The sequence below is a fragment of the Microbacterium sp. MEC084 genome (genome assembly GCF_004514465.2).
GTDB lineage: Bacteria > Actinomycetota > Actinomycetes > Actinomycetales > Microbacteriaceae > Microbacterium.
Window position 1 is genome coordinate 1 of record NZ_MYFP02000014.1, and the last position, 56291, is coordinate 56291.

The window sequence follows — 56291 nt, forward strand, 5'->3', positions numbered from 1 at the left end:
CCGACTTCGTCACGCCGGGCTTGACCCCGGCTTCGACGTCGTCTTGGCGCATCCAGTTCTGCAGGCAGGTCTCGCTGATCCCGAAGTCCGCCGCGATCTTCCGCAACGGCACCCCGGCATCCCGACCACGAGCAACGCGAACCACGTCCTCACGGAACTCGCGCGGATAGGGCTTGGGCATGATGACATCCTCCCAGCGGCACCCTCAGGCACCACAGATCAGGTGTCACCTATTCGTTCAGCAGACCCCGATCTCGATGCGCTGCGGTTCCACGAAGTTGCGGAACTTCTGAACGGTGACCGCGACAAGCTTCACGTTTCCTCCTCGAATACCTTGCGTTCGCTCACACTAGCGAAGGGCTCCGACATTCGAGCATCCCTTGAGATGGGGCCTCGGGCGCCCGGCTCGAGCTCTCACTGGCTGCCGCCAGCCGCTCCGGCTTCTCCCCAGAATGTCTGGCCGCCCAGCGTGGTTGAGACATGGCCGAATCTCATCGCCGCCGCGAGCACCGCGGCGCGTGCGGGACTGCTTGACCGGATGCGCGCCCAAGAGGCGGCGGCTCGCCGCCATGCCGACGGATCGCACTCACTGGCGTTCCGTCACCGATCCGCTCCCGCCTTCGAGCCCTGGGCTATCGGGCGCGGTGAATGAGACGGAGCCCGTCACGGACTTGCGATGACCCGCAGCTTCATTCCGTGCGTCTCAACGAGGAAACGCTCGGTCCCGCCAAGCAGAGCGCGCATGTCCTCACTCGCGCGTGACTTGGACATCCCCGGCTGGACGATCGCGACGGCGACGTTGAGTGTCCGATAGCGCGCCTCGCGGGCGATGGCGGCGAGTGTCGCGATATCGCCAGCGATCAGGCCGCTCTTTCCAGAGCTCTGGCGCTGCTGCTCTCGGCGGAAGAGCCGCTTGGTGAGCAGCTCTGGGATCGACTTAGCGCGGTTCATCTTCATCGACTGCCCGCAGACGTCATACAGGTCGTCGATCCGAGCGCCCGGCTTGTCGCCGGACGAGTACTTGCAGTGCACCATCAAGACGTCGAGGGCATCCTCGGTCCTCTTTAGGAGAACAATGTCGGCCAGTTCGCCGGCGCCGTCGTCGTCGATGACGACCTCCCACTCGTGCTCTGCTGAGAGGGCTTGGATCGCGCGGTGCTGGATCGTGGCCGGGTCGCGATCGGTGCCTTGCGACTCGCGCTTGATGTCGACGCCAGACCAGTCGATCGTCTCGATGGCGTCGACTGGGAAGAGCCGTCGCTCGCGATCTGGCCGCAGCATGAATCCTTGTTCAACGAGGACCGCCTCGCCCTCGAACGTAATGAGCAGTCCGTTAGCGGTGAGGAAGGCTGCGAGGCTTCCTGCGCCCGCTGGCGTGATGATCTGCCCGTCTTCGGTAACGGGGCGGATAGTGGGCGGGTCGTCTTCATGAAAGTCGAACTCGAACTCGAGCTCCCACGCTGGTGTCTTGAGCTGGAACCGGAGCGGTTGGTCCGCCGTGTGATTGCTGAGGGAGAGCTCGGTGTCGAGCAGCGAGAACGACTGGTTTCCGTAGCTGACCTTGCGTCGCTCGCTGAATGTTGCGACGAGTTGATACGGCCACTCGATGGACAGGGGGACGTACGGCGGTCGCTCCCAGGCAGGCTCAGGAAGCAGGAAACCTGACATGACGGACTCCAGGGAGATGGATGTGTCCGTGATGGTGGGTCCGACCTGCGTTGCCCAGCGCACCCAGTCGTGGATGTCGCGAGCTTGTTCGTGGCTCCATACGCGCCCCTTGCGGGATGCCCCGAAGCTCACGGCTCGGCTGTCAGCAAAGCCGTGGGCGAAGATGTTGGTCTTCATTTTCGTGCCGCCTTCTCCGCGCCATGCGTGGAGTACGTCTTGGCCGACGTGCATGGAAAAGCGCCGGTTGCGGCTCACTGAGTCGAGGAGGCCGACGTTGGTGGGCACTCGGCGTTTGACCTTGGAGAGGATTCGGTACACCGTTTCGCCCTTGACCAAGGTGACGTCATCGCCGCCGATGGCTTTGGCGATGTCTTCGTGCATCGAGTCGTTGTTCGTGCTGTTGACGTACAGGAACCCGGCGGCATCGTCGACATGTACGACGTGGAGATGGTGGACGAGTTCGTTGAAGCTGGAGAAGTCGCCCCATCTGACGGGTGTCGCCTCTCGCGAGACCCACCACGCGACCTTGTCTTTGTTGTTGATGCCGATGCGGGTCGTCAGCAATCGGTCCTCGAATAGGTCGTAGATGCTCTCGGGGTTCCATGTCAGCGGCTTGGTGGACTGGTAGGTGACGGTGCTCATCTTCGGATGGATGCTGCGCATCGCGACTTCGCGGGGGACCGATCCAAACGCAAGCTCGAAGTCGGTTCGGTCCTTCTCCTGTCCGACGCCGTGCTCGGTCAGGTCGCGGATGACTTCATTCCAATCGGCGTCCTCGCCGTAGAGCTTGCGGAGCCGCTCGTCGACGCCAGCAACTTGAAGCGGTACGAATGCTGAGGCTTCTCCAAGTGACTCGTTGCCCACGCGGGTGAAGCGTCCGACGAACTGCAGGGTGACGGCAAGGCTCTTCTGGGGGTCATGGATCGCGGCGATCTTCAGCGCCGGGAGGTCGAAGCCTTCTCCGAGCATGTTGACGCACACGACGATTCGGCTCTCGCGGTTGAAGAGCTTGTCGCGGTGCTTGCTGCGGGTTGACTCGACCATTCCTGTGTCGATGCGGATTGGAGCGAATTCTGAGCCGAGCTCCTCGTAGAGCTTGATGATCTCCTTGGCTCGTTCCACGGAGCGGACACGCGCCATCAGGAGGTGATCCATCCCCGCTTCGACGTCGGCTCGAAGTTGCTCGACGGCAGCGATCGCTACGGCGCGGTCTGGCTCGGCGAGGTCGATCACTGAGCGGTAGTTGATTCTGGCGAAGTAGCCGTGTGCCTGGGCGAGGTGGAGCGGGTAGGCGTAGGCGATGCGGCCGCCGAGGTGACGCCCGTCCTCGCGATAGGGAGTCGCCGTGAATTGGACAACCTCCCGCCCATCGAACAGCTCGACGACCTGCCTCCATGTGCGGGCGCCCAGGTGGTGCGCTTCGTCGACGAACAGACGCTGACACGACCGAGCCAGGTACGAACGCGCCTCCTCCGAACACGCATTCAAGACTTGTGCAGTCGCCACGACCACGTTGGATCGCGCGAGAACCTGTTGAACCTGGTCGATAGTTTGGAGTCCGCTCTTGAGCACGAGAACGGCCGGGCACAAGAAGTCCCCGACGACGGCATGGACACGAGGCAGTACCCCGAGGGTCACGAACTTCTCCGCGATCTGAGTGCGCAGCGCGTCCGAGGGTACGACCACCAAAGTCTGGGCCGGTGAGTGGCAGTACGCCGCAAGCATCGTCTCGGTCTTGCCGGTCCCTGTCGGCATCACCACCGTGATCGGTTCATGCTCTTCGGTGGAGCGATAGGCCAAGATCGCGTGCAGGGCACCGAGTTGCGGCCGGCGGAGCCCGTCTTCTGTTTCGGTCTCTGCCGCGAACCGAAACCGCCCTTTGAGGGCGGTTTCCACGACTTCGGCGTCCTGCGGCTCTTCGGCGTGCGCTCCCGGACCTTCGCTGAGCCACCACAACTCGTTGCCGTCGATGTCACAACGCTCGATCGTCGTCACGCGGCACCCTTCGTCCCTGGTCTACGAAGTACCTCGGCCCGTTCTGACCTCGACTTCCCTTGATGTCAGTATGGCCGCGAGAACGGCCGCCTGGTCCGATTTCGCTCAGCGTGGCTGCTTCCGCGGGCGACGACCTCGCGGTCGAATCCGCCCGCCTTCCGCGAGCACAGCCGCACGCACCGTGTCGACATCGATCGACACGCGCTCGGCCACCTGAGCCAGTGTCATTCCTGCCTCGTAGAGCGACGCGGCTTGAGCACGCTTCCCGGCAGGCAGACCCGCCTCGCGGACCGGAACTCCAGCTCGCCGCGCGAGTTCGGGAACGGTCGCGCGGTGCACTCGGAACTTGGACGCGATCGCCGCGACTGGCATCCCCGCCACGTAGTCAGCGATCAGCTCGGCACGCTTGGCAGGGCTCAATCGGGTTTGAGACTTCACCGATTTCTTGACCACCGAACCGCGCGCATCGTGCCTCTCGGACGGTCGCGGCCGTGGTCGTCGCCCCTCAGGCCCGCGAAGAACACGGGAAATCAAGGTTTTCAGCGCAGGACGTGTGTTTGAGAACCGTCCGGGAAGGCCCACGTGTCTCCGACCGTCGCCGCCGTCCTGGCCGAGCTCGCCGCGCTGGAGGATCCGCGCATGCGGGAGGTCAACGAGCGGCACGGAGATGACCACGGCGTCAACCTCACGAAGCTGCGCGCGGTCGCAAAGGGCCTGAAGACCGATCAGGACCTCGCGGCCGAGCTGTGGGCGACCGACGTGACGCCGGCCATGCTGGTGGCGCTGCTGATCTGCCGGCCGAAGGCGTTCACGGCCGAGGAGATCGACCGGATGCTCCGCGAGGCACGCGCGCGCAAGGTGCAGGACTGGCTGATCAACTACGTCGCCAAGAAGAGCCCGCACGTTGAGCGGCTGCGCACGATGTGGCTGGGCGACGCCGACCCGGTCGTCGCGAGCGCGGGCTGGGCCCTCACGGCCGACACGGTGGTCAAGCGCCCCGACCAGGTGGACCTCGACGCGCTGCTCGACGAGATCGAGGCCGGCATGCGCGACGCGCACGAGCGCATCCAGTGGGAGATGAACACGACGCTCGCGATGATCGGCATCCACCACCCGGATCGCCGGGCGCGCGCGATCGACATCGGCGAGCGTCTCGAGGTGCTCAAGGACTACCCGACGCCGCCGAACTGCACCTCGCCCTACGCGCCCATCTGGATCGGCGAGATGGTGCGGCGGCAGGCGGGCTGACCTTACCCGCTCACCTCCTCGGCCGTGAGGACGATCCCGCCGAGCTCGCTGGCCGACTCGGCGAGCCGCGCGAGCCACTCCTGGTTGAGCTCGGGCGGATCGGACTCCTCGAACACGAAGCGCAGCGGGATGCCGGGGTGGATCCAGATGGTCGAGCGGCCGCCCTGCTCGGCGGGGTGCTTCCAGGAGACCGCGAAGCTCTCGCTGCGCCGCAGCTTGGCGAGGATCACGACCTTCAGGTGGGAGAGCGCACGGTCCTCGATGAGGATCGGCGGGTCGACGCTGTCGTAGATGAGGGTGCCCATGACCGGACGCTACGCCCCCTGGGGACCCCGCGGAACGGAGATTCCGTGGGCCTCCCGGCCATCGGGAGGCCCACGTGGACGGCGCCGGGAGACGGTCCGCCATGACGCGCGGAAGAACTTCTCGCGAGGATGTCGATCGGCGGTTCCGCCGCACGACGTATGGGTGAAAGGGTCGGAATCACGGCCCACTGAGGCGGCGCCGGAGGCGCCCAGGATCAAGGAGGACGACATGGCCAAGTACATGCTCATCATGCGCGCGACGGACGAGGCGGTCGCCGCGTACAGCGAGGTGCCGTTCGAGGAGGTGATCGCCGCGATGGGCGCGTTCAACGAGTCCATGATGAAGGCCGGCGTGATGGTCGGCGGCGACGGCCTCGCGCCCGAGCCGGGCCTCGTGGTGGACTTCTCGGCGACGCCGCCGGTGGTGACCGACGGCCCGTACGGCGAGACCAAGGAGCTGTTCAACGGGTTCTGGGTGCTCGAGGTGCCCACCATCGAGGAGGCGGCGGAGTGGGCCAAGCGCGCCCCGCTCACGCCCGGAAACAAGATCGAGATCCGCCGTGTGACGGGCCCCGAGGACTTCCCCGCCGACAACGAGTGGATCCAGAAGGAAGAGGGATGGCGCGAGGAGCAGGCCGCGCGCCAGCAGCAGTGAACGACGCCCCGATCGCCTCGACGGCCTCCCCGGATTCGGTGAGACGCGCCGTTGAGGCGGTCTGGCGCATCGAGTCCGCGCGCATCGTCGCGACGCTCACCCGCGTGACCGGGGACTTCTCCCTCGCCGAGGACGTGGCGCAGGAGGCCCTGGCCGAGGCGCTGGGCTCGTGGCCCGCGTCGGGCGTGCCTGCGAACCCCGGGGCGTGGCTGGTCGCGGTGGGCAAGCACCGGGCGATCGACCACTGGCGGCGGCAGGCGCGGCAGGACGAGCGCTACGCGCAGCTCGCGCGGGATCTCGACGAGGTCGACTCGCCCGCCTGGGATCCGGATCAGATCGAGGACGACGTCCTGCGCCTGATCTTCGTGGCGTGCCACCCCGTGCTCTCCCGCGAGGCGAGCATCGCGCTCACGCTGCGGGTCGTGGGCGGCCTCACGACCGAGGAGATCGCGCGGGCCTTCCTGGTGCCGGTCGCGACCGTGCAGCAGCGCATCGTCCGGGCCAAGAAGACCCTCGCCGCGGCGGCCATCCCATTCGAGGTGCCCACGCCCGACGAGTACCCCGCGCGACTGTCGGCCGTGCTCAGCGTGCTGTACCTCATCTTCAACGAGGGCTACGCGGCGAGCGCGGGCGCGACGTGGATGCGCACCGACCTGAGCCGCGAGGCGCTGCGGCTCGCGCGCGTGCTGGCGGGCCTCGCGCCGCGGGAGCCGGAGGCGCACGGACTCGTGGCCCTCATGGCGCTGAGCGCCGCGCGCTTCCCCGCGCGGCTGGACGCGGCCGGCGAGCCGGTGCTGCTCGCCGACCAGGACCGGACCCGCTGGGACCGCGGCCTGATCGCCCTGGGCCGGGACGCGCTCGCCCGCGGCGACGCCCTCGGTCGCGGCCGGGGCCCGTACGCGCTGCAGGCGGCCATCGCCGAGTGCCACGACGTGGCGACGTCGGTGGAGGACACGGACTGGGAGCGCATCGCGGTGCTGTACGAGGCCCTGGGCCGGATCGCTCCGTCCCCCGTGGTGGAGCTGAACCGCGCGGTGGCCGTGTCGATGTCCGAGGGCCCGGCGACCGCGCTGCGCATCGTGGACGGGCTCGGGCCGGCGCTGGCGGGCTACGCCCAGCTGCCCGGCGTGCGCGCCGAGCTGCTCATCCGGCTGGGCCGCATCGACGAGGCCCGCGCCGAGCTCGAGACCGCCGCGCGGCTGACCGCCAACGAGGGCGAGCGCGCGGTGTTCGAGCGCAAGCTGCGCGCCCTCGGCTGATCCGCTCGCTACGGCAGGCGCACGAGGCCCGCGCCGTCGTCGACGGCCAGGTCGCCGCGCACGGTCGCGAGGATCCGGTACGAGCGCAGCAGGATTGATCCGCCGTGGTTGTCGAGGAACGCGGTGTCGGCGGCGTCCCGGCCGGTCGCGATGCGCACGAGGCTCTGGCGCGGCGCGAGGCGGGTGGCGTCGAGAACCACCCACTCGCCGTCGATCAGCGCCTCGGCCACCGCGTGGAAGTCCATGGGACTGAGTCCGGGCGCGTACACCGCGGCGAGCCGGGCCGGGATGTTCAGCGCGCGCAGGATGGCGATCGTCAGGTGCGCGTAGTCGCGGCACACCCCCGCCCCGTCGAGCAGCGTGTCGATCGCGCTGTCGTTGACGTCGCTGACGCCGGGCACGTACCGCAGCCGCGAGGCCACGAAGCCGACGACCTCGCGGGCGAGCTCGGCGGCCGGCAGCGACCGGTCGAACTGAGACCCGACCAGGGCGAAGAAGCGGTCGGACTCGGCGTAGCGGCTCGGACGCAGGTAGACGGAGCGGTCGTGCGGCGTGACGGGCGTCGCTCCCCCGCCGGTCTCGACCGCGGCGCGGTACGAGACCTCGAGGTCCCCGGGCGTCAGCTGCATGCGGTGGATGCGCGCCCCGAGCGGATCCACCAGCTCCTCGAGTTCGACGGGCTCCCCGTCGAGCGTGACGGCGAGCTCCTCGTCGAGGCGGATGCCGGGCACGCGCGCGACCGCGATCTGCATCTCGAGCTCGGTGGGGGTCTGCACCTCGATGTCGAGGCCGACGGAGATGTCGCGCGCGGCGGCCGTCATGCGCGCTCGACCAGCTCGGCGCCGGCGTGGGCGAGCTCGGCCAGCGCGGCCTCGCTCGACTCGGCGCCGACCCCGGCGACGAGGTCGAGCAGGACGCGCACGTGCTGGCCGTGCTCGATCGCGTCGAGCGCCGTGGCCCGCACGCAGTGGTCGGTCGCGATGCCGACGACGTCGACCGTCTCGATTCCCCGATCGGCGAGGAGCTGCGCGACGGTCTCGCCGTCGTCGGTCGCGCCTTCGAACATCGAGTACGCCGGGCGCCCCTGGCCCTTCTTGACGTGGTGCGTGACCGCCGACGTTTCGAAGCCGGGGTCGTACTCCGCACCCTCGGTGCCCGCCACGCAGTGCGGCGGCCACGTGTCGACGAAGTCGGGCTGACCGGTGGCGCCGCCGAACGCGAAGTGGCCGCCGTTGTCGCCCTCCGCGTCATGCCAGTCGCGCGACGCGACGACCATCGCGTAGTCCGCGCCGCGCTCGGCCAGCAGACGCGTGACCCCCTCGGCGACGGCGTGGCCGCCCGTCACGCCGAGCACGCCGCCCTCGGTGAAGTCGTTCTGCACATCCACGATGAGAAGCGCCCTGGTCATATCTCGAGCGTACGCCGCACCCCGGCGGGCGGGGAGGCGGCGTGGGCGGTCGGCGGGCAGAATGAGGGCGTCGGATGACGGATGTCCCGGTCCCTGGGAGCGAGTGGATGAGCGAGAAGATCGACTTCAAGCGGACCCTTGACGCCTACCGCGCCCGGCGGGGCGACTTCCGGGTTGTCGACGTGCCGCCGCTGCAGTACCTGATGGTCGACGGGCACGGCGATCCGAACTCGTCGCCGGACTTCGCCGCGGCGGTCGAGGCCCTGTACCCCGTGGCCTATCGGCTCAAGTTCGCGAGCCGCGACCTCGGCCGGGACCACGTCGTGATGCCGCTCGAGGGCACGTGGTGGGCCGAGGACATGACGGCGTTCACCAGCGAGCGGGACAAGTCGCGCTGGAGCTGGACCCTCATGATCATGACGCCCGACTGGATCGACCCGGCGATGCTCGACGCCGCAGTCGCGACGGCCGTGGCCAAGGCCGGATCCCCGACCTGAGCGACTTCCGGCGCGTGCCGGCCGAGCGGCGACGCACCATCCTGCGGCAGCCCGTGGGGCCCGCGGAGGGCTGATCAGCCCGCGGCGAACATCGCCGCGATCTGCGCGACCAGGGTGAGCAGGCCCACGCCGCCGCTCGCGAGCGCGACCCCGCCCAGCAGGCGCGGCCACGGCGAGTGCGCGTCGAGCCTCACGTCGTCGCGGCTCCCCACCCGGTGATGCAGCGTCACCTCGTCGCCCTCGGCGGCCGCGCGCAGCTCGGCGGTCAGGGGCGCCTCGTGGACGCCGTCCTCCCCGAACCAGCGGACGACCTCGCGCGCTGAGGGATCCGCGGCATCCGGGTCGCCGATGATGACCGCCCGCACGGGGAGCCACGTCCCGTCCGCGAGCTTGACGATCAGCGCCGCGGCGCCGAACACCGCCGCCGCGCCGAGGCCGGCCCACGTCAGTATCTCCGTGATCGCGGCGAACGCCGCGCCCGCGCCGTTCATGCCGTGCGCGGCATGCGGCGGTCGCCTCGGACCCCTGCCGTCGCCGTCGCACTCACCGGACCAGTCTCTCAGGTGCCGGGCTCCCGCTGCGTCAGGATGTCGCGCGGCGCGACCGGCGTCCCGAGGAGGCGCCGCCGTGACTAGGCTTCCGGCATGGCCGACGCGACGCGCCCCCGACGCCGGATGCCCGCGTGGCTGGCCGGCGCCATCGGCTTCGTGCTCGCGCTGGTCCTCGTCGTGGGGATGGTCGCCGGCGTCGTCGGCGGGATGCGCGAGGGCGTGCGCGACGCGTTCCTCGGCGCCCTGCTGGACGACCTGAACCCCTTCTCCCGCAGCGAGCTGGACCGGTCGACCGAGCCCGTCCTCACGTCGCTGCGCGACCTCGCGCGGTTCGTGGCCGCCGAGGCCGAGTACGAGGTGCTGGTGGATCTGGAGTCGGATGTCGAGCACCTGCCGGCCTGGCTCGCCGGCGAGCGCCTCAGCCTGGTCGCGCACGGGACCGTCGAGGCGTACGTGGACTTCGAGACGCTCGACGCCCGCGCCATCCGGATCTCGCCCGACGGCGACGCCGTGACCGTCACGGTGCCCGAGCCGGAGCTCACCGAGCCGAGCATCGATCTGGATGCGAGCCACGTGCTCTCGCACGAGCGGGGGCTCATCGACCGGGTGGGCGATCTGCTCGCACCCGACACCGACGCGCGGCAGGAGGCGCTCGCGAAGGGCCGGGACGAGATCGCCGCCGCCGCGGCGGAGTCGGACCTGGCCGGGCGCGCGAAGGAGAACACGGCGCGGACGCTGGAGACGCTGCTCGCGTCGCTCGGCTACGCGCGCGTCACGGTCGAGTTCGGTCCGGTCAGCCCACCGGCGCGGTGAGCGGGTCGATCGGCCGGCGCGTGCGGCCGTCGGCGGTCTGCACCGCGAGACCCTCGCGCGCCCAGTACTCGAAGCCGCCGATCATCTCCTTGACGACGTAGCCGAGCCGGCTCAGCTCGAGAGCGGCCTTGGTGGCGCCGTTGCACGCGGGGCCCCAGCAGTAGACGACGAGGTTCGGAAGGCCCGCGAGCTCGGTGTGGCGCTGCGGGATCTCTCGGGCCGGCATGTGGATCGCCCCGGGCACGTGGCCCTGGTCGAACGAGGCCTGGGATCGCACGTCGACGATCGTGAGGGGCTCCCCCGCCGCGCGGGCGGCGGCGACGTCGGAGGGGTCGGTCTCGTGGCGGAGCCTGCGCGCGAAGTGCTCGACCGCCGAGGCGGTGTTGACGCCGTGCTGTGCGACGGTGGCGGATTCGGTCATGCGACCATCCCATCCGCTCGCGACGCGACCCGCGAGGCGCGCGACGGACATCCGCCGCCGAGATCCGGCCATCCAGGCCCGGGCCTCCGGGGCCGGGAAAACGAGAAGGCCCCCGGAGTGGAGTCCGGGGGCCTTGTCGAGCCGCCTGTCGGAATCGAACCGACGACCTATTCATTACGAGTGAATCGCTCTGCCGACTGAGCTAAGGCGGCGTGTGCGCGCTCACGCGGCACGATGAACCATCATACCCGATCCGGGACCGTGCTCCGAACCGCGGAGGGCGCCCGGGAACGTCGGCCGGTTCAGCGGCAGGTGAGCCCGTCCTGCGGGACGGTGCCGTCGACGAAGAACGCGTCGACGGCCCGGTCGATGCACTCGCTCTGGCCGTTGTAGGCGGTGTGGCCCTCGCCCTCGAACGTCATCATCACGCCGCTCGAGAGCTGGTCCGCGAGCGACACGGCCCACTCGTACGGTGTGGCCGGGTCGCCCGTGGTCCCGATCACGACGATGGGCGGGGCCCCCTCCGCCGCGATCGGCTCGCGCACGCCCGTCGGCTCGAACGGCCACACCTCGCACAGGCCGGGTCCCGACCAGTACGGCGCGATGGTGGGGGCCTCGCGGGCGATCAGGGCGTCGGCCGCGTCCAGCTCCTCCTGCGTCTCGTCCAGCGGGTAGTCCATGCAGTTGTACGCGTGGAACGCCTCGGTCGAGTTGTCGGCGTACTGCCCGTTCTCGCGGCCGTTGTAGAAGTCGGCCAGCATGAACGCGGTGGCCGGGTCGCCCTGCAGCACGCCCGTCAGCGCCTCGGTCAGATACGGCCAGTTCACCTCCGCGTACAGCGCGGCGATGATCGTCGTCATCAGCGTGTCGGCGCCGAGCTCACGCCCGTCGGCGGCCGGGATGGGCGCGCGGTCCACGGCGGCCAGCAGGGCCGCGAGATCGGCCATCGCCTGGTCGACGGTGCCGTCGAACGGGCATCCCTCGGCCGCGAGGCACGAGCCCATGTACGTGCGCAGCGCCCGCTCGAAGCCGAGAGCCTGCGTCGTGCCGACATCCGTTCCCGATACCGAGGGGTCGATCGCGCCGTCGAGCACGAGCCGGCCGACGCGGTCCGGGAAGAGCTTGGCGTAGGTGGCCCCGAGGAACGTCCCGTACGAGTAGCCGAGGTACGTGAGCTTCTCGTCGCCCAGCACGCCGCGCAGCAGGTCCATGTCGCGCGCCGACTGCTCCGTCGTGATGAACTCCAGCACGCCGCCGCTGTTCGCCTCGCAGGCCTCGGCGAAGCGCGTGTTGCGCTCCTCGAGCTCGCGCTCCCATTCCGGGGTGTCCCGCCTGTTCTCGGGCACGGAGTAGAGGAACTCGTCCATCGCGGGGGCGTCGAGGCAGCGCACGGCGGTCGATCCGCCCACCCCGCGCGGGTCGAAGCCGATGATGTCGTAGTTCTCCTGGAGCTCCTCGCTCACGGCGAAGTCGATGGTCTCGGCGATGAAGTCGACCCCGCCGCGGCCCGGGCCTCCCGGGTTCACCAGCAGCGATCCGAGCGGCTCGCCGCCGGTCGCCGGCTGGCGCACGATCGCCAGCTCGATCTCGCCCGCCTCGGGATCCGACCAGTCCAGGGGCGCGGTGACCGTGGCCTTCTCGAAGCCCGCGCCGCAGTCGGTCCAGTCGATCTGCTGCTCGTAGAACGGGCGCAGGTCGGCCGCGACGTCCGCCCCGACCTCGGGCTCGGCGACGCACGGACCGCCGGCCTCGCGCGGGATCTGGGAGTACAGGCACCCCGAGAGCGTGAGGGCGCCTGCGACGAGCAGCGCGAGCGCGGACAGGGGACGACGGATGGCGCGAGGGCCCCGGGGTGAGCGCGTCACGGCTTCCTTCCGCTGACGACCGTCACGAGGAGCGACTCGAGCGCGAGCGTGGGCTGCACGTTCTGCTCGAGCGCCTCGCGCGTCTCGGCGATGTGATCGAGGACGGTCAGGGTGCGCTCGGCCGGCCACGCGGCGGCCAGCGCGCGCAGGTCGTCGACGAGCTCGAGGTTGATGATGCCCTCGTCGCGCCGGAACTGGAGCATGACCACGTCGCGGTAGAGCGACTGCAGGTCGGTCAGCACCCGGTCGAGGCCGTCGCGCAGGCTGCGGGTGGCGCGGCGCTTCTGCTCGTCCTCAAGGGCCGACAGCTGGGCTCGGACCGCGGGCGGGATCTTCGACCCGTCCGGGATCCCGACCGTGCGCAGCAGCGACGCCCGCTCGGACTCGTCCCGCTCGGCGGTGAGGGCCTTGGCGTCGTCCGTGGCCGCCTGCACGATCTGCCCCGCGACCTCGACCACGTCGGCGATGCCGCGCACGCGCAGGACGGCCCGCAGGGTCTCGTCGCGGCGGCGGCGCGACGCCTCGTCGGTCGCGAGCCGCTGGGCCATGCCGATGTGGCGCTGCGCGTGCCGGGCCGCCTGCTCGGCAACGGCCGGGTCGGCTCCCGTGCGGGCCGTGATGAGCGCCGCGACCTGCTCGACCTCCGGCTCGCGCAGCCGCAGCACGCGCACCCGCGAGCGGATGGTCGGCAGCAGGTCGGCGTCGCTCGGCGCGCACAGGATCCAGACCGTGTCGGCGGGTGGCTCCTCGAGCGCCTTGAGCAGCACGTTCGACGTGCGCTCGGTCATCCGGTCGGCGTCCTCCATCAGCATCACGCGATAGCGCCCCGCGGACGGGGCGAGGTAGGAGCGGGCGGCCATGGCGCGCGCATCCTCGATCCGGATGATCACGCCCTCCGTGCGCAGCGCGGTGAGATCCGGATGGGTGCCCGCGAGCACCTGGCGCATGCCGTGCTCGTCGTCGGGCCCCGCGATCAGGGCCGCGGCGAACGCGCGCGCGAGGGGCGCGCGTCCCGAACCGGGAGGGCCGGTGATGAGCCACGCGTGCGCGAGCGCACCGGGATCGGCGGCCGCGGCGCGGAGGGTCTCGACGGCCTCGTCCTGCCCCCACACCTCGCCCCACGGCAGGGAGGGCGCGGCCACGGTGGTCATGCGCTCCAGCCTAACGGCGGCATGGGACGTTCTTTTCTAGAAGCGTCTCGCACGCTGCGGGGCCGCAAGCAGCACCCTTGCGAGCGAGGAACGTCGCTTCGCTCCGTTCGGCAGCGCTTCGCGCTGCGATTGGCCGCTCCGCGGCACGCTCGCTTCGCTCGCACGACAGACATGCCGACGGCGCCGTCGAGCGGCGGTGCACAGGGGTCAGAGCAGCGGGGTGACGCGGGCGCGGATGTCGGCGGCGAGGTCGGTGATCGGGCGGGAGGCGTCGAGCACCAGGAAGCGGTCGGGCTCGGCGGCGGCGAGCGCGAGGAAGGCCTCGCGCACGCGCGTGTGGAACTCCGCCTTCTCGGCCTCGAGCCGGTCGAAGGGCTTGTCGTCGGCGTCGAGCCGGGCGCGCGCGGCCGCCGGATCCAGGTCGAGCAGCACGGTCACGTCCGGGAGCGCGCCGTCGGTCGCCCACAGCGACAGGTCGCGCACCTCGGCGGGGTCGAGCACGCGGCCCGCGCCCTGGTACGCGACGGACGAGTCGAGGTAGCGATCCTGGATCACGACCTCGCCGCGCTCGAGCGCCGGCTTCACCAGCGACGCCACGTGGTGCGCGCGGTCCGCGGCGAACAGCAGCGCCTCGGCGCGCGGGCCGATGTCGCTCGTGCCGTCGGCGGCCCGGTGGTGCAGCACGAGCTCGCGCAGCGTGCGCCCGACGTCGGTGCCGCCCGGCTCGCGCGTGCGCACGACCGTACGGCCCGTGCTCTCGATCCACTCCTGCAGCAGGCGAGCCTGCGTGGTCTTCCCGGAGCCGTCGCCGCCCTCGAACGTGATCCAGAGCCCGGCGGACTCGGTCACTGGCCCTCCGCCGCCTTCTTCGCGCGGTTGGCGGCGCGCGTGGCCGCGGCCTTCTTGGCCGCCTCCGACCGCGAGGACGCCGTCGTGCCCGTCGTCTTCTTCGCCGCGGTCGTCTTCTTCGCCGCGGTCGTCTTCTTCGCCGTGGTCGTCTTCTTGGCCGCGGGGGCCTTCGCCGTGGTCTTCGCCGCCGCGCGACCGCGCTTGGGGGCGGGGCCCTTGGCGCGCTTCTCGGCGAGCATCTCGACCGCGCGCTCGAACGTCACGTCGTCTACGCTGGTGCCGCGCGGGATCGTCACGTTCGTCTCGCCGTCCGTGACGTACGGGCCGAACCGGCCGTCGCGCACGCGGATCGGCTTGCCGCTGACCGGATCCGCGTCGAACTCCTTGAGCGCGCTGGACGCCGTGCGACGGGCGCCGTACTTGGGCTGCTTGTAGATCTCGATCGCCTGCTCGAGCGTGACGTCGAAGATCTGGCTCTCGCTCTCGAGCGAGCGCGAGTCGGCGCCCTTCTTCAGGTACGGGCCGTAGCGGCCGTTCTGGGCCGTGATCTCCTCGCCCGTCTCGGGGTCGGCGCCCACGACGCGGGGCAGCGACAGGAGCTTGAGCGCCGTGTCGAGGTCGATCGTCTCGGGCGACATGGACTTGAACAGCGACGCCGTGCGGGGCTTGGGAGCGGCGGCCTTCTTGGCCGTGCGCTTCTTCGGCACCTCGTCGGCGACCTCGCCGGTCTCCTCGTCCACGGCGTCGGGGTCCACCGGATCCTGCTCCTGCACGTACGGACCGAAGCGGCCGTCCTTCACGACCACGAGCTTGCCGTTCTCGGGGTTCTCCCCCAGCACGCGGTCTCCGGCCACGGGCGCATCGATGAGCTCCTGCACCTTCTGGGCGGTGAGCTCGTCGGGCGCGAGGTCCTCGGGCACGTTGACGATGCGCGGCTTCTCGTCGGGCTTGGCCGGGTCGACGACCTCGATGTACGGACCGTACTTGCCGAACCGCAGCGTGGCGGTGTCGGTGAGGGGCGTGGCGTTCAGGGCGCGCGCGTCGATCTCGCCGAGGTTGTCGACGATGTTGCGCAGGCCTGGGTGCTCGCCGGATCCGAAGTAGAACGAGCGCAGCCACTCGACGCGCTTCTGCTCGCCGCGCGCGATCGCGTCGAGGTCGTCCTCGAGGGCGGCCGTGAAGTCGTAGTCGACCAGCTCGGCGAAGTGCTGCTCGAGCAGCCGCACGACGCTGAACGCCAGCCACGACGGCACGAGCGCCTGACCCCGCTTGGTCGCGTAGCCGCGGTCCAGGATCACGCCGATGATGCTCGCGAAGGTCGACGGGCGGCCGATGCCCTTCTCCTCGAGCGCCTTGACCAGGCTCGCCTCGGTGTAGCGAGGCGGCGGGGTGGTCGAGTGGCCCTTGGGGTCCGCGTCCGTGAGCGTGAGCGCGTCGCCCGCGGCCACCTTCGGCAGGGACTGGTTCTCGGCCTCGTCCGCGTCGCCGCGGCGCTCGTCGCGGCCCTCCTCGTACGCCTCGAGGAAGCCCTTGAACGTGTACACGGTGCCCGAGGCCGTGAACTCGGCCGTCTTGCCGTCCACCTGCGCCGCGAGCGTGACGGTCGTGGTCTCGAACTCGGCGTCGGACATCTGGCTCGCGACCGTGCGCTTCCAGATCAGGTCGTACATCCGCAGCTCGTCGCGGCCCAGCTCGCCCGCGACCTGCTTGGGCGTGCGGAACTGCTCGCCCGACGGGCGGATCGCCTCGTGCGCCTCCTGCGCGTTCTTGCTCTTGGACGCGTACACACGGGGCTTCAGCGGCACCGCGCGCTCGCCGTACAGCGCGACGGCCTGCTCGCGCGCGGCCTTGATCGCCTGCGCGCTGAGGTTCGTCGAGTCGGTGCGCATGTAGGTGATGTAGCCGCGCTCGTACAGGCTCTGCGCGACCGACATCGTGTTCTTCGCCGACAGGCCGAGCTTGCGGCCCGCCTCCTGCTGCAGCGTCGAGGTCGTGAACGGCGCGTACGGGCGACGCTTGCCCGGCTTGGCCTCGACCTTGGTGACGGTCGCCGTGCCGGCGGCCTCGATCGCCGCGGCGAGCGCGCGCGCATCCTGCTCGTTCAGCACGACGACGGCGCGCTTGAGCTGACCGCGGTCGTCGAAGTCGCGGCCGACGGCGAGCGAGGCGCCGTCCAGGCGGACCAGGCGCACCGTGAAGCCCTCGGCGTCGCGCGCGGCCCGCGCCTCGATGCCCCAGTAGTCCGCCGAGACGAACGCCATGCGCTCGCGCTCGCGGTCGACGATCAGGCGCGTGGCGGCGGACTGCACGCGGCCGGCGCTGAGCGCCTGGCCGCTGGCGCCGGTGCCGACCTTGCGCCACAGCACGGGCGACACGTCCCAGCCGTACAGGCGGTCCAGGATGCGCCGGGTCTCCTGCGCGTCGACGAGCGCGAGGTCGAGATCGCGCGTGCGCTCGACGGCGGCGCGGATGGCGTCCTTGGTGATCTCGTGGAACACCATGCGCTTGACCGGCACCTTGGGCTTGAGCGTCTCGAGCAGGTGCCACGCGATGGCCTCGCCCTCGCGATCCTCATCGGTGGCGAGCAGGACCTCCGACGCGTTCTTCACCGCCCGCTTGAGCTCGGAGACCGTCTTGGTCTTGCGGTCGCTGACGACGTAATAGGGGTCGAAGCCGTTGTCGATGTCGATCGAGTACTTGCCGTACGCGGCGCGATCCTTCTCGGGGATGTCGCGCTTGTCCGCGAGGTCACGGATGTGCCCGACGGAGCTGAGCACCTCGTATTCGTCGCCGAGGTAGCCCTGGATCGACCTCATCTTCGTCGGGGACTCGACGATGACGAGCTTCTTGCCTGATGACAACGGGTGTCCTTTCGTCGTTGCACACAATACATACAGCGCGCCTGAGCGCCGACTCAGGGGGATCGGCCCGTGAGGCGGCGGATGCGGCGCCGCGGCGATCCGTGTGCGGACGGCGGGATCGGGGCCGGTGCCCCGGATCAGAGGAGCTCGCGGAGCCGCTCAGCCTCGCCCGCGGCCATCGCATAGCCGTGCTCGGGCGCCGGATAGCGGCGCGACCGGACGTCGTCGGCGTAGGCCGCGACGCCGGCGACCATGGCGGCGCGCAGGTCGACGTAGCGCTTCACGAACCGCGCCGGGCGGCCCTCCGAGATGCCGAGCAGGTCGTGGAAGACGAGCACCTGCCCGTCCGTCCCGGGGCCGGCGCCGATCCCGATCACGGGGATGCGGAGCCCGGGCATGACCGCCTCGGTGACGTCGCCCGGGATCGCCTCGAACACGAGCGCGAAGCACCCCGCGTCCTGCAGCGCGAGCGCCGCGTCGCGGATGTCGCGCGCGGCCTCCGCCGTGCGGCCCTGCGCGCGGAAGTCCACCGCGGTCTGGGGCGTGAGGCCGACGTGCCCCATCACGGGGATGCCGGCTGCGACGATCGCGCGAGCCCGGTCGACGATCGCCCCGCCGCCCTCGATCTTGACCGCGTCGCATCCGGTGCTCTCGGCGAACCGTCGGGCGGTGGCGACGGCCTGCTCGTCCGAGTCCTCGTACGAGCCGAACGGCAGGTCGGCGACCATCAGGGGCGACGTGAGCCCGCGGCGGACGGCGGAGGCGAGCATGATCATCTCGTCCGCCGTGATCGGCACGGTGCTGTCGTAGCCGAGCACCGTCATGGCGGCCGAGTCGCCGACCAGCACGACGTCGACGCCGGCGGCGTCCGCGGCGCGCGCGCTCGGGTGGTCGTACGCGGTCACCATCACGATGGGCTCGCGTCGCGCCTTGCGCTCGGCGAGCGTCTCGATGGTCACGCGCGGGCGGGGCGACCCCGCGTCGGGGGCGTCGCTCATGCCGGCACGCCCCGCAGCTCGGCCACCGCGGCGTCGACGCCGATGACCCCGTTGGCGCGGTCGACGTGCACCACGGTCGGGATGTAGGCGTCGAGTTCGGTCTCGTCGTACTCCGCGTAGGAGATGACGATCACGGTGTCGCCCTGGTGGACGAGCCGCGCGGCCGCGCCGTTCACCTGCACGGCCCCGGAGCCCCGCTCGCCGGCGATCGTGTAGGTGACGAACCGGGAGCCGTTGTCGACGTCCACCACGTGCACCTGCTCGTGCTCGAGGATGTCGGCGGCGTCGAGCAGGTCGGCGTCGATCGTGATCGACCCGACGTAGTTCAGGTCGCTCCCCGTCACCGTCGCGCGGTGGATCTTCGACTTCAGCAGCGTGCGTCGCATCAGCGGTTCGCCTCCAGGATCCGGTTGTCGATGAGCCGCGCCGCGCCCACGCGCGCGGCCACGGCGAGGAGCGCGGCGCCGTCGACGCGGTCCAGCGGCCGCAGGTCGTCGGCGGAGCGCAGCTCCAGGTACTCGGGCTCGATGCCCTCGGCCGCGAGCTCGTCGCGGGCGGCCGACAGCAGGGCCGCGGCCGACGTCTCGCCCCCGGCGAACGCCCGCTCGGCTGCGGTGAGCGCGCGGTTCAGGGCGGTCGCCCGGCGGCGCGACTCGGCGTCGAGGTACACGTTGCGCGAGCTCATGGCCAGGCCGTCCGGCTCGCGGACGATCGGGCAGGCCACGATGCGGACCGGCAGGTCGAGGTCGCGCACCAGGCGGCGCACGACCAGCACCTGCTGCGCGTCCTTCTGCCCGAAGAACGCGACATCCGGGGTGACGATGGCGAAGAGCTTGGTCACGACCGTCGCGACGCCGTCGAAGTGGTGCGGGCCGCGGCTCGCGCCGCAGAGCACGTCGGTCAGGCCCGACACGTGGATGGTCGTCGCGAACCCGCTCGGGTACATCTCCTCGACCGAGGGCGCGAACACGATGTCGGCGCCGGCCTCGCGGGCCAGCTCGACGTCGCGCGCCTCGTCGCGCGGGTACGCGGCGAGGTCCTCGCTCGGCCCGAACTGCGTCGGGTTCACGAAGATCGACACGACCACGAGGTCGCTCTCGATCCGCGCCTGCCGGATGAGCGACAGGTGCCCCTCGTGGAAGGCGCCCATGGTGGGCACGAGGCCGACGACGTGGCCGTGGCTGCGCGCCTCGCCGACGGCGGCGCGGACCTCGGCGACGGTGCGGACGATCCTCATGGGGTGTCCTCCTTCTGCGCGGCCAGCGCGCGCGTGCGGTCGACGAGCACGTCGAACAGGGGTATCAACTCCGGGGCGGCCTCCGCGATTCCCTCGCGCTGGCGCTCGACCGTGCCCTCGTCGCCGCGCGCGACCGGGCCGGTGAGCGCGGCGGCGGGGCCGTGCGCGGCCCAGTTCTCCACGGTGGCCCGCACGAGCGGCGCGAGCAGGGCGCGCGCGTCCTCGGGCGCAAGTCCCGCCGCCCCCGCGACCTGCTCCGCGGCGGCCTGCAGCGTGACGAGGAAGTTCGACGCGATGGACGCGGCGGCGTGGTACGCCGCCCGCCGCGCGTCGTCGATGGGGAACGGCGTCGCGCCCAGGGCCTCGGCGAGGGCGCGGGCGGCGTCGAGCGCCTCGGGGGTCCGGCCCGCGACCGCGCAGCCGATCCCTCGGAACGCCTCACGGCCCTCGTCGCCCACGAACGCGCGCAGCGGATGCAGGCCGAAGTCGACGCCCGCGATCGGCGTCGCCCCGGACGTGTGCCCCACGAGACGCGCGGTGCCGGGCAGCGCGGCCGCCGCGTTCGCGATCTCCGCGTCGGGCACGCACAGCAGCACGACGTCGGCGTCGGGCACGGCCTCGCCCCGGGCGGTCGGGCCATGGACCTCGAAGCCCGATTCGGCGAGAGCGCGCGAGATCGCGCGGCCGAGGCGACCCGCCCCGACGACGGCGACCGTGCGGACGGCGGGCTGGGGTTCCGGGAGTGTCATCGTGGATGCGCGGAGGGGAAAGGGTCCGCTTGACCATTCTCACACAACCGCACCGGGTCCAGGATCGCGGCCCCGGGGTCAGGGCGGCGGGCCCGCTCGAGCGGTCGCGTGCACCGGCAGCCCGGCGAACCGGGCGGATGCCGTGACGGTCGCGATGAGCCCGTCGACCGCGCATGCGGTGATCGTCGCGCCCTGCGCGCCGGCGACCTCGGCCGCGCGGGCGCACGGGTCGCCCGGCACGGCGCCGCTCGCCGCGTCGGCCGCGGCGAGCGCGCTCGCGTCGGCGACGCCCGCGATCCGCTGGCTCTCGGCGGCGGCCGCACCGGACGCCGCGAGTCCCAGCATCAGCACGGCCGCGGCGCCGGCGGCGCCCGCCGCGAGCGCGGAGCCGGCCATGGCCTCTCCCCTCTAGAGTCCGCCGCCGAGCGCGCAGCTGGCCGCGCGGAGCGGGATCGGGACGCCGGCGACGCGCGCGTCGACCGACGCCGTGACGCACACGAGGTCGCCGCGCCGAGACGTCGCGGCGCGGGCTCCCGGGACCGCCTGCGCCACGACGCCGCTCGCGCGCCCCTCGGGCTCGCCGCGGGCCACGAGCCGGGCGGCGTCGGCCGCGACGTCCTGCAGCCGCACCTGGGTGGAGGCCGCCATGAGGGCGCCCACGCCGAGCAGGATCACGACCACGACGGCGGGCAGCGCGACCGCGAGCTCGGCGGCGACCGACCCGCGCTCCCCCGCGCCCTGCCCGCCGTCGGGGCCGCCCAGGCGGCGCCGCTGTGCGACGCGCCGGATCACGCGACCGTCAGCGCCCGGCGGACGAGGTCGGTGAGGATCTCGCGCACCTCGCCGGACCGCATGATCACGACGAGCACGCCCGCGAACGCGACCGCGGCCATCGTGACGATCGCGTACTCGGCGGTCGAGGCGCCGGTGTCGTCCGCGAGCAGGCCCCCGATGGTCGGGCGCGCGGAGGTGGGGATGGGTTCGGACATGACTCCTTCTTCCTGTCGGTGTCGGTTTCTTCGGGTCACCCGGCGAGCGCCGGGAGCGGGGTGGCGGCCAGCACGCCGAGCAGCATGGGGGCGACGCCGAGGCACAGGAACGCGGGCAGCGTGCACACGCCGAGCGGGAGCAGGAGCCGGGCGCCGAGGCGCGCGGCGCGGACCCGCCCCTCCGTCCGCGCGGCCTGCCGCTCGTGCGCGGCGGTGGCCCGCAGCAGCTCGACTCCCGGGATGCCGGCGTCGCGGGACAGGGTGAGCACCGCCGCGGTCTCGTCGCCGCCCGGCCGCGCTCCGCCCGGGGCCTGCGCCACGAGGCGCGCCGCGCGATCGATCGAGACGCCGCCGCTGAGGGCGATCGCGGTGAGCTCGGCGTGCATGCCCGGCGTCCCGGGCGGCGGCTGCGCGGCCCGCACCAGGCGGCGGGTCCACGCCCGCGCGACCAGCAGCAGCGCGCCGCCCGAGGCGAGGCAGCCGATCCCGATCGGAGAGGCGAAGAGGACGCCGAGCATGTCGAAGCCGAGCGCGGCGCCGATCGCCAGTCCCGCGAGCGGCAGCCAGGTCATGAGCCGGGCGGTTCCCGCGGGCTCGGTCAGGGCGATCCGCACGTCGTCCTGCGCCTCGCGGGCGTCGCGCAGCGCGGCAGCCATCGACCGCAGACAGTCGGCGAGGGGCGCGCCCACCGTGGCGGCGATCTCCCACGCGGCCGCGACGTCGCGCCACACCTCGGCGCCCCGGTCGCCGCGCTCGGCTTCGGCCTCGATCGCCTGGACCAGGGGCTCGCCCGCCGCGTGGCGCTCGGCGATCCGCCCCGCCGCGGCGTCGCCGCCGGCCTCCCCCAGGTGCCGCCATGCGGCGTCGGGCGTCGCGCCGGCCTGCAGCAGCACGGCGAGCTTCAGCACGGTCGCGCCGGCCGCCGCGCCGGCGTCCGGCGTCACGCGCGCCACGGCGTCACCTCCTCGATGCCGAGCCGCCCGCCGGCGTCGGTGAACCGGCCCACGCGCGCGAGGCGGCGCGATCCGTCGGGGCGGCGCTCGAGGTGCAGTACGAAGCCGATCGCACTGCACACCTGCCGCGTGACGGCGTGGTCGTCCATGCCCGCCAGCGCGCCAAGCGCCTCCAGCCGCGCGGGCACCTCCGCCAGGCCGCTCGCGTGCAGCGTGCCGGCTCCGCCGTCGTGGCCCGTGTTGAGCGCCGTGAGCAGCTCGCGGACCTCCTCGCCGCGGCACTCGCCCACCACGATCCGGTCGGGCCGCATCCGGAGCGACTCGCGCACGAGCCGCGCGAGGTCGACGCCGCCCGCGCCCTCGAGGTTCGGCTGCCGCGCCTCGAGGGAGACGTGGTGCGGGTGGGCGATCCGCAGCTCGGCCACGTCCTCGATCGTGACGATGCGCTCGTGCCCGGGTGCGTGCGCGAGCAGCGCGCCGAGCAGCGTGGTCTTGCCGGTGCCCGCGGCGCCCGTGACCAGCAGGTTCTCGCGCTCGCGCACGATCCGCACGAGCCAGCGCCGGGCGTCGTCCCCGAACGAGCCGCCCCGGCACAGCGCGTCGAGGTCGGCTCCGCGCAGGCGCGGGATCCGGATGGACAGGGCCGTGCCGCTCGTGGCGATGGGCGGCAGGACCGCGTGCACCCGGATCCCGTCCTGCAGCCGCACGTCCACGCACGGCGTCGCGTCGTCGATGTGCCGTCCGCCCCGGGCGATCAGCGCCGTGGCGAGCTCGCGCACCTCGCGCTCGGACGCGCGCCAGGCCGGATCCGGCCGCGGGCCGTCCCCTCGATCGACGAACACGCCCGTCGCGCCGTTCACGAACACGTCGGTCACGGCGGGGTCGCGCAGGTACGCGCTCAGCGGCCCCAGCGCATCCTGCGATGCCTCAGGGCGCTCGTCCGGCACGGCAGGCGAGCCGCCGCCGGCGGGCTGCGCGCCCCGCGGCTGCACGATGAACGGCTCGGTCATGCCCCGACGCTAGGCAGGCGGCGCCCTCGCGCGGAGCGGCGGACGCCCGACCGCACGAACACCGGCGGCGGGTGCGCGCTGTGGACGAGCGCCGGTACTCCCTTTAGTGGGTACCGACCCTCCGGAGCCCGGGGCTACATTCGCCGTGCGGGGCTTCCCGCACGGGCGCCGCCGCGCCCGGGGCCGCTCGGATGCGGCCTGGCACCACGTCGCAAAGGAGCGCGCAGCTGATGAGCACCCAGATCGACCACCTCCTCAACGAGAGCCGGCGCTTCGCGCCCTCGGCCGAGTTCGCCGCGAACGCGGTGGCCGGCGCGGATCTGTACGAGAAGGCGGACACCGACCGTGAGGGCTTCTGGGCCGAGCAGTCCCGTGAGCTCCTGCACTGGGAGAAGCCGTTCACGCAGGTGCTCGACTGGTCGAACCCGCCGTTCGCGAAGTGGTTCGCCGACGGCGCCCTGAACGTCGCCTACAACTGCCTCGACCGCCACGTCGAGGCCGGAAACGGCGACCGCGTCGCCCTGCTGTGGGAGGGCGAGCCCGGCGACGAGCGCCGCGTCACGTACGCAGAGCTGACCGACGAGGTCAAGCGCCTCGCGAACGTGCTGACGGAGCTCGGCGTGGGCCAGGGCGACCGCGTCGCGATCTACCTGCCCATGATCCCCGAGGCCGTCGCCTCGATGCTCGCGGTCGCGCGCCTGGGCGCCATCCACTCGGTCATCTTCGGCGGCTTCAGCGCCGACAGCCTGCGCTCGCGCATCGATGACGCGGGCGCCAAGCTCGTGATCACGGCCGACGGCGGATGGCGCAAGGGCAAGGTGTCGCCGCTCAAGCCCGCCGTGGACCAGGCGCTCGCCGACCGCAACGGCCTCGGCGAGCAGGAGACGGTCGAGCACGTCCTCGTCGTCAAGCGCGGCGAGAACGACGTCGACTGGACCCCCGGCCGCGACATCTGGTACCACGACGTCGTGCCGCAGGCCTCGGCCGAGCACGAGCCGCAGGCGTTCGAGGCCGAGAACCCGCTGTTCATCCTGTACACGTCGGGAACCACCGGGAAGCCCAAGGGCATCCTGCACACGTCGGGCGGCTACCTGACGCAGGCCGCGTTCACGCACCGCAACGTGTTCGACCTGCACCCCGAGAGCGACGTGTACTGGTGCACGGCCGACATCGGATGGATCACCGGCCACTCGTACGTCGTCTACGGGCCGCTCGCCAACGGCGCCACGCAGGTGCTGTACGAGGGCACGCCGGATCACCCGGAGCCCGGCCGCTGGTGGGACGTCATCGAGAAGTACGGCGTGACGATCTTCTACACGGCGCCCACGGCCATCCGCGGCTTCATGAAGCAGGGCCGCCAGATCCCCCAGTCGCGCGACCTGTCGAGCCTGCGCGTGCTCGGCTCGGTGGGCGAGCCCATCAACCCCGAGGCGTGGGTCTGGTACCGCGAGGTCATCGGGGCCGGCAAGACCCCGATCGCCGACACGTGGTGGCAGACCGAGACCGGCGCGATCATGGTCTCGGCCCTGCCCGGCGTGACCGAGACCAAGCCCGGCTCCGCGCAGGTGCCGCTGCCCGGCATCTCGATCGACGTGGTCACCGAGGAGGGCGAGCCCGTGGGCAACGACGCGGGCGGGCTGCTCGTGATCACGGAGCCGTGGCCCAGCATGCTGCGGGGCATCTGGGGCGACCCGGAGCGCTTCAAGGAGACGTACTGGGAGAAGTTCGCGGCGCAGGGCTACTACTTCGCGGGCGACGGTGCGCGCCTCGACGAGGACGGCGACATCTGGCTGCTGGGCCGCGTCGACGACGTCATGAACGTGTCGGGCCACCGCCTGTCGACGGCCGAGATCGAGTCGGCGCTCGTGGCGCACGAGGCGACCGCCGAGGCGGCCGTCGTCGGGGCGTCGGACGAGACGACCGGCCAGGCGGTTGTCGCGTTCGTGATCCTCAAGGAGAGCTACCTCAAGGAGCACGGCCCCGAGGGACTCGCGCAGCAGCTGCGCGCGTGGGTCGGCGAGCAGATCGGACCGATCGCCCGCCCCCGCGACGTCTACATCGTGGGCGAGCTCCCGAAGACCCGCTCGGGCAAGATCATGCGCCGCCTGCTGCGCGACGTGGCCGAGGGCCGCGAGGTCGGCGACACCACGACCCTCGCGGACACCGCGGTCATGAGCGTCATCTCCGCCCAGGTGAAGTGACCTGAACAGCGGAACGGCCCCGTCGGATCATCCGACGGGGCCGTTCTCTCTCACCGCGATGGCGTTGACTGGTCTTCGGAGGCGAGACTGGTCTCGCCGAGACCAGTCTCGCCGCCCGGGACCAGTCGAAGCCCGGCGACAGCCACTCACGCGAACGTGAAGGCGACCTCGACCTCGACGGGCGAGTCGAGCGGCAGCACGGGCACGCCCACGGCCGAGCGCGAGTGGCGGCCGGCCTCGCCGAAGATCTCGCCGAGCACCTCGCTCGCGCCGTTGATCACGCCGGGCTGCCCGGTGAACGCCGGGTCGGACGCGACGAAGCCCGTGACCTTCAGCACGCCGGTGAGGCGGTCGACGCCGCCGACCGCGTCCGCGGCCGCCGCAATCGCGTTCAGGGCGCAGCGGCGCGCGAGGTCCTTGGCGGTCGCGGCGTCGACGAAGCCGTCGCCCTCACCGACCTTGCCGGTGACGGGCAGCGCGCCGTCCACCATGGGCAGCTGACCCGAGGTCTGCACGACGTCGCCGTGCGCCTTCGCGGGGATGTACGCCGCGACGGGCGGCACGACCGCCGGCAGCTCGATGCCGAGCTCGGCCAGGCGGGCCGAGACGCTCACTGCTCGCCCTCGAACTGCTTGGCGGCCTCCTGCGCGGCCGACAGTCCCGCGTTGGCGGCGCCCCCGCCGACGGGCCGCTTCAGGTAGGCGACCAGGCCGCCCTCGCTGTTCGGCACGACCTGGACGAGCTCCCAGCCCTGCTTGCCCCAGTTGTTCAGGATGGCCGCGGTGTTGTGGATCAGCAGGGGCGTGGTGAGGTACTCCCACGTGGTCATGGAGCGTCCTTCCGGTTGGGGAGGCGGCGACGCGGCGCCGGGATCGGGGTGAGCCGGTCGCCTGGCGCGCCCGGCATCCGGAGGGCCTGTCCAGGCTGACGGCTTACGATCACCCTATGCCTCTTGCGAAAAGGACGGCCAGCGGTGTGCTCGGTGGCGTGCTCGGCCTCGTCGGTCTGAGCGCGGTCGCCGGTGTCCTCGTCACCGCCACGGTCACCCCGGCCATCGCCGTGTCGGGCTACGCCGCGTCGAGCGCGATCTCGCTGTTCGACAGCCTGCCGAGCTACCTCGAGGTCGACCAGCCCATGCTGCCGACCACGATCTACGTCGACGACCCCAACAGCGACGAGCCGTACCCGCTCGCGTCGTTCTACGACCAGAACCGCGTGCCCGTGGAGTACGACGAGGTCTCGACGATCATGTACGACGCGATCCTGTCGAGCGAGGACCCCCGCTACTACGAGCACGGCGGCGTCGACCTGATCGGCACGACGCGCGCGCTGATCAACAACGCCACGAGCAGCAGCACGCAGGGCGGCTCCTCCATCAGCCAGCAGTACGTCAAGAACGTGCTGATCCAGCAGTGCGAGAAGGATGCGCAGTCCGACGAGGAGAAGCAGGCCTGCTTCATCGAGGCGACCCAGGCCAAGGGCACCGAGGGCTATGCACGCAAGCTGCAGGAGATGCGGTACGCGATCGCCATCGAGAAGGAGTACTCGAAGAACGACATCCTGCTCGGCTACCTCAACATCGCCAACTTCGGCGGTGTGACGTACGGCATCGAGGCCGCCGCCGAGTACTACTTCGACACCACGGCCAAGGACCTCACGATCGCGCAGGCGGCGACGCTCGCCGGCATCGTGCAGAACCCGAACTACTACCGGATCGACCAGCCCGACCGCGAGGACAACGGCGAGGCGAACGGCTATGCCGCCACCAAGGACCGCCGCAACTACGTGCTCACGCGCCTCTACGAGGACGGCAAGATCACCGAGGACGAGTACAAGGAGGCGCACGCCTCCGAGATCGAGCCGAACATCCAGCCCCGCCAGCAGGGCTGCGTCGCGGCCGGCGGATCCGCCTACTTCTGCCAGTACGTCAAGAGCATCATCGAGAACGACCCGGCCTTCGGCGACTCCCCCGAGGAGCGCCGCGAGCTGCTGCGCCGCGGCGGCCTGAGCGTCCACACGACGCTCGACCTGAACGTGCAGCTGCCGGCCGAGCAGGCCATGCGCGACTACGCGCCGGCTCACGTCGACGGGATGGAGTTCGGCGCGACGGCCGTGACGCTCGAGGCGGACACGGGCAAGATCCTGGCGATGGCGCAGAACACGCGCTTCAGCGAGGACCCCTCCGTCATCGAGTCCGAGCCCGGCTACTCGTCGCTCGTGTACGCCAGCGATCGGACGCACGGCGGCTCGAACGGCTTCTCGGTGGGATCGACGTTCAAGGTGTTCACGCTGCTCGACTGGCTCGAGAAGGACCACTCGATCAACGAGGTGCTCAACGGCGTGAACCGCACGTCGTTCCCCGGCTTCAACTGCGACGGCAACCCGATCCCGCAGACGTCGAAGATCGGCAACTTCAACAACGTCGGCGGGTACACCGGCACGGTGCAGAGCTTCACGCGCGACTCGCTGAACTCGGGCTACCTGGCGATGGCGTCGCGCCTGAACCTGTGCGACATCATGCGCGTGGCCGACCGCCTGAACGTGAAGACCGGAGACGGCCAGCAGATCTCGACCATCGAGGGCCACCCCGTGCCCTTCGACATCCTCGGTTCGTTCAACATCGCCCCGATGGCGATGGCGTCGGTGTACGCGACGATCGCCAACAACGGCATGCAGTGCCCGCCGAAGGCGATCGAGAAGGTCGTCGACGCCAACGGCGAGGAGATGCCGCTGCCCCAGTCGAAGTGCGAGCAGAAGCTCTCCCCCGAGGTGGCCGCGACCGCGGCGTCGGCCCTGTCCACCGTGATGAACAGCGGCGGCACCGGCACCCCTGCCCGCGTGGCCGACGGCGTCCCCGTGATCGGCAAGACCGGTACGCACGAGAAGTGGCAGACGTCGATGATCCAGTCGTCCACCAAGGCCACGACGGCGGTGTGGGTCGGCAACGCCCGCGGCGAGGTCGACGTGTTCCGCACGTGGGTCAACGGCTGGCAGATGTCGCAGCTGCGCTTCCAGATCTCCCGGGCCGTGCAGGGCGCCGCGAACGCGGCCTACCCCGGCGGCGAGTTCCCGCCGGCCGACCCGAACCTGACGCGCCGCATCCTCGTGACGCTGCCGAACGTGGTCGGCATGTCGGTCGCCGACGCCGAGCGGACGCTGCGCGCGGCCGGCTTCGGCGTCAGCGTGGGCGCCCCGGTCCCGGGCTCGCGCCCGGCCGGTGTCGTCGAGACGCAGGATCCGCCCTCGGGCCGCGTCGCGAGCGGCACGACCGTGACGATCTCGCCGAGCAACGGCCAGGGCGCGCAGGTGCCCGATGTGCGCGGCCAGGCGCCGAGCGCGGCGGTCGCCGCGATCCAGGGGGCCGGCTTCGCGAACGTGTCGCTCGGCCCGTGTCGAGACAACGGCGAGGCCGGGGCGGGCCGGGCGATCGGCACGGATCCCGCCGCCGGCACCGTGACGAACCGCTCGACTGCGGTCGTCGTGCACTACGAAGCCGCCGACTGTGATGGCGGCGGCGGCGAGGGCGGCGGCAACGGGAACGGCAACGGCGGCGGCAACGGGAACGGCGACTAGTGGCGTCGGCCTCGCGGAGCGCGCTGACGGCGCTGGCCGCCGTCGGCGCGGCCGGCGCGGCGGCCGCCGTCTGGGGCGTCGGCATCGAGCGTCAGCTGTTCACGGTCCGGCGCCACGTGGTGCGGCTCCTGGACCGCGGCGCGACGCCCATCCGGATCCTGCACATCTCGGACGCCCACATGGCTCCCTGGCAGCGCCGCAAGCGGCAGTGGATGGCCGGACTCGTCGCCCTGCGCCCCGATCTCGTGATCAGCACGGGCGACAGCCTCGGTCACGCCGACGGCATCGCCGGCATCCGTGAGGCCCTCGCGCCGCTCCGGGGCGTGCCCGGGGTGTTCGTGCACGGGTCGAACGACTACTGGGGCCCCGGGCCCCGCAATCCGTTCCACTACTTCCGTGGTCCCTCGGAGCGCGCCCCCAAGGCCGTCCGGCTCGACACCGAGGCCCTCGACGGGTTCATTACGGACGAGCTCGGCTGGGTCGACGTCGACAACGGCGCGACGACGCTCACGGTGCGGGGCAGCCGCATCCGGTTCGTGGGCGTCGCGGACGCACACCACGACTCCGACGACCTCGATGCCGCGGCGGCCGCGCTGGCCGACCAGCCCGAGGCCCCGCTGACGCTCGGCGTCGCGCACGCCCCCTACCGCCGGGTGCTCGACGGCTTCACCGCCCTCGGCGCCGACATGCTCTTCGCGGGGCACACACACGGCGGACAGGTGCGCGTGCCGTTCTACGGCGCGCTCGTGGCGAACTGCGACATCCCGTTGCGCCAGGCCCGCGGCCTGTCGATGTGGACGCATCGCGGGCGCATCGTGCCGCTCAACGTCAGCGCCGGCCTCGGCCACTCGATCTACGCGCCGGTGCGCTTCGCGTGCCGCCCCGAGGTCTCCCTCATCACCCTCGCGCCCCGCGCGTAGACCCCGACGCCCGTTCGGCGACGAGCCGTCCGAGGTGCCCGAGGGCTTCGCCCACCGCTGGCAGGATGGGCGGCGATGATTCCCGTCGAGATCAAGCCCGTCGCGCTGCCGCAGAGCCTGGGCGTCCCCGGCGCGCGGGACTTCCGCGACTACGCCGAGATCCTGGGCGTAGTGACCAACGAGCAGACCGGCGGGGGCGCTCCCCTGAGCACGGCCGACGAGCTGCTCGCCGAGCTGCAGGACGAGCACGACGCGCTCCGCACGGCGCTGCTCGCGCGCAGCGGGACGCGGGCGGTCGGCGCGGCCCACATCGCGGCGCCCCGCGGCGGCCTGCACGCCGACGTCGCGGTGTACGTGCCCCGGCGCAGCGCGGGGCTGGAGGGGCTGCTGATCGCGGCGGCCGAGGACCAGGCGCGTCGCTACGGGCGCGTCCGGGTGCGCGCGGTCACCATGCACCGCTCGGATCTCGGCGGCGACGCGATCGTCGCGGTGGGCGGCGAGGGCGCCGTGCCGCGCGACCCCCAGGCGCGGGCTCACGCCGAGGCCGGCTACGCCCTGCGCGGCGTGCTGCACCACGACGCGGACGACAGCCTCGCCGACACCGGCGGAACGGACTACCTCACCGCCGCGTGGCTGCGCACGCTGACGGTCTGATCGGGTCGCGTCCTCCGCAGACGAGAAGAGGGACCCGCCTGTCGGCGGGTCCCTCTTCTGCTGGTCGGGGTGACAGGATTTGAACCTGCGGCCTCTTCGTCCCGAACGAAGCGCGCTACCAAGCTGCGCCACACCCCGTTTTGCAACCCTGCAAGTCTACCTGATGCCGGGCGGTGCCACGAACCGCGCCCGGCCCGCGCGCGCCGCCGGGATTCGGGCCCCCTCAGGGCGACGTCGTAGGCTGGAGGCCATGACCTTCGCGCCCCGGGTCGTCGCCTTCGATCTCGACGACACCCTCGCCCCCTCGAAGAGCCCGATCGATCCGCGCATCGGCGAGCTGCTGATCGCACTGGCCGACCGGGTCGAGGTCGCGATCATCTCGGGCGGGCAGATCGTGCAGTTCCGCACCCAGGTGGTCGAGCGGCTGCCGGAGGCGCCGTCCGAGACGCTGTCGCACATCCACCTGCTGCCCACGTGCGGCACGCAGTACTTCCGCTTCCAGGGCGACGAGCTCGTCATGCTCTACGCGCAGGACCTGACGCCGGACGAGAAGCGGCGCGCGCTGACCGCCGTCGAGGAGGAGGCGAAGCGCCTGGGCCTGTGGGAGTCGCAGACCTGGGGCGACATCCTCGAGGACCGCGGCTCGCAGATCACGTTCTCGGCGCTCGGCCAGGCCGCGCCGGTCGACGCCAAGAAGGCGTGGGACCCCACGGGCGAGCGCAAGTCCGCCCTCCGCGACGCCGTGGCCCTGCGCGTGCCCGACCTCGAGGTGCGCTCCGGCGGGTCCACGTCGGTCGACATCACCCGCAAGGGCATCGACAAGGCCTACGGAATGCGCCGCCTGGCCGAGGAGACGGGCATCTCGCTCGCCGACATGCTGTTCTACGGCGACCGCCTGGACCCGGACGGCAACGACTTCCCCGTGCTCGCCATGGGCGAGGTCGAGTGCGTCTCGGTCGAGGGCTGGGAGGACACGGCCGACAAGCTCGACGCGCTCATCCCGACGCTCGGCGTGCGCGTCTGACGCGAGCTTCCACGCGAACGGGGCCCCGGATCATCCGGGGCCCTGTTCGCGTCTGAGGGCGTCAGTCGGCGACGGCCTTCTCGGCGGCCTCCACGGCCTCCGAGGACTGCTCGACCGCCTCGAGCGGCGTCGTGCCGGCCTCGGCGGCCGTCTCGGCCGCGGGGGTCTTCGCGGCGGCCTTGGTGCGGGGCTTCGCGGCCGCCTTGCTCGTGGCCCGCGGCGTGCGGACGGGCGCGGACGTCGGGGCGAGCGCCTCGGCGGCCTCGCCGTAGGCCACGGGCACGGGCAGCACGCGCGTCAGCTGCGTCACGTGGCGCGGCTCGAGCTCCTCGAGCGACTGCACGCCGAGCAGCTTCATGGTCCGCTCGATCTCGCTGCGCAGGATGGCGATCGTGCGGTCCACGCCCGCGCGGCCGCCGGCCATCAGGCCGTACAGGTACGCGCGGCCGATGTGCGTGAACTTCGCGCCCAGCGCCACCGAGGCGACGATGTCGGCGCCGTTCATGATGCCGGTGTCGATCATCACCGTGGCGTCCCTGCCGACCTCGCGCACCACACGCGGCAGCAGGTGGAACGGGATCGGCGCACGGTCCAGCTGGCGGCCGCCGTGGTTCGAGAGCACCAGCCCGTCGACGCCCATGTCGATGAGCTTCACGGCGTCCGGCACGTTCTGCACGCCCTTGATCACGATCTTGCCGGGCCACAGCTCGCGGATGGTGGCGAGGTCCTCGTAGCTGATGGTCGGGTCCATGGCCTGGCCGATCAGGTCGCCGACCGTGCCGCCGGTCGACTTCAGCGAGGCGAACTCGAGCTTGGGCGTCGTGAGGAAGTCGAACCACCACCACGGCCGCGGCAGCGTGTCGAGCACGGTCTTGACGGTCAGCTGCGGGGGGATCGAGAAGCCGTTGCGGTAGTCGCGCATGCGGTTGCCCGCGACGGGAGTGTCGACCGTGAAGTGCAGCGTGTCGAAGCCGGCCGCGGCCGCGCGCTCGACGAGGCCGTAGGACACCTCGCGGTCGCGCAGCACGTACAGCTGGAACCAGTTGCGGCCGTCCGGGTTGGCGGCCTTGACGTCCTCGATCGAGGTCGTGCCGAGCGTCGACAGGGTGAACGGGATGCCCGCCGCCCCCGCCGCGCCCGCACCGGCGATCTCGCCCTCGGTCTGCATCAGGCGGGTGAAGCCGGTCGGCGCGATGCCGAACGGCATGGCGCTGGGGCCGCCCAGGATCTCCGTCGACGTGTCGACGTCCTCGGCGGGGCGCAGGATGTCCGGGTGGAACTCGATGTCCTCGAACGCCTGGCGCGCGCGCAGGATCGACAGCTCGCCCTCGGCGGCTCCGTCGGTGTAGTCGAACGCGGCCGCGGGCGTGCGCCGCTTCGCGATCGCGCGCAGGTCGTAGATCGTCAGGGCGTCCTGCAGGCGGCGCTGCCTGCCGTTGAACGTGGGCTTCTTGAACTGGACGTACTCGAAGATGTCCTTCGGGTTGGGGAGCTGGCGCTTGACCATGGGGATCCTCTCTCGGGTCGGTTCACGCGTCCGCGCCGGCGGGAGCTCCGCCGAGCGCGTGCGTGCGCGTGTAGAAGCCGGTGATGTGGGTGCGGATGCGCTCGCGCGCGAGCTCCGGATCGCCGGAGCGCACGGCGTCCAGGACGGCCGCGTGCTCGGCGCGCAGCCCGGCCACCAGCGCGGGCCAGTCGGGCACGGCGGCGGCGCCCTCGCGCGCGTAGGACTCGATCGCGGTGCGCAGGCCCGCCATGACGGCCACGACGACCGCGTTGCCGGACGCCTCGGCGAGCGACAGGTGGAAGCGCGCGTCGAGCGCGAGGAAGTCGTCGGGGTCGAGCCCGTCGGCGGCCATGGCGGCGAGCAGGCTGTCGGGCTCGGCGAGGTCGAGCACCTCGCCTTCGCGCGCGCGGGCGGCGAGCGCCTCGACGACCGAGGCCTCGAGCACGGCGCGGGTCGCCACCACGTCGGCGAACGGGAAGCCCTGCGCCGCGAGCTGCAGGCGCAGCAGGGTCGCGAGCCCGCCCTGCGGGGCCGCGACGATCATGGCGCCAGCGGACGGGCCCGATCCGGTCGCCGTGCGCACGAGCCCCATCGACTCCAGCACCCGCAGCGCCTCGCGGACACTCGAGCGGCCGACGCCGAGCTTCGCGGCGAGGTCGCGCTCGCCGGGCAGGCGGTCGCCCGGCGCGAGGCGCCCCTCCAGCAGGTCCGCCTCGATCCGCTCGAGCACGGAGCGCCACGCGCGCGGCGAGACCTCGTCCTGCGCCATGACACCCCCTTCGCTGTGGTCCGACCACACTACCGCGTGTGGTCAGACCACGCAACGAGCCCGCCCCGCGGGTGCGGGACGGGCTCCGTGAGAGGCGGGGGCTCAGCCCTCGTAGCCGCCGGGGTTGTTCTGCTGCCAGTGCCAGACGTCGCGGGTCATGTCATCGATCGTCAGGCGCGCCTTCCAGCCCAGCTCGCGCTCGGCCTTGCCCGGGTCGCAGTAGGTCGCGGCGAGGTCGCCCGGGCGACGCGGCGCGATCTGCTTGGGCAGCTCGCGACCGATCGCCCTCTCGAACGACGCGATCAGCTCGAGCACGCTGACCGGGCGGCCCGTGCCGAGGTTGTACGCCTCGAAGCCGGGCTTCGCCTTCTCGAGCGCCGCGACGTGCCCCTCGGCCAGGTCGACGACGTGGATGTAGTCGCGCTGGCCCGTGCCGTCCGGGGTGTCGTAGTCGTCGCCGAAGACGTTGATCACGTCGAGGCGGCCGACCGCCACGCGCGCCACGAAGGGCATGAGGTTGTTCGGGATGCCCTGCGGGTCCTCGCCGATCAGGCCCGACTCGTGCGCGCCGACCGGGTTGAAGTAGCGCAGCGACGTGATGCTCACCTCGGGGTTCACGCGCTGGACGTCCTGCAGCACGACCTCGTTCATGAGCTTGGTCTTGGAGTACGGGTTCGACAGCTCGACGAGGTCGCGCGTGGCCTCCTCGGTGAACGGCAGGTCGGCCGGGTCGGAGTAAACGGTGCCGGTGCTCGAGAACACGAACGACCGGATGCCGCGCGCCAGCCCGACGCGCAGCAGCGCGAACGTCGAGTCGAGGTTGTTCGCGTAGTAGTCGAGCGGCCGCTGGGTCGACTCCCCCACCGCCTTGTGCGCGGCGAAGTGGATGATCGCGTCGAACGGGCCGTGCTCCGTGAACGCCTGCTCGACGATCTCATCGTCGGCCGCGTCCCCGATCACGAGGGGAGCCTTCTTGCCGGTGATCTGCTCGATCCGCTGCTCGACGACCGCACTGGTGTTGTCGAGGTTGTCGAGCAGGATCACCTCGTGGCCCGCGTCCAGCAGGGAGACGGCCGTGTGGGCGCCGATGTACCCGGCGCCGCCGGCAAGGAGAACCTTCATGGCTCCATCCTTTCAGAACCGGATCGCCCCGAGGTGCCGCGTCTCGACCCGCCACCCTGCGAGCGCAGCGAGCGTGGAGCGAAGCGACCCCCGCGGCGCGAAGCGCTGCCGAACGGAGCGAAGCGACGTTCCTCGCTCGCGAGTGTCCGGCGCGGAGCGTCGGCGCGAGCGTGCGAGACGCTTCTCAAGAAGAAGGCGCGAGCACTCCGCCCGATTCCTGCAGGTAACACGCACCGCAGAGCGACTCGTACGTGACGAAGTGCTCGTCGCGCACCGCGGCGGTGGCGGCATCGATCGCGACCTGGTCGCCGTCGAACACGAACCGGCCGCCGATCACGCGGCCGTTGAACAGCGCCTTGCGCCCGCAGCGGCAGATGGTCTTGAGCTCCTCCAGCGAGTGCGCGATCTCCAGCAGCCGGCGCGATCCGGGGAACGCCTCGGTGCGGAAGTCGGTGCGGATGCCGTAGGCCATGACGGGGATGCCGTCCTCGACCGCGATCCGGAAGACGTCGTCGACCTGCGCGGGGGTCAGGAACTGCGCCTCGTCGATCAGCAGGCACGCGACGTCGGCGGGGGCCTCTCCGGGGATCAGCGCGCCCTCCTCGGCGCGCACGCGCTCCCGGTGCGCGCGGAACAGCTCGCGCGCGGAGTCGCCCGGCCGGATGAGGAAGTCGACCTTGCGCGTCATGCCGAGCCGCGACTCGACCTGGTCGGCGCCCTTGGTGTCGATCGCGGGCTTGGCCAGCAGCACGCGCTGCCCGCGCTCCTCGTAGTTGTAGGCGGCCTGCAGCAGCGCGGTGGACTTCCCCGAGTTCATCGCGCCGTAGCGGAAGTACAGTTTGGCCACGGATCCAGCCTAGGGCCGGCCTCAGCCGAGCCCGAGCAGCGGGGCGACGAGGCTCCAGGCGCCGTACAGCGCCAGCGAGCCGCCGCCCACCGCGGCCGTCACGATGCCCGTGCGGCGCAGGCTCCGCGATCCGGGTGCCCGGCGCAGCCGCCCGCGGCGCACGATGGGCTCGACCGCCGTGACCGCCTGGGTGGCGGCCGCCGTGCTGCGCAGCTCGATCGGCGCGAGGGGCGAGCCCGTCCACTTCTCGACGCCCCACGCGGCGGCCTTGACGGCGTGCACGCGCAGCGCGCTGCCGGGCTTCGCGGGGGCGCTCAGGTGCCGCGCGGTCTTGGACACGTGCTCCGCGTCACGCAGCCCGGCCTCGGCGACCGACACGGCGAGCGCGTGCAGTCGCCTGCGGGCGCCCTTGCGGAGCATGGGGTCGCTCGCGCGCGCGTCGATCCGGTGCATGGTCGCCCGCACGTCATCGAGCACGGCGTGGGCGTCGGCCACGTACCGCGCGGCCTGGCGGTTGTCGCCCAGCGCGAGGAAGCCGGCCTCCTCGCCGATGCGGTCCACCGCCTGGTCGAATGCGAACACCACGTGACGCGGGTCGGACGCGAGCGGGTCGAGCGGGCCGGTGCGCGGCAGGCGGGGATCGGGCGCGGTCATCCGGATCTCCTCCCGTCGTGTGGCTCGCCCTCCAGGATACGAGGATGCACCGACAGCGGACCCGGGGAATCCGCCGGGATCAGGCGAGCTGGACGAGCAGCGGGAACACCAGGTCGAGGTTGAGCGGCGCCTGCGCGTCGTCCGGGTCGGCCGGATCGGCCCAGCGCAGGTCGTCGATCTCGGCCTGCGCCACCGGATCCACGGGCTCCCGCGTCACGAACACGGTCGCCCGCAGCGCGTGGCCCGCCTCGTTCGCGGCGTGCGAGTCGAACTCGCCGAGCGGCCGCAGCGCATCCGGCCCGATCTCGATGCCGAGCTCCTCGCGCACCTCGCGCACGGCGGTGTCGATCGCGCGCTCCCCCGCCTCGGGCTTGCCGCCGGGCAGCATGTACCGCTGCGTGCCGCGCTTGCGCACGGTGAGCACACGGCCGTCGTCGCGCAGGAACGCGATCGCCGAGACCGTGATCGACGGCACGATCAGGCCGTGATGCCGAGCGCCTGCGCGGTCGCCTGCGTGTTGGCGGCGGCCTTCGCGGGGTCGTCGTTGAGGAAGTCACCGTAGCTCGGGATGAGCTCGCGCAGCTTCGGCTCCCACTCGCCGAGGCGATCCGGGAAGCACGACTTGATCAGGTTGAGCATGATCGTCGCCGCGGTCGAGGCGCCCGGCGAGGCGCCCAGCAGGCCCGCGATGGACCCGTCGGCGGCGGCGACCACCTCGGTGCCGAACTGGAGCTTGCCGCCCTTCATGACCTGGGCGCGCTGGCCGGCCTGGATGAGCTCCCAGTCCTCGTCCTTCGCGGTGGGCATGAACTCGCGCAGGCTCTCGAGCTTCTTCGCGCGGCTCTTGAGCAGCTCGCTGACCAGGTACTTCACGAGGTCGAGGTTCGTCGCGCCGACCTTGAGCATCGAGCCCAGGTTGTGGGCGCGGACCTGCGTGACGATGTCGAGCAGCGACCCGTCCTTGAGGAACTTGGGGCTGAACGTCGCGAACGGGCCGAACATGAGCGATCCCTCGCCGTCGACCATGCGCGCGTCAAGGTGCGGCACCGACATGGGCGGCGCGCCCACGGCGGCCTGCGAGTACACCTTGGCCCGGTGCTGCGCCACGACCGCCGGATTGGACGTCTTGAGGAACTGGCCGCCGATCGGGAACACGCCGTAGCCGCGGATCTCGCGGATGCCCGCGCCCTGCAGCAGCTTGATGGCCCAGCCGCCGGCGCCGACGAACACGAAGCGCGCGCGCAGCTCGCCCGGGGTCTTGCCGACCTTGTGGCGGTACTTCACGAGCCACGTGCCGTCCTTCTGGCGGCGGAGCTTGCGCACCTCGTGGTTGAGGCGCAGGTCGAGACCGTTCTCGGTGAGGTGGTCGAACAGCTGGCGGGTGAGCGCGCCGAAGTCGACGTCGGTGCCGGACGGCGCGCGCGTGGCCGCAAACGGCTCGTCCTTCTTGAGGCGCTTCTGCATGAGCAGCGGCGCCCACTGGTTGATGACGCGCGAGTCCTCGGAGTACTCGATGCCCGCGAACAGCGGCTGGTCCTTCAGGACCTCGTAGCGGCGGCGCAGGTACGCGACGTCCTTCTCACCGCGCACGAACGTCATGTGCGGGGTGGCGTTGATGAAGGTCTTCGGCTCGTCGAGCACGCCCTTGGCGATCAGCGACGCCCACAGCTGGCGGCTCTGCTGGAACTGCTCATTGATCTGGATCGCCTTGGAGGGGTCCTCGGCGTTCGGCATGTAGTTCAGCTCGCACAGCGCGGCGTGACCGGTTCCGGCGTTGTTCCACGCGTTGGAGCTCTCCTGCGCGACCTCGCCCTGTCGCTCGAACGCGACGATGTTCCAGTCGGGCTGAAGTTCTTTGAGGAGGGTGCCCAGGGTGGCGCTCATGATTCCGCCACCGATGAGCACGACGTCGACGGTTTCGCTCACCGGACCAGTCTAGGCGGCGCGAAGAGGGCGCCCTGACCACTCAGGGCCGCAAGAACCGGGGTTCTTGCGGCCCTGTGAACGGGGTCGCCGGGGCGTCCGAGACTCAGACGGCGGCGCGGGCCTGCAGGTCGGCCGCGACGAGCTCGGCGATCTGCACGGCGTTGAGCGCGGCGCCCTTGCGGAGGTTGTCGTTCGAGACGAACAGCGCCAGGCCCTTGCCGTCCGGCGCCGACAGGTCGGGCCGGATGCGGCCGACGTAGCTCGGGTCCTTGCCGGCGGCCTCGAGCGGGGTCGGGACCTCCTCGAGCGCGACGCCGGGGGCGTCGGCGAGCAGCTCGCGGGCGCGCTCGGGCGTGATCTCGCGCGCGAACTCGGCGTTGATGCTGAGCGAGTGGCCCGTGAAGACGGGGACGCGGACGCACGTGCCCGAGACGCGGAGCTCGGGGAGCTCGAGGATCTTGCGGCTCTCGTTGCGGAGCTTCTTCTCCTCGTCGGTCTCGTTGAGGCCGTCCTCGACGAGGTTGCCGGCGAACGGCACGACGTCGAACGCGATGGGCGCGACGTACTTCTCCGGGGCCGGGAACTCGACGGCCGAGCCGTCGTGCACGAGACCGAGGACGTCGTCCTGCGCGAGCACGGCCTTGGCCTGGCCGTACAGCTCGTTGGCGCCGGCGAGGCCCGAGCCGGACACGGCCTGGTAGGTGCTGACGACGAGACGCTCGAGGCCGGCCTCGGCATCGAGCACCTTCAGCACGGGCATGGCGGCCATGGTGGTGCAGTTCGGGTTCGCGATGATGCCCTTCTGGGCCTCGGCGATCGCATGAGGGTTGACCTCGCTGACGACGAGCGGCACCTCGGGGTCCATGCGCCACGCGCTGGAGTTGTCGATCACGACCGCGCCGGCCTCGGCGAAGCGGGGCGCGTGCGCGCGGCTGCCGGTGGCGCCGGCGGAGAAGAGGGCGATGTCGATGCCGGACGGGTCGGCGGTCGCGACGTCCTCGACCACGACGTCGACGCCCTGGAACTCGATGGTCGTGCCGGCCGAGCGCTCGGTGGCGAACAGGCGCAGCTCGCGGATCGGGAAGCCCCGCTCGACGAGGATCTCGCGCATGACGGTGCCGACCTGTCCGGTGGCGCCGACGACGGCGAGGGAGATTCCTGATTCTGCGATGCGGGTCATGACGGATCCTTGATGATGCGGGTGGGGTTGGTCGATTCTACCGGCGCTCGGCTGCGCCCCCGCCCGCTGTGACGCCTCCCGCCTCGGGAGCGGCAGGATCCGCACGTCGGATGTCCGGATGCCGCCGCCCAGCGGCATCCACCCCCGTTGAGCGGAGGCGCGCCAGCGCCGGGGTCGAAACGCGAGGAAGCGTTCCCAGCCGCCGGGCAGATGCGGCTGGCAGCAAGCCCTGGCCATCGACCGTCGTGCGAGCGAAGCGAGCGTGCCGCGGATGCGGCCAAACGCAGCGCGAAGCGCTGCCGAACGGAGCGAAGCGACGTTCTCGCTCGCGAAGGGCCCCCGAAGGGGCGCCCGCACGCGTGCGACCGCTTCTGAAAGAACTACCGCCCGGTGCCGGCGTAGACCGTTGCCTCGATCTCGCTGTCGAGGCCGTAGGCCGAGTGGACGACGCGGGCGGCCTCGTGCACGTCGTCGTTGCGGACGACGACCGAGATGCGGATCTCGCTGGTCGAGATCATCTCGATGTTGATGCCGGCCTTGCTGAGCGCCTCGAACAACGTCAGCGAGACGCCCGAGTGCGTGCGCATGCCGGCGCCCACGACGGACAGCTTGCCGATCTGGTCGTCGTGCACGACGTTCTCGTAACCGAGCGTCTCCTTCTCGGCCGTGAGCACCTTGAGCACCTCGGCGGCCGAGGGCTTCGGCAGCGTGAACGAGATGTCGGTGCGGCCGGGCGACGCGCTCTGCACGTTCTGCACGATCATGTCGATGTTCGCGCCCGTCTTGGCGACGAGGGCGAAGATCGCGGCGGCCGATCCGGGGACGTCCGGCACGCCGACGACCGTGATCTTGGCCTGGCTCTGGTCGATCGCGACGCCCGCGACGACGGGCTCCTCCATGCCGGTGACGTCGGTCACGTCGGTCTCCTTCTTCGCGTGGCGGGGGTGGGCCATGCCCTCCCCCAGGACGTAGGTTCCCTCGTTCGCCGTGAACGTGGAGCGCGCGTGGATGAGCACGCCGTGGCGGCGCGCGTACTCGACGGCGCGGATGTAGAGCACCTTGGCGCCGTTGGCGGCGAGCTCGAGCATCTCCTCGGCCGAGACGTGGTCGAGCTTGCGCGCGAGCGGCACGACGCGCGGGTCGGCGGTGAAGATGCCGTCGACGTCGCTGTAGATCTCGCAGACGTCGGCCTCGAGCGCCGCCGCGAGGGCGACGGCCGTGGTGTCCGAGCCGCCGCGGCCGAGCGTGGTGATGTCCTTGGTGTCCCGGTTGAAGCCCTGGAAGCCGGCCACGATGACGATCGCGCCCTCGTCGAGCGCCTCGCGCACGCGGACCGGGGTGACGTCGACGATGCGCGCCGAGCCGTGGTCCGCGGTCGTGATCATGCCGGCCTGGCTGCCCGTGAACGAGCGGGCCTCGTAGCCCATCGAGTGGATCGCCATGGCGAGCAGCGCCATCGAGATGCGCTCGCCGCTCGAGAGCAGCATGTCGAGTTCGCGCGGCGCCGGGAGGGGCGCGACCTGCGAGGCGAGGTCGAGCAGCTCGTCGGTGGTGTCGCCCATGGCGCTGACGGCCACGACCACGTCGTTGCCGGCCCGGCGGGTGTCGACGATGCGCTTCGCGACGCGCTTGATGCTCTCGGCGTCGGCGACCGACGAGCCGCCGAACTTCTGCACGATCAGTGCCACTGCTGCTCGCTCCAGAGGGGTGGGGACCGGACGCCGCGGGTTCGGCGCCCTGCTGACATCTTAGGAGCGCGCCCGAGTGCTCCCCGACGATGTGACATCCCGCCCTTCCGCTCGCTCACGGCGCGTGCGTCCTGCGCGCGCGGGCCCTTATGGATTGCGCAGTTCGGGCATATCCTGCGACCACACGCCGCTCTCGCGCGAAGGGGACGACGATGACGACGAGCTCTGCGGCACAGGCCCCGCTCGGGGTCAGGGTCGCGCACACGCTGGCGGTCGGGTTCGGCTGGGCCGGCGGCATCCTGCTGGCGGGCGGTCTGCTGACCGGCGGGCTGCTCGGCGACCTCGGCGCGGTGGGCGGGCTGCTCGTGCTGGCGATCGTCCTGCTCGTGGCCGCGGCGGTGCTCCGGATGGCGGTGCGCACTACCGCGCGTCGCGCCCGCTCCCGCGCTCTCGCCGGCATGGATCCGACGGTCGCGACCACGGCCGTGGTGGCCGCCACGGCCGTGAACATCGGATGGTGGGACGCCTTCGTCGGCGGGACGGGCTTCTTCGGCGACGGCTCCGGCTCCGGCGGGTGGGACGGCGGCGGCTCGTCCGGCGGCGGCTGGGGCGGAGACGGCGGCGGGTTCGGCGGAGACGGCGGCGGCGGGTTCTGACCGGCCCCGGCCTCAGCGCACGGCGGCCGCGGGCACCTCGACCGCGGGGGCGACCGCGCTCGGCTTCTGGCCGCGCGTGAAGACGCCGGCCGCGAGCAGGCAGCCCGCGAGGACGATGGGGAACCCGACGATCAGGCCGAGCGTGAGCGGCTCGCCGCGCACGAGCATCCCGAGCACAATCGCCACCACGGGGTGCAGGTACGTCATGAGCGGTGCCTTGACCGGACCGACCTCGGCGATCAGCGCGAAGAATGCGATGAACGCGACCGCGGTGCACAGCACGGTCAGGAGCGCCATGCCGGCGAGGCTGCGCGTCGTGGGCGGCTCGGTCGTGGTCACGATGCCGATCGGCAGGTAGACGATGCCCACGGCGGCCATCGACAGCGTGATCACCCCGAGCGACGGCACGTCGGGCAGGTGACGGGCGACGATGAACGGTGCGATCGCGTAGCAGACCGCGACCAGCAGCACCTCGCCGATCGCGAGCAGGCTGATCTCGCCGTCGAGCGCGCCGCTGCCGAGCGCGACCACGGCGACGCCCGCGAAGCCGAGCGCCAGGCCGATGGCGCGCGAGGGACGCAGGGCGCCGCGGTCGCCGCGCGCCACGGCGATCGCCGTCGCGAACAGCGGCACCGTCGCGACGAACAGGCCGGTGAGGCCCGAGGCGAGGGTCTGCTCGGCGTGCGCCAGGAGCACGAACGGGCCGGCCATCTCGACCGCGCCGAAGGCGAGCACCCACGGCCAGTGCTTGAGCGCCGGCTTCAGCGCCCCCTGCTTCAGAGCGAACGGCAGCAGCAGGAGCGCAGCGCCGAACGTGCGGATGCCGACCACCGCCGCGGGAGAGAACGTCTCCACCGCCTCGGCGATGAAGAGGTACGGCATGCCCCACACGAGCGCGAGCAGCGCGAACAGGGCCCACCCCTTCGGGGTGAAGTGAGTCGACGATGGCACGGGACGATCCTGGCACGCACCACCGACATCCGGATCGGACGGCGGACCACCTGTCCGTCAACGGATGAAGGTTGGCAGGGTCAGATGGCCCGGCGGCCCTCGAAGGCCCGGCCGAGCGTGACCTCGTCGGCGTACTCCAGGTCGCCGCCCACGGGGAGGCCGGACGCGAGGCGCGACACCGTGATCTGCAGCGTCGTGAGCAGCCGGCTGAGGTAGGTCGCGGTCGCCTCGCCCTCGAGGTTGGGGTTCGTGGCGAGGATGACCTCCTGCACCGTGCCGTCGGCCAGGCGCGACATCAGCTGCTGGATGCGCAGATCGTCGGGGCCCACGCCCGCGATGGGGCTGATCGCTCCGCCGAGCACGTGGTACAGCCCGCGGAACTCGCGCGTGCGCTCGATCGCCGCGACGTCCTTGGCGTCCTCGACCACGCAGATGAGGGCGGGGTTGCGGCGCGGGTCGCGGCAGATCGCGCACGTCTCCTGCTCGGAGACGTTGCCGCAGATCTCGCAGAACTTCACGCGCTCGCGCACCTCGCGCAGCAGCTCGGACAGGCGGGAGACGTCGAACGTGGGGGTCTGCAGGATGTGGAACGCGATGCGCTGGGCCGACTTCGGGCCGATGCCGGGCAGGCGGCCGAGCTCGTCGATCAGCTCCTGGACGATGCCGTCGTACATGTGGGGGCTCTCTTACTGGGGCCGCTACTGGAAGCGGGTCGGCGGCTCGTACGGCTCCTCGTGCAGGAACCGCGCCTCGAGGATCTGACGCACGACGGCCTCGCCGTAGCGCTGCACCCCGTCGGTCTGGATGACGCGGCGCTGCACGACGACGCTCGGGGTCTGGATGACCGGCGGCGCGGGGGCGGCGGCCTCCGGCTCGTCATCGGTCTCGGGCTCGTCGTCCGCGTCCACCGGGACCTCGGTCGGGATGACGTCGCCGTCCCGCTCGAGCGTCGCCACGCGCGCGGCGACCGGCACGGCCGCCTCCTCGGGATCGTCGTCCACCGCGAGCGCCACCGGGGCCTCGCTGTTCGGGATGGGCGCGACCGCCCACTCCGTCACGGGCGCAGCGGCGTACGAGGCCGGCGCGGGCGCGGTGCGCACGGGCTCCGGCTCGCGCGCGGGGCTGACCCGCTCGGGCCGGGCCGCGGCCGGGCGCACCGGCTCCGGGCGCACCGGCTCGGGACGCGGAGCGGGCTGCCGCGCGGCGGGCGGGCCGTAGGGGTCCTCACCCGCGTAGGGGTCGCCTGGCTCGTCCGGGTACGGGTAGTCCGGCTCGGGTGGGAGGTCGTCGTACGGCGCGGGCGCCGGCTCGGCAGGGCGTGCGGCCCGGGCCGGGTCGGGGTCGGGCGCCGGCTCGGCGGCGGGGCGGGCGCCGCCGCCGCTCTGCTCGCGAGCGCCCTGCTCGCGCGCGGCGGCGTCGAGGTGCGCGAGGTACTTCACGCGCACGCCGAGCACGCCGAGGATCGCGGTGCGGAGGTCCTCGCTCACGCCGCCCTGGGGCGTCCGGGTCTTGAACTTGCCCAGGTCGCCCTCGTTCGGGAAGCCGAGCACGAGCACGTCGTCGGGGCGGACGTCCACGACGCGCGCGCCGCTCACGACGAGCCAGCTGGTGCGACTGATGCCCTGGAGGCGCTCGAGCACCTGCTCCCACGCGGCCGTGATGCCCTCGAGCGTGAGCGGGCCGGACGGGACGGGGGGCTGCGGCTCGGGGGCCGGCGCGGCCGCGGCCGGCGCGGCGGACGCCGGCGCCGTGGCGGGGGCGCTGCCCGGCGCGACGGTGGCCCAGCCCGCGGCGGGCACGTCGTCGGCCGGGGCCGCGGGAGCCGGGCGCTCTGCAGGGGCGGGCTGGTCTGGGCTCGCTGCGCTCGCTCGACCCGTTTCATCTCCGCTCGCTGCGCTCCCTCCGCTCAACGACCGGGGCTCGGCCGGAGCAGGAGCCGCGGGCGCGGGAGCGGCGGGCGCAGGGGCGGCAGCGACAGCCGCCGGCGCGGCGGGCGCCGGAGCGGCGGGCGCGGCAGCGGCAGCCGCCAGAGCAGCGGCGGCAGGAACCGGGGCCGCGCCGGGCGTCGCCGCGGCCGCGGGAGCGAGGGCGCCGGCGAGCACGCGCGCGATCATGAGCTCGAGCTGCAGGCGGGGCGAGGTCGCACCCGACATGGCGTCGAGCGCGGCGCTCACGATGTCGGCGGTGCGCGACAGGCGCTCGGCGCCGAGGCGCTGCGCCTGACCGGTCATCCGCTCGAGCTCGTCGGCGGGGATGCCGCGCAGCACGGCGGAGGCGCCGGCGCCGGTCGCGGCGATCACGATCAGGTCGCGCAGGCGCTCGAGCAGGTCGTCCACGAAGCGGCGCGGATCCTGCCCCGTCTGCACGACGCGGTCCACGGCGCCGAACGCGGCCGCGGCGTCGCCCGCGGCGAACGCGTCCACCACGCCGTCGAGCAGCTCGCCGTGCGTGTAGCCGAGCAGCGCGACGGCGCGCTCGTAGCCGACCTGGCCGCCCTCGGAGCCCGCGATCAGCTGGTCCAGGATGGAGAGCGTGTCGCGGGGCGATCCGCCGCCCGCGCGCACCACGAGGGGCAGCACGCCGGTGTCGACCTTCACGCCCTCCTGGTCGCACAGCGACTGGACGTAGTCGAGCATCGCCGCCGGGGGCACCAGGCGGAACGGGTAGTGGTGCGTGCGCGACCGGATGGTGCCGATGACCTTGTCGGGCTCGGTCGTCGCGAAGATGAACTTGACGTGCGCCGGGGGCTCCTCGACGAGCTTCAGCAGCGCGTTGAAGCCCTGCGGCGTCACCATGTGCGCCTCGTCGAGGATGAAGATCTTGAACCGGTCGCGGGCCGGGGCGAACACGGCGCGCTCGCGCAGGTCGCGCGCGTCGTCGACGCCGTTGTGGCTCGCGGCGTCGATCTCGACGACGTCGAGCGATCCGCCGCCCGCGCGGGACAGCTCGACGCAGCTGTCGCACGTGCCGCACGGGGTGTCGGTCGGGCCCTCGGCGCAGTTGAGGCAGCGCGCCAGGATGCGCGCCGACGTGGTCTTGCCGCAGCCGCGGGGACCCGAGAACAGGTAGGCGTGCCCGATCCGGTCGCTGCGCAGTGCGGTCATCAGCGGCTCGGTGACCTGCGACTGCCCGATCATCTCCCCGAAGGTCTCGGGCCGGTAGCGGCGATACAGGGCGGTGGTCACGCGAACAGCCTACGGGAGGGGTGGGACATCCGAGCCGGGGCCTCCCCAGGGTGGGAGGCTACGGCTGGTCGCCCGTGGCGACGGGACGGTCCTGGTTCGACCACTGGCTCCACGACCCCGGGTACAGGGCGCCGGGCACGCCCGCCGCGGCGAGCGCGAGCAGGGTGTGCGCGGCCGTGACGCCCGAGCCGCAGTACACGCCGATCGGCGCGGACAGGTCGACGCCGAGCTCCTGGAAGCGGGCCCGGATGGAGCCCGGCTCGAGGAACCCGCCCGACGCGTCGATGTTGCCCGTGGTGGGCGCCGACACGGCGCCGGGGATGTGCCCGGCGCGGGGATCGATCGGCTCCGCCTCGCCGCGGTAGCGCTCCGGCGCGCGGGCGTCGAGCAGCGTGCCGACGCGCGGGAACGCCGCGGCCTGGTCGGCCGTCAGCACCGGCAGCGCACCGTACGCCAGCTCGATGTCGCCGGGCTCGGCGCGCACCTCCCCCGCCTCGAGCGGATGCCCCGCCGTGGTCCAGGCCGACAGGGCGCCGTCGAGCACGCGCACGTCGGAGACGCCCGCGTGCCGCAGCAGCCACCACGCGCGCGCGGCGGCCATCCCGGAGCTGTCGTCGTAGACCACCACGGGCCGGCCGGTGCGGACGCCCCAGGCCCGCGCGGACTCCTGCAGCCGCTCGACGGGCGGCAGCGGGTGGCGTCCCTCGGTCGCGGGCTGCGACGGATCCGCCAGCTCGTGGTGCAGGTCGACGAACACCGCGCCCGGGATGTGCCCGGCCAGGTACGCGGGGCGGCCCGCATCCGGATCCGCGAGGGTCCAGCGCACGTCCAGCAGCGTGACCTCGCCGAGCCGCTCGGCGAGCTCCGCGGCGGAGATCAGGACGTCACTCACCGCGCGATCCGACGGTCTCGCCGACGATCGGGATCGCCGACGTGGTGACCGGCACGGACGCCGTGATCGGCACGGTCGGCTCCATCGCGGTGCCGTCCTCGCGGCGCATCTCGCTGAACGGCTTGAGCGTCGGGCGGCCCGGCAGCACGGGGCCCTGGTCGGCCAGCGGCACGACGGCCGGCTGGTCCACCGACGCGACGTACGCGTGTCCGCGCACCGTGAACCGCACCGGATCGCCCGAGCGCACCGTGACGGTCATCTCCTCGCGGCGCAGCACGACGTCGGCGACGGCGCCCTGCCACTGCAGCGTGTAGGCCAGCTCGGGCCACTCCTCGGGCAGGCGCGGGTCGAACGACAGCTCGCCCAGGTGGTCGCGCATGCCGCCGAAGCCGCTGACGAGCGCGGTCCACACTCCGCCCGCCGACGCGACGTGCACGCCGTCGGCCGCGTTGTGATGCAGGTCGCCGAGGTCGACGAAGATCGCCTCCTCGAAGTACTCGTGCGCGAGGTCCTGGTACCCGACCTCGGCCGCGAGGATCGACTGCACGACCGCCGACAGGGTCGAGTCGCCCGTGGTCAGCGGGTCGTAGTAGTCGAAGTCGGCGCGCTTCTCCTCGGGCGAGAAGTGGTTGCCCTGCAGGAACAGCGCGAGCACGACGTCCGCCTGCTTGAGCACCTGGAAGCGGTAGATCACGAGCGGGTGGAAGTGCAGCAGCAGCGGCCGCTGCTCGGCCGGCGTGTGCTCCAGGTCCCAGACCTCGCGCTCGAGGAACAGCGAGTCCTGCGGGTGGATGCCGAAGTTCTCGCTGTAGGGGATGTGCATGGCGTCGGCCGCGCGCTCCCACGCCTCGGGCTCGCTGGCGTCCAGCGCGACGCGGTCGGACAGCAGGCGGAACGCGCCCGGGTTGGTCTCGGCCATCTCGCGCACCACGCGCGCGGCGGCGCGCAGGTTGAACCGCGCCATCACGTTCGTGAAGAGGTTGTCGTTGACGACGGTCGTGTACTCGTCCGGGCCGGTCACGCCGTGGATGTGGAACGACTCGACGCCCTCGTGCGAGCGCCAGAACCCGAGCGTGGCCCACAGGCGCGCGGTCTCGACGAGCACGTCGGCGCCCTCGCGCTCCATGAAGTCGTGGTCGCCCGTGGCGCGCACGTATTTGACGAGCGCATACGCGACGTCCGCGTTGATGTGGTACTGCGCCGTGCCGGCGGCGTAGTAGGCGGACGCCTCCTCGCCGTTGATCGTGCGCCACGGGAACAGCGCCCCGGCCTCGTTCAGCTGCGCGGCGCGGCGGCGCGCGGCGGGCAGCATCATGGTGCGCATCCGCATGGCGTTCCGCGCCCAGAGCGGGTTCGTGTACGCCAGGAACGGCAGCACGTAGATCTCGGTGTCCCAGAAGTAGTGGCCCGAGTAGCCCGAGCCCGTGACGCCCTTGGCGGGGACGCCGAAGCCGTCCGCGCGGGCCGCGGCCTGCGCGAGCTGGAACAGGCACCACCGGGTCGCCTGCTGCAGGCTGTCCTGCGCGGCGATCCGGACATCCGACGTGGACCAGAACGCGTCCATCCAGGCGCGCTGGCGACGGTAGACGTCCTCGGCGCCCGACACGGCGATCCGGTCGAGCGTGCGGCGGCAGCGCTCGACGAGCTCGCGCGGGGGCACGCCGCGCGACGTGTGGTAGCTGACGACCTTGGTGATCGTGATCGGCACGCCCGCCTTGGCGCGCACGCGGAACACGTGCTTGGCGATGTCGGGCTCGACCAGGTGCCGCATGTCGTACTCGTTGGCGGTGTCGATCGAGTGGTCGGCCGCGACCGCGATCGTCATGCCCGACTCGGTGACGCGGTACGACAGCGCCGAGCGCAGCTCGTCCGTCCAGTACTCCTGCGGCTGCAGCACCCGCTCGCCGATCTTCTCGCTCTTGCGCGGGTCGAACGTCGCGCCGCGGCCGGCGGCTTTCGCGGCCCGCATCGACGGCGTGCCGCCGTAGACGTTCTCGCCGTCCTGGCGGTTGACGATCTGCGAGCTGATGGTCACGGGGGCGTCCGTGTCGAGCACCGTGACGGTCATCCGCATGACGGCGACGTGGCGCTCCTCGAACGAGACGACGCGGTCGTCCTCGATCAGCACGTCCTTGCCCGACGGCGTGCGCCACAGCAGCCGTCGGCGGTACACGCCCTCGCGCATGTCGAGCACGCGCTCGTACTCGCGCATCTCGGCGATGTCGAGCGACAGCGGCTCGTCGTCGACGTACACGCGCATGACCTTGGCGTCGGGCGCGTTGATGATGGTCTGGCCGACCTCGGCGAAGCCGTAGGCCTGCTCGGCGTGACGGATGGGCCAGGTCTCGTGGAAGCCGTTGATGAAGGTGCCGTGCTCGTGCGCGTGGCGGCCCTCGGGGTGGTTTCCGCGCAGGCCGAGGTAGCCGTTGCCGACCGAGAAGATGGTCTCGGTCACGCCCGCGTCGTCGCCCGAGTAGCGCGTCTCGATCAGGCGCCAGGGGTCGACGGGAAAGCGGTCGCGGTCGATCATTCGGGCTCCGTGTGGGGTCGGGATGTGAGGAAAGCGGGAAACGGGGACGGAACAGGATCGCACGGGATCGCCGGGAACCGCCACAGAGTCGGGCGGTATTCCGCGGCGCAGCGCTTCTCGGGTGTCAGCGGGAGGTCGCGTCGTGCGCGTCGGCGAACTCGGCGAGGTCGGCGACGATCACGTGCGCGCCGGCGTTCTCGAGCGCGTGCGCGCCCGCCCCGCGGTCGACGCCGACGACCAGCCCGAACCCGCCGGCGACGGCGGACTGCACGCCCGAGATGGCGTCCTCGACCGCGGCGGTGCGCGCCGGGTCGACGCCGGCCATCTCCGCGGCACGGAGGAAGACGTCGGGCGCGGGCTTGGACGGAAGGTGCTCGCGCTCGGCGACGACGCCGTCCATCACGACCGGGAAGCGGTCGCGGATGCCCGCGGCCGCGAGCACGTCCTCGGCGTTCTTCGAGCTGGACACGACGGCGGACGGGACGCCGGCCGCGTCGAGGATGTCGAGCAGGCGCATGGTGCCGGGGTACGGCTGTATGCCCTCCTCGCGCAGCACGCGCGAGAACACGATGTTCTTGCGGTTGCCGATGCCGCACACGGTGTCGGCCTCCGGCGGGTCGGAGGGGTCGCCCCACGGCACCTCGACATCGCGGCTGCGCAGGATGGACGCGACGCCGTCGTACCGCTTCTTGCCGTCGAGATGGTCGAAGTAGTCGGTGTCGGTGTACGGCGGCGTGATGTCCCAGTCCGCGAACAGCTGCTCGAACATCGCGCGCCAGGCGTGCATGTGCACCTCGGCGGTCGGCGTGATGACGCCGTCGAGGTCGAACAGCACGGCGTCGTAGGCGGTCAGGTCGGGCAGGCTGCTCACGCCGCCCAGCGTAGTCCCACGCACCGGGCCGACGGCAGGGTCAGACGGCCGCCAGGGTCTGGCGCGCGATCTCGAGCTCCTCGTCCGTGGCGACCACCAGCACGGTCACGGCGGAGTCGTCGGTCGAGATGACGCGCGGGCCGCGCTCGCGCGCCTGGTTGCGCTCGGGGTCGATCTCCAGCCCCAGGAAGCCCAGCGTCTCGAGGGCCGCGGCCCGGATGGCCGCGTCGTTCTCCCCGACGCCGGCGGTGAACGAGATCACGTCGACCCCGCCGAGCTGCGCGATGTAGGCGCCCGCGTACGCCCGGAGACGGTGGATGTACACGTCGAACGCGAGCTGCGCGGCCTCGTCGCCCTCGGCGCGGCGGGCGGCGAGATCCCGCATGTCGGTCACGCCGGCGAGCCCCAGGATGCCGCTGCGCTTGTTGAGGAGGCGGTCCAGGTCGTCGGTCGACATCGACGCGCGCCGCGCCAGGTGCAGCAGCACGGCCGGGTCGAGGTCGCCCGAGCGGGTGCCCATCACGAGCCCCTCGAGAGGGGTCAGGCCCATGGAGGTCTCGACCGACCGGCCGCCATCGACCGCCGTGACGGAGGCGCCGTTGCCGAGGTGGAAGACGATCTGCTTCAGGCTCGCGAGGTCGCGTCCGAGGAACTCGGCGGCCTTGGCGCTGACGTACTGGTGGCTGGTGCCGTGGAAGCCGTACCGGCGGATCCGGTGCTTCGCGGCGACCTCGCGGTCGATCGCGTAGGTGTAGGCCGCGGGCGGCAGCGTCTGGTGGAACGCGGTGTCGAACACCGCGACGTGCGGGATGCCGGCGAACGCCGCGCGCGCGGCGCGGATGCCCTGCAGCGCGCCCGGGTTGTGCAGCGGCGCGAGCACGGAGAGGTCGTCGATGTTGATCTCGACCAGGTCGGTGATCAGGGTCGCCTCGAAGAACCGCGCGCCGCCATGCACCACGCGGTGCCCGACCGCGACTGGCGGGTGCTCGTCGAGCGACGGGCCGTGCTGCGCGAACGCGTCGAGCATCGCCGCGAAGCCCGCCGTGTGATCCGGGATGGGTCGCTCGATCCGGTGCGTCGCGTCGAGCACCGCGGGGGCGGGCTCCCCCGGCTCGGCGTGGAAGCGCACCGTGTGCGTCGCGACGCCGGTGGCCTCGCCGATCCGCTCCACGAGCCCGGAGGCGAGCACCTGCTCCCGCGCCATGTCGAGCAGCTGGTACTTGAACGACGACGACCCGCTGTTGACGACCAGCACGATGCTCATGCGCGGCTCCTCCCGCCACGGTGGGCTCGATGGGTTTCGACTCGCTTCGCTCGCTCAACCACCACTCTGTGGTCGTTGAGCGGAGTGAGCGCCAGCGAACGGAGTCGAAACGTCACGAAGCGCTCCCCTGCGCCTGGATCGCGGTGATCGCGACCGTGTTGACGATGTCCTGCACGAGCGCGCCGCGCGACAGGTCGTTGATCGGCTTGTTGAGGCCCTGCAGCACGGGCCCGATCGCGACGGCGCCCGCCGAGCGCTGCACGGCCTTGTACGTGTTGTTTCCGGTGTTGAGGTCGGGGAACACGAACACCGTGGCCCGCCCGGCGACCGCGGACTGCGGCAGCTTGGCCTTCGCGACCGCCGCGTCGGCGGCGGCGTCGTACTGGATGGGGCCCTCGATCGGCAGCTCGGGCGCGCGCTCGCGGGCCAGCTGGGTCGCGAGGCGCACCTTGTCGACGTCCGCGCCCGATCCGGACTCGCCGGTCGAGTAAGACAGCATCGCGATGCGCGGCTCGATCCCGAACTGCGCGGCCGTGGCGGCCGACGAGATCGCGATGTCGGCGAGCTGCTCGGACGTCGGGTCGGGGATCACGGCGCAGTCGCCGTAGACCAGCACGCGGTCGGCGAGCGCCATCAGGAACACGCTCGAGACGACCGACACCCCCGGCTTCGTCTTGATGATCTCGAACGCCGGGCGGATGGTGTGCGCGGTCGTGTGCGCGGCGCCCGACACCATGCCGTCGGCGAGGCCCAGGTGCACCATCATGGTGCCGAAGTACGACACGTCCGTGACGGTGTCGGCGGCCTTCTCGTACGTGACGCCCTTGTGCGCGCGCAGCCGCGCGTACTCGGTGGCGAAGCGCTCGACGAGTTCCGGGTCGAACGGGCTGACCAGGTGCGCGTCGCCCAGGTCGAGGCCCAGCTCGGTCGCGCGGACGGCGATCGCGCCGGGGTCGCCGAGGATGGTCAGCTCGGCCACCTCGCGCTTGAGCAGCGACGCGGCCGCGCGCAGCACGCGGTCGTCGCCGCCCTCCGGCAGCACGATGTGGCGGCGGTCGGCGCGGGCGCGCTCGAGCAGGCCGTACTCGAACATCAGGGGCGTCACGACGGTCGCACGGGCGACGCCCAGCACGCGCGTGAGCTCGGCGATGTCGACGTGCTTCTCGAACAGCGCGAGGGCCGTGTCGTAGCGCCGGCCGGATCCGGTCGCGCGCCCGCGCGTCGACATCACGCGCACCGCGGTGTCGTACGTGCCGAGGTCGGTGGTCACGATCGGCAGGGTGGATCCGAGGCCGTCGATCAGGCGCAGCACGTCGTCCGGGATCGGGAACGGCCCGTTCAGGATGATGCCCGCCAGCGACGGGAACGTGCCCGACTGGTTCGCGAGCAGCGCCGCGACCAGCACCTCGGTGCGGTCGGCGGGGATGACGACGACCGCGCTCTCGGCGAGGCGCGGCAGCACGTTGACCATCGACATGCCGGCGATCACGACGCCCAGCGCCTCGCGCGTGAGCAGCTGGTCGTCCCCCTTCAGCAGGGTGCCGTCGACCGCGCGCAGGATGTCCGCCATGGAGGGCGCCACGAGCAGGCGGTCCTCGGGCAGGGCCCAGACCGGCCCGGCGCCCACGGCCTGCGCCACCTGGGCGACGATCTCGTCGAGGTGCTCGGGGTCGGCGCGGTTGACCACCGTGGCGGCGAGCTCGGCGCGACCGCGCCGCAGCTCGGGGATCGCCAGGCGCGCGATCTGCGCCATCTCCTCGGGCGTGCGCGGAGTCGTGGTGCCGAGCTGCTCGGCCTGCCCCTGGTGCGCGCGGCCGCCCAGCACGAGCAGGACCGGCGTGCCGAGGTTTGCGGCGACGCGGGCGTTGTAGGCGAGCTCGGCGGGGCTGCCGACGTCGGTGTAGTCGGTGCCGACGACCACGACCGCGTCGCACTGCGCCTCGACGGCCTTGAACCGCCCGACGATCGTGGCGAGCGCGGCATCCGGATCGGCGCGCACGTCGTCGTACGTGACGCCCACGCACTCGTCGTAGTCGAGGTCGACGCCGTCGTGACCGAGCAGCATCTCGAGGACGTAGTCGCGCTCGGCGGTCGACCGCGCGATGGGCCGGAACACCCCCACCCTCGGCGTCGCCCGGCTGAGCGCGTCGAGCACGCCCAGCGCCACGGTGGACTTGCCGGAGTGCCCCTCCGCGGAGGTGATGTAGATGCTCCTCGCCACGCGCCCAGCCTATGCGCGCCCTTCGCTCCGAGGACGGCTGGATGACGTTTCGTCTCCGCTCGCTGGCGCTCGCTCCGCTCAACGACCGGCGCTGTTCCGGCCGGCTCATCCCTCACAGGGCCAGCTCCCCCGTGCTGGTTGAGCGACCGAGCGCCAGCTCCCCCTGTGCTGGTTGAGCGACCGAGCGCCAGCGAGGGAGTCGAAACCCCCAAACCGCCACCGGCCCCACCCCCGAGCACCGAGCACCGAGCACCGAGCAGCGAGCACCGACCATCCACTTCGACAGTCGTGCGAGCGAAGCGAGCGTGCCGCGGATGCGGCCAAACGCAGCGCGAAGCGCTGCCGCCCGGAGCGGAGCGACGGGCTCTCTCGTGGAGGGCCCCGCGAAGCGGGCGCCCGAACACGTGAGACCGCTTCTAAAAAGAAAAGACTCTCCGCGTACCCGACAGAGCCCGGTTACCCTTGCTACGTTTCCGTCCTGGGGGAGTTGGCCTGGATGTCGCCACGCGGAGAGCTGGCCCCAGTCTAACTGAATCCCCGAACCGAGGAGTCGCCGGTGACCGAGCCCATGTCCCCCGAGCGGTTCCAGCACGCGACGGACGGGATCATCCGATCCGTGTCCTCGGTGATCGACGGGAAGCCGCAGGCGGTGCGCAGCGCGCTCGTGGCGCTGCTGGCCGAGGGGCACCTGCTGATCGAGGACGTGCCGGGCGTCGGCAAGACCGTGCTGGCGCGGGCGCTGGCGGCGTCGATCCAGGCGCGGGTGCGGCGCATCCAGTTCACTCCCGATCTGCTCCCGAGCGACGTGACGGGCGTGTCGGTGTTCAACCCGGCGTCGCGGGAGTTCTCGTTCACGCCGGGCGCGGTGTTCGCGAACATCGTGATCGCGGACGAGATCAACCGCTCCTCCCCCAAGACGCAGTCGGCGCTGCTGGAGGCGATGGAGGAGCGTCAGGTCACGGTCGACGGCACGTCGCACCGACTGCCGGATCCGTTCCTCGTGGTCGCGACCCAGAATCCGCTCGAGATGGAGGGCACCTATCCCCTGCCCGAGGCGCAGCGCGACCGGTTCATCCTGCGCATCTCGATGGGCTACCCCGACGCGGCGGCCGAGGCGCTCATGCTGCGCCAGCGCGACACCGAGAACCCGCTCGCGGCGGTGCGGCCGGTGGTCACGGTCGAGGAGGTCAGCGAGCTGATCCGCTTCGCGCGCGCGGTGCACGTCGCGCCCGTGATGGAGGAGTACGCCGTGGCGCTCGCGCAGGCGACGCGCGTGCACCCCGACCTGCGCCTGGGTGCGAGCCCGCGTGCCACGCTGCAGCTGGTGCGGGCCGCGAAGGTGTGGGCCGCGCTCGACGGGCGCGATTTCGTGATCCCCGACGACGTCACGGCGCTGCTCGAGCCGGTGCTCGCGCATCGCCTCATCCCCACGCGGAGCGCCGCCGGCGTACACCGCGCGAGCGACCCGGTGCCGCAGATCCTGGAGCGGATCGCGGGATCGGTGCGCGTGCCTCTGGCCGTGCGGTGACGCGATGTCCGGCCGGTCGTCCTCGCGCGCGCGGGGCGGCGCCGCGCCCCGCGCGGGCGCACCCGCACCGGGCGTCCGCGCGCTGAGCCGCGCGCCGCTGACCGCCCGCGGGCTGGCCGCCGTGCTCCTGGGCGTCGGGCTGCTGGTCGCGGCCAACACGCTGGGGCGGATCGAGCTGGTGGTGTTCGGCCTGACGCTGCTGCTGCTTACGACCGCGGCGTTCGTGACGCTGCGCCTCGCGGGCCGGGTGACGGATGTGGAGCGCACGCTGTCGACGGACGTCGCGAGCGTCGGCGGCATCTCGCAGGTGCGCGCGATGCTCGTGCTGTCGGCGCGGCCCGTGCCGGGCGGGCGCTGGCACGACGCGCTGCCGCCGGCCCTGCGCGCGGTCGTGACGGAGGACGAGCCGAACGGCCCGATCGGCGATCTGCCGCCCGGCGGGCGCGGCGTTCTGCCGGTGTCCTATGCCGTGATGGGCATGAAGCGGGGCCGGCACGCGATCGGCCCGCTCGAGACCGCGGCGATCGACCCGTTCGGGCTCGCCCGGCGACGTGCGAGCGCGGGCGGACGGACGCCCGTGACGATCGTGCCCGCGGTGGTGCCGCTGCGCGCGCTGCCCGGCGCACCGGGCGCGACCGGCGGCGCG

Annotated in this window: 52 protein-coding genes, 2 tRNA genes and 1 other RNA gene (1 of these 55 running past the window's edge); 13 read left to right on the top strand and 42 right to left on the bottom strand. The window is 72.2% G+C overall.

The annotated features are described in order from the left end of the window. A partial coding sequence (locus tag B5M43_RS11325; protein WP_374198164.1) for a transposase occupies window positions 1-181 on the bottom strand: 181 nt, incomplete at its 3' end. A 482-nt stretch (window positions 182-663) separates the two neighbouring features. After that, window positions 664-3663 (bottom strand): DEAD/DEAH box helicase, encoded by a 3000-nt coding sequence (locus tag B5M43_RS11330; RefSeq protein ID WP_134746250.1) that lies wholly within the window; start codon window positions 3661-3663, stop codon window positions 664-666. A 582-nt stretch (window positions 3664-4245) separates the two neighbouring features. On the opposite strand from B5M43_RS11330, the gene B5M43_RS11335 reads away from it, so the two are divergent. Beyond that, complete coding sequence (locus B5M43_RS11335; RefSeq protein ID WP_205829515.1) at window positions 4246-4911, top strand: DNA alkylation repair protein; 666 nt, start codon at window positions 4246-4248, stop codon at window positions 4909-4911. 2 nt (window positions 4912-4913) lie between these two features. On the opposite strand, the gene B5M43_RS11340 is transcribed toward B5M43_RS11335, so the two are convergent. Continuing rightward, window positions 4914-5216 carry a hypothetical protein gene (locus tag B5M43_RS11340; protein ID WP_055993777.1) on the bottom strand — a complete coding sequence of 101 codons (303 nt, stop codon included), beginning with the start codon at window positions 5214-5216 and terminating at the stop codon, window positions 4914-4916. Window positions 5217-5445: 229 nt separating this feature from the next. Here B5M43_RS11340 and B5M43_RS11345 point away from each other — a divergent pair, with 229 nt between their 5' ends. Next, window positions 5446-5871 (top strand): YciI family protein, encoded by a 426-nt coding sequence (locus B5M43_RS11345; protein WP_055993775.1) that lies wholly within the window; start codon window positions 5446-5448, stop codon window positions 5869-5871. Then, window positions 5835-7130 (top strand): RNA polymerase sigma factor, encoded by a 1296-nt coding sequence (locus B5M43_RS11350; protein WP_134746249.1) that lies wholly within the window; start codon window positions 5835-5837, stop codon window positions 7128-7130. Before B5M43_RS11345 ends, B5M43_RS11350 begins: the two co-directional genes overlap by 37 nt. 8 nt (window positions 7131-7138) lie before the next feature. On the opposite strand, the gene B5M43_RS11355 is transcribed toward B5M43_RS11350, so the two are convergent. After that, window positions 7139-7951, bottom strand: coding sequence for a transglutaminase family protein (locus tag B5M43_RS11355; protein WP_055993772.1), 813 nt, complete (start codon window positions 7949-7951; stop codon window positions 7139-7141). Further along, complete coding sequence (locus tag B5M43_RS11360) at window positions 7948-8538, bottom strand: isochorismatase family protein (RefSeq protein WP_055993769.1); 591 nt, start codon at window positions 8536-8538, stop codon at window positions 7948-7950. The genes B5M43_RS11355 and B5M43_RS11360 overlap by 4 nt, the downstream gene beginning before the upstream one ends. 107 nt (window positions 8539-8645) lie before the next feature. Between B5M43_RS11360 and B5M43_RS11365 the strand changes: the two genes are divergently transcribed. Continuing rightward, window positions 8646-9035: a GyrI-like domain-containing protein gene (locus B5M43_RS11365; protein ID WP_205829514.1), complete on the top strand. Its 390-nt coding sequence runs from the start codon at window positions 8646-8648 to the stop codon at window positions 9033-9035. A 74-nt stretch (window positions 9036-9109) separates the two neighbouring features. On the opposite strand, the gene B5M43_RS11370 is transcribed toward B5M43_RS11365, so the two are convergent. Beyond that, window positions 9110-9526 (bottom strand): hypothetical protein, encoded by a 417-nt coding sequence (locus B5M43_RS11370; RefSeq protein WP_134746248.1) that lies wholly within the window; start codon window positions 9524-9526, stop codon window positions 9110-9112. A 153-nt stretch (window positions 9527-9679) separates the two neighbouring features. Between B5M43_RS11370 and B5M43_RS11375 the strand changes: the two genes are divergently transcribed. After that, window positions 9680-10399 carry a DUF4230 domain-containing protein gene (locus tag B5M43_RS11375; RefSeq protein WP_134746247.1) on the top strand — a complete coding sequence of 240 codons (720 nt, stop codon included), beginning with the start codon at window positions 9680-9682 and terminating at the stop codon, window positions 10397-10399. Here B5M43_RS11375 and B5M43_RS11380 read toward each other — a convergent pair. The 15 genes from B5M43_RS11380 to B5M43_RS11450 all read right to left on the bottom strand — a co-directional run bounded on the left by B5M43_RS11380 (window position 10380) and on the right by B5M43_RS11450 (window position 23482). Next, complete coding sequence (locus tag B5M43_RS11380) at window positions 10380-10820, bottom strand: rhodanese-like domain-containing protein (RefSeq protein WP_055993882.1); 441 nt, start codon at window positions 10818-10820, stop codon at window positions 10380-10382. The genes B5M43_RS11375 and B5M43_RS11380 overlap by 20 nt on opposite strands. 139 nt (window positions 10821-10959) lie before the next feature. Then, window positions 10960-11032 (bottom strand) — tRNA-Thr (locus B5M43_RS11385). 90 nt (window positions 11033-11122) lie between these two features. Then, window positions 11123-12685, bottom strand: a complete 1563-nt coding sequence (locus B5M43_RS11390) for an alpha/beta hydrolase (protein WP_055993757.1) — start codon at window positions 12683-12685, stop codon at window positions 11123-11125. Further along, the gene (locus B5M43_RS11395) at window positions 12682-13836 is read right to left on the bottom strand and encodes a DNA polymerase III subunit delta' (RefSeq protein WP_134746246.1); all 1155 of its coding nucleotides are present in this window, start codon (window positions 13834-13836) and stop codon (window positions 12682-12684) included. Before B5M43_RS11395 ends, B5M43_RS11390 begins: the two co-directional genes overlap by 4 nt. Before the next feature lie 207 nt (window positions 13837-14043). Next, window positions 14044-14685 carry a dTMP kinase gene (gene tmk / locus B5M43_RS11400; RefSeq protein WP_055993751.1) on the bottom strand — a complete coding sequence of 214 codons (642 nt, stop codon included), beginning with the start codon at window positions 14683-14685 and terminating at the stop codon, window positions 14044-14046. Then, window positions 14682-17546 carry a type I DNA topoisomerase gene (gene topA / locus B5M43_RS11405; RefSeq protein WP_134746245.1) on the bottom strand — a complete coding sequence of 955 codons (2865 nt, stop codon included), beginning with the start codon at window positions 17544-17546 and terminating at the stop codon, window positions 14682-14684. The genes tmk and topA overlap by 4 nt, the downstream gene beginning before the upstream one ends. Window positions 17547-17683: 137 nt before the next feature. Continuing rightward, complete coding sequence (gene panB / locus B5M43_RS11410; RefSeq protein WP_134746244.1) at window positions 17684-18544, bottom strand: 3-methyl-2-oxobutanoate hydroxymethyltransferase; 861 nt, start codon at window positions 18542-18544, stop codon at window positions 17684-17686. After that, window positions 18541-18930, bottom strand: a complete 390-nt coding sequence (gene panD / locus B5M43_RS11415; protein WP_055993742.1) for an aspartate 1-decarboxylase — start codon at window positions 18928-18930, stop codon at window positions 18541-18543. The genes panB and panD overlap by 4 nt, the downstream gene beginning before the upstream one ends. Then, the gene (gene panC / locus B5M43_RS11420) at window positions 18930-19781 is read right to left on the bottom strand and encodes a pantoate--beta-alanine ligase (protein ID WP_055993739.1); all 852 of its coding nucleotides are present in this window, start codon (window positions 19779-19781) and stop codon (window positions 18930-18932) included. The genes panD and panC overlap by 1 nt, the downstream gene beginning before the upstream one ends. Next, window positions 19778-20530, bottom strand: coding sequence for a DUF2520 domain-containing protein (locus B5M43_RS11425; RefSeq protein ID WP_134746243.1), 753 nt, complete (start codon window positions 20528-20530; stop codon window positions 19778-19780). Before B5M43_RS11425 ends, panC begins: the two co-directional genes overlap by 4 nt. Window positions 20531-20608: 78 nt before the next feature. Further along, a complete protein-coding gene (locus tag B5M43_RS11430; RefSeq protein ID WP_055993733.1) occupies window positions 20609-20926 on the bottom strand; it encodes a hypothetical protein in 318 nt (105 codons plus the stop codon). Window positions 20927-20938: 12 nt separating this feature from the next. Then, entirely contained in the window at window positions 20939-21322 is a 384-nt protein-coding gene (locus B5M43_RS11435) for a TadE family type IV pilus minor pilin (RefSeq protein WP_230667994.1), read from the bottom strand. Continuing rightward, a complete protein-coding gene (locus tag B5M43_RS11440) occupies window positions 21319-21519 on the bottom strand; it encodes a DUF4244 domain-containing protein (RefSeq protein ID WP_055993730.1) in 201 nt (66 codons plus the stop codon). The genes B5M43_RS11435 and B5M43_RS11440 overlap by 4 nt, the downstream gene beginning before the upstream one ends. 35 nt (window positions 21520-21554) lie before the next feature. Next, window positions 21555-22472, bottom strand: a complete 918-nt coding sequence (locus tag B5M43_RS11445; protein WP_134746242.1) for a type II secretion system F family protein — start codon at window positions 22470-22472, stop codon at window positions 21555-21557. Then, window positions 22460-23482 carry a TadA family conjugal transfer-associated ATPase gene (locus tag B5M43_RS11450; protein WP_134746241.1) on the bottom strand — a complete coding sequence of 341 codons (1023 nt, stop codon included), beginning with the start codon at window positions 23480-23482 and terminating at the stop codon, window positions 22460-22462. Before B5M43_RS11450 ends, B5M43_RS11445 begins: the two co-directional genes overlap by 13 nt. Before the next feature lie 230 nt (window positions 23483-23712). On the opposite strand from B5M43_RS11450, the gene acs reads away from it, so the two are divergent. Then, window positions 23713-25683: an acetate--CoA ligase gene (gene acs, locus B5M43_RS11455; RefSeq protein WP_134746240.1), complete on the top strand. Its 1971-nt coding sequence runs from the start codon at window positions 23713-23715 to the stop codon at window positions 25681-25683. A 146-nt stretch (window positions 25684-25829) separates the two neighbouring features. On the opposite strand, the gene B5M43_RS11460 is transcribed toward acs, so the two are convergent. Beyond that, entirely contained in the window at window positions 25830-26297 is a 468-nt protein-coding gene (locus tag B5M43_RS11460) for a RidA family protein (protein WP_134746239.1), read from the bottom strand. Continuing rightward, window positions 26294-26512, bottom strand: coding sequence for a DUF4177 domain-containing protein (locus B5M43_RS11465; protein WP_134746238.1), 219 nt, complete (start codon window positions 26510-26512; stop codon window positions 26294-26296). Before B5M43_RS11465 ends, B5M43_RS11460 begins: the two co-directional genes overlap by 4 nt. Before the next feature lie 116 nt (window positions 26513-26628). Here B5M43_RS11465 and B5M43_RS11470 point away from each other — a divergent pair, with 116 nt between their 5' ends. The 3 genes from B5M43_RS11470 (at window position 26629) to B5M43_RS11480 (ending at window position 30830) form a co-directional block, all read left to right on the top strand. Next, a complete protein-coding gene (locus B5M43_RS11470) occupies window positions 26629-29256 on the top strand; it encodes a transglycosylase domain-containing protein (protein WP_134746237.1) in 2628 nt (875 codons plus the stop codon). After that, window positions 29256-30176 (top strand): metallophosphoesterase, encoded by a 921-nt coding sequence (locus B5M43_RS11475; protein ID WP_134746236.1) that lies wholly within the window; start codon window positions 29256-29258, stop codon window positions 30174-30176. Before B5M43_RS11470 ends, B5M43_RS11475 begins: the two co-directional genes overlap by 1 nt. A 75-nt stretch (window positions 30177-30251) precedes the next feature. Then, a complete protein-coding gene (locus tag B5M43_RS11480) occupies window positions 30252-30830 on the top strand; it encodes a hypothetical protein (protein WP_134746235.1) in 579 nt (192 codons plus the stop codon). Window positions 30831-30891: 61 nt separating this feature from the next. Here B5M43_RS11480 and B5M43_RS11485 read toward each other — a convergent pair. Beyond that, window positions 30892-30968, bottom strand: a tRNA-Pro gene (locus B5M43_RS11485). Window positions 30969-31080: 112 nt separating this feature from the next. Between B5M43_RS11485 and B5M43_RS11490 the strand changes: the two genes are divergently transcribed. Beyond that, on the top strand, window positions 31081-31854 hold the full coding sequence (locus tag B5M43_RS11490; protein ID WP_055993704.1) for an HAD-IIB family hydrolase: 774 nt from the start codon (window positions 31081-31083) through the stop codon (window positions 31852-31854). 61 nt (window positions 31855-31915) lie between these two features. Here the strand turns inward: B5M43_RS11490 and B5M43_RS11495 are convergent, their stop codons facing one another. The 9 genes from B5M43_RS11495 to B5M43_RS11535 all read right to left on the bottom strand — a co-directional run bounded on the left by B5M43_RS11495 (window position 31916) and on the right by B5M43_RS11535 (window position 41547). Continuing rightward, entirely contained in the window at window positions 31916-33361 is a 1446-nt protein-coding gene (locus B5M43_RS11495; protein ID WP_134746265.1) for an alpha-hydroxy acid oxidase, read from the bottom strand. Window positions 33362-33383: 22 nt separating this feature from the next. Continuing rightward, on the bottom strand, window positions 33384-34130 hold the full coding sequence (locus tag B5M43_RS11500) for a FadR/GntR family transcriptional regulator (RefSeq protein ID WP_134746264.1): 747 nt from the start codon (window positions 34128-34130) through the stop codon (window positions 33384-33386). Between the two features lie 102 nt (window positions 34131-34232). Continuing rightward, the gene (galE, locus tag B5M43_RS11505) at window positions 34233-35252 is read right to left on the bottom strand and encodes a UDP-glucose 4-epimerase GalE (RefSeq protein ID WP_134746263.1); all 1020 of its coding nucleotides are present in this window, start codon (window positions 35250-35252) and stop codon (window positions 34233-34235) included. Window positions 35253-35436: 184 nt separating this feature from the next. Then, window positions 35437-36099, bottom strand: a complete 663-nt coding sequence (locus B5M43_RS11510) for a thymidine kinase (RefSeq protein WP_055993696.1) — start codon at window positions 36097-36099, stop codon at window positions 35437-35439. 21 nt (window positions 36100-36120) lie between these two features. Continuing rightward, window positions 36121-36753: a hypothetical protein gene (locus tag B5M43_RS11515; protein WP_055993693.1), complete on the bottom strand. Its 633-nt coding sequence runs from the start codon at window positions 36751-36753 to the stop codon at window positions 36121-36123. Between the two features lie 79 nt (window positions 36754-36832). Then, entirely contained in the window at window positions 36833-37228 is a 396-nt protein-coding gene (locus B5M43_RS11520; protein ID WP_055993690.1) for an NUDIX domain-containing protein, read from the bottom strand. 2 nt (window positions 37229-37230) lie between these two features. After that, window positions 37231-38637: a malate dehydrogenase (quinone) gene (gene mqo / locus B5M43_RS11525; RefSeq protein WP_230668000.1), complete on the bottom strand. Its 1407-nt coding sequence runs from the start codon at window positions 38635-38637 to the stop codon at window positions 37231-37233. Window positions 38638-38782: 145 nt separating this feature from the next. Beyond that, on the bottom strand, window positions 38783-39859 hold the full coding sequence (locus B5M43_RS11530; protein ID WP_055993684.1) for an aspartate-semialdehyde dehydrogenase: 1077 nt from the start codon (window positions 39857-39859) through the stop codon (window positions 38783-38785). Between the two features lie 380 nt (window positions 39860-40239). Then, window positions 40240-41547 (bottom strand): aspartate kinase, encoded by a 1308-nt coding sequence (locus B5M43_RS11535; RefSeq protein WP_055993678.1) that lies wholly within the window; start codon window positions 41545-41547, stop codon window positions 40240-40242. A gap of 212 nt (window positions 41548-41759) precedes the next feature. On the opposite strand from B5M43_RS11535, the gene B5M43_RS11540 reads away from it, so the two are divergent. Further along, window positions 41760-42203, top strand: a complete 444-nt coding sequence (locus B5M43_RS11540; RefSeq protein ID WP_205829517.1) for a hypothetical protein — start codon at window positions 41760-41762, stop codon at window positions 42201-42203. Window positions 42204-42215: 12 nt separating this feature from the next. Here the strand turns inward: B5M43_RS11540 and B5M43_RS11545 are convergent, their stop codons facing one another. From B5M43_RS11545 to ffs, 9 genes are all read right to left on the bottom strand, one after another. Further along, window positions 42216-43154 carry a DMT family transporter gene (locus B5M43_RS11545; protein WP_230667996.1) on the bottom strand — a complete coding sequence of 313 codons (939 nt, stop codon included), beginning with the start codon at window positions 43152-43154 and terminating at the stop codon, window positions 42216-42218. Between the two features lie 80 nt (window positions 43155-43234). Further along, entirely contained in the window at window positions 43235-43828 is a 594-nt protein-coding gene (recR, locus tag B5M43_RS11550; RefSeq protein WP_055993670.1) for a recombination mediator RecR, read from the bottom strand. A gap of 24 nt (window positions 43829-43852) precedes the next feature. Then, window positions 43853-46339, bottom strand: coding sequence for a DNA polymerase III subunit gamma and tau (locus B5M43_RS11555; RefSeq protein ID WP_134746261.1), 2487 nt, complete (start codon window positions 46337-46339; stop codon window positions 43853-43855). 58 nt (window positions 46340-46397) lie between these two features. Then, window positions 46398-47231: a sulfurtransferase gene (locus B5M43_RS11560; protein ID WP_134746260.1), complete on the bottom strand. Its 834-nt coding sequence runs from the start codon at window positions 47229-47231 to the stop codon at window positions 46398-46400. Beyond that, the gene (locus B5M43_RS11565; RefSeq protein ID WP_134746259.1) at window positions 47224-49761 is read right to left on the bottom strand and encodes a glycoside hydrolase family 65 protein; all 2538 of its coding nucleotides are present in this window, start codon (window positions 49759-49761) and stop codon (window positions 47224-47226) included. The genes B5M43_RS11560 and B5M43_RS11565 overlap by 8 nt, the downstream gene beginning before the upstream one ends. A gap of 124 nt (window positions 49762-49885) precedes the next feature. Next, window positions 49886-50632, bottom strand: coding sequence for an HAD family phosphatase (locus tag B5M43_RS11570; RefSeq protein ID WP_134746258.1), 747 nt, complete (start codon window positions 50630-50632; stop codon window positions 49886-49888). Window positions 50633-50672: 40 nt separating this feature from the next. Beyond that, complete coding sequence (locus B5M43_RS11575) at window positions 50673-51896, bottom strand: acetate/propionate family kinase (RefSeq protein ID WP_134746257.1); 1224 nt, start codon at window positions 51894-51896, stop codon at window positions 50673-50675. A 112-nt stretch (window positions 51897-52008) separates the two neighbouring features. Further along, on the bottom strand, window positions 52009-54117 hold the full coding sequence (gene pta / locus B5M43_RS11580) for a phosphate acetyltransferase (protein WP_134746256.1): 2109 nt from the start codon (window positions 54115-54117) through the stop codon (window positions 52009-52011). Window positions 54118-54539: 422 nt separating this feature from the next. Then, window positions 54540-54636: signal recognition particle sRNA small type (ffs, locus tag B5M43_RS11585), an RNA gene on the bottom strand. Window positions 54637-54685: 49 nt separating this feature from the next. On the opposite strand from ffs, the gene B5M43_RS11590 reads away from it, so the two are divergent. Both B5M43_RS11590 and B5M43_RS11595 read left to right on the top strand, forming a co-directional pair. After that, entirely contained in the window at window positions 54686-55645 is a 960-nt protein-coding gene (locus B5M43_RS11590; protein WP_055993876.1) for a MoxR family ATPase, read from the top strand. Between the two features lie 4 nt (window positions 55646-55649). Beyond that, window positions 55650-56291, top strand: partial view of a DUF58 domain-containing protein gene (locus B5M43_RS11595; protein WP_134746255.1) — the 5' end (the start) only. 735 nt of this gene lie beyond the right edge of the window; only the first 642 of its 1377 coding nucleotides appear in the window; it begins with the start codon at window positions 55650-55652; its stop codon lies off the right edge, out of view.

Excerpts from the sequence above, each read along its gene's own strand:
- B5M43_RS11340 (WP_055993777.1), bottom strand. The coding sequence starts at position 5,216 with ATGGGCACCCTCATCTACGACAGCGTCGACCCGCCGATCCTCATCGAG.
- B5M43_RS11345 (WP_055993775.1), top strand. The coding sequence starts at position 5,446 with ATGGCCAAGTACATGCTCATCATGCGCGCGACGGACGAGGCGGTCGCC.
- B5M43_RS11350 (WP_134746249.1), top strand. The coding sequence starts at position 5,835 with ATGGCGCGAGGAGCAGGCCGCGCGCCAGCAGCAGTGAACGACGCCCCG.
- B5M43_RS11355 (WP_055993772.1), bottom strand. The coding sequence starts at position 7,951 with ATGACGGCCGCCGCGCGCGACATCTCCGTCGGCCTCGACATCGAGGTG.
- B5M43_RS11360 (WP_055993769.1), bottom strand. The coding sequence starts at position 8,538 with ATGACCAGGGCGCTTCTCATCGTGGATGTGCAGAACGACTTCACCGAG.
- B5M43_RS11365 (WP_205829514.1), top strand. The coding sequence starts at position 8,646 with ATGAGCGAGAAGATCGACTTCAAGCGGACCCTTGACGCCTACCGCGCC.
- B5M43_RS11370 (WP_134746248.1), bottom strand. The coding sequence starts at position 9,526 with ATGAACGGCGCGGGCGCGGCGTTCGCCGCGATCACGGAGATACTGACG.
- B5M43_RS11375 (WP_134746247.1), top strand. The coding sequence starts at position 9,680 with ATGGCCGACGCGACGCGCCCCCGACGCCGGATGCCCGCGTGGCTGGCC.
- B5M43_RS11380 (WP_055993882.1), bottom strand. The coding sequence starts at position 10,820 with ATGACCGAATCCGCCACCGTCGCACAGCACGGCGTCAACACCGCCTCG.
- B5M43_RS11395 (WP_134746246.1), bottom strand. The coding sequence starts at position 13,836 with ATGACCACCGTGGCCGCGCCCTCCCTGCCGTGGGGCGAGGTGTGGGGG.
- panB (WP_134746244.1), bottom strand. The coding sequence starts at position 18,544 with ATGAGCGACGCCCCCGACGCGGGGTCGCCCCGCCCGCGCGTGACCATC.
- panD (WP_055993742.1), bottom strand. The coding sequence starts at position 18,930 with ATGCGACGCACGCTGCTGAAGTCGAAGATCCACCGCGCGACGGTGACG.
- panC (WP_055993739.1), bottom strand. The coding sequence starts at position 19,781 with ATGAGGATCGTCCGCACCGTCGCCGAGGTCCGCGCCGCCGTCGGCGAG.
- B5M43_RS11425 (WP_134746243.1), bottom strand. The coding sequence starts at position 20,530 with ATGACACTCCCGGAACCCCAGCCCGCCGTCCGCACGGTCGCCGTCGTC.
- B5M43_RS11430 (WP_055993733.1), bottom strand. The coding sequence starts at position 20,926 with ATGGCCGGCTCCGCGCTCGCGGCGGGCGCCGCCGGCGCCGCGGCCGTG.
- B5M43_RS11440 (WP_055993730.1), bottom strand. The coding sequence starts at position 21,519 with ATGTCCGAACCCATCCCCACCTCCGCGCGCCCGACCATCGGGGGCCTG.
- B5M43_RS11450 (WP_134746241.1), bottom strand. The coding sequence starts at position 23,482 with ATGACCGAGCCGTTCATCGTGCAGCCGCGGGGCGCGCAGCCCGCCGGC.
- acs (WP_134746240.1), top strand. The coding sequence starts at position 23,713 with ATGAGCACCCAGATCGACCACCTCCTCAACGAGAGCCGGCGCTTCGCG.
- B5M43_RS11465 (WP_134746238.1), bottom strand. The coding sequence starts at position 26,512 with ATGACCACGTGGGAGTACCTCACCACGCCCCTGCTGATCCACAACACC.
- B5M43_RS11470 (WP_134746237.1), top strand. The coding sequence starts at position 26,629 with ATGCCTCTTGCGAAAAGGACGGCCAGCGGTGTGCTCGGTGGCGTGCTC.
- B5M43_RS11480 (WP_134746235.1), top strand. The coding sequence starts at position 30,252 with ATGATTCCCGTCGAGATCAAGCCCGTCGCGCTGCCGCAGAGCCTGGGC.
- B5M43_RS11490 (WP_055993704.1), top strand. The coding sequence starts at position 31,081 with ATGACCTTCGCGCCCCGGGTCGTCGCCTTCGATCTCGACGACACCCTC.
- B5M43_RS11495 (WP_134746265.1), bottom strand. The coding sequence starts at position 33,361 with ATGGTCAAGCGCCAGCTCCCCAACCCGAAGGACATCTTCGAGTACGTC.
- B5M43_RS11500 (WP_134746264.1), bottom strand. The coding sequence starts at position 34,130 with ATGGCGCAGGACGAGGTCTCGCCGCGCGCGTGGCGCTCCGTGCTCGAG.
- galE (WP_134746263.1), bottom strand. The coding sequence starts at position 35,252 with ATGAAGGTTCTCCTTGCCGGCGGCGCCGGGTACATCGGCGCCCACACG.
- B5M43_RS11515 (WP_055993693.1), bottom strand. The coding sequence starts at position 36,753 with ATGACCGCGCCCGATCCCCGCCTGCCGCGCACCGGCCCGCTCGACCCG.
- mqo (WP_230668000.1), bottom strand. The coding sequence starts at position 38,637 with ATGAGCGCCACCCTGGGCACCCTCCTCAAAGAACTTCAGCCCGACTGG.
- B5M43_RS11530 (WP_055993684.1), bottom strand. The coding sequence starts at position 39,859 with ATGACCCGCATCGCAGAATCAGGAATCTCCCTCGCCGTCGTCGGCGCC.
- B5M43_RS11540 (WP_205829517.1), top strand. The coding sequence starts at position 41,760 with ATGACGACGAGCTCTGCGGCACAGGCCCCGCTCGGGGTCAGGGTCGCG.
- recR (WP_055993670.1), bottom strand. The coding sequence starts at position 43,828 with ATGTACGACGGCATCGTCCAGGAGCTGATCGACGAGCTCGGCCGCCTG.
- B5M43_RS11565 (WP_134746259.1), bottom strand. The coding sequence starts at position 49,761 with ATGATCGACCGCGACCGCTTTCCCGTCGACCCCTGGCGCCTGATCGAG.
- B5M43_RS11575 (WP_134746257.1), bottom strand. The coding sequence starts at position 51,896 with ATGAGCATCGTGCTGGTCGTCAACAGCGGGTCGTCGTCGTTCAAGTAC.
- B5M43_RS11590 (WP_055993876.1), top strand. The coding sequence starts at position 54,686 with ATGTCCCCCGAGCGGTTCCAGCACGCGACGGACGGGATCATCCGATCC.